This is a genomic window from Glutamicibacter sp. BW78 (genome assembly GCF_002332245.1).
GTDB lineage: Bacteria > Actinomycetota > Actinomycetes > Actinomycetales > Micrococcaceae > Arthrobacter_H > Arthrobacter_H rhombi_A.
The window spans coordinates 1-55,985 of sequence record NZ_NRGU01000006.1 but is presented as its reverse complement, the minus strand read 5'-3'; the positions used below and the strand labels follow the sequence as shown (position 1 = coordinate 55,985).

Sequence of the window (55,985 nt, the reverse complement as noted above, 5' to 3'; positions counted from 1 at the left end):
GCGGTGCCACCGCCAACGGCATCCTGTTGGCAGAAGGCGTCGGCGCCGCAGCCCCCTCGGCGGCAGCTGCCCTGCACTTCCTGCTCTCCGGACGCAGTGCCTACGTCGATGGACAGTTCATCGCCGTCGAATCCGAACGCGGTGTCCTGCCGGGGGACTGGGACCAGCCGTTGGCCGGAAAAGTCGCCGTGGTCACCGGTGCCGCCCGAGGCATTGGTGCCGCCATCGCCCGGACCCTGCACCGTGACGGTGCCACGATCGTCGCCGTTGACGTCCCCCAGGCCGGGGAATCGCTGGCGGCCGTGGCGAACGACGTCGGTGGGACGGCCTTGCAGCTCGATATCACCCGGGACGATGCCGCAGCAGTGATCATGGAGCACGCCGTGGGGCGCCATGGGCACCTGGACATTGTCATTCACAATGCCGGAATCACCCGCGATAAGCTTCTGGCCAACATGGATGCCTCCCGGTGGGATTCGGTCATCGCGGTGAACATCGAATCGCAACTGCGGATGAACGAAGCGTTCCTGGCCGCCGACCTGCCCGGCCTGCGGATCGTGTCGCTGGCCTCCACCAGCGGCATTGCCGGGAACCGCGGCCAGACCAACTATGCCGCCTCGAAGGCCGGCGTGATGGGCATGGTCGCCTCCACGGCGTCGGCGATGGCCGAACGCGATGGGGGCATCAACGCCGTCGCACCCGGTTTCATCGAGACCGAGATGACCGCGAAGATTCCCGTGGCGACCCGGGCCGTGGGGCGGATGCTGTTGCCCTCGCTGATGCAGGGTGGCCAACCGCTCGACGTGGCCGAAGCCATCGGCTTCCTGGCCTCCGACGCCGCCGGGGGGATCAACGGGCAAACCCTCCGGGTCTGCGGACAGTCACTGGTGGGCGCATGAGTCGCCGCCTCGTCCCACTGGATGCCGTCCCGGCGCTGCCCAGGCTCTATGCAGAGGCGGTGGCGCATCAGGTCCGCAACCAGCTGAGCCGGTCCAAGACCGAACTGGTACTGCCCGAGGTAGAACACAGCGTCCACGGCGTGGTCGCCGACCAGTCGCGGTTGGAGGCCTACCAGCAGTTGGTCGGAGATACCGTCCGGCCCCATCTGCCGAGCGTTTTCATCCACGGCACGGTCTTCCCGGTGGCCATGTCCGTGTTGGCTGCGCGTGACTTCCCTTTGCCCCTGCTGGGGATGGTCCACCTGTCCAACCAGGTCGAGCATCTGCGCCCGGTGGGTGTCGATGAGGTCCTGGCTGTGCGGGCGTGGACCGAGAAGCTGCGCGACCACCAGGCCGGCACTCAGCTGGACGTGGTGTGCGAGGTCAGCGTCGGAACAGAAATCGTTTGGGTGGGCACCTCCACCTACTTGGCCAAGGGCATCTGGGCCGGTCAGCGTCCAGAACGCCGGGGCCAGCGGGCCGAGTTCGTCCCGCCACGGCAAACAGGCGCCTGGCGTCTGGGGCCGGGAACCGGACGTGAATACGCTGCCGTGCTGGGGGACTACAACCCCATCCACCTCGGGGCCCTGCCGGCCAAGGCGCTGGGCATGAAACGCCAGATCGCCCACGGCATGTTCCTTGCCGGCAAGGCGCTGGCCCAGACGGCTCCGCTCGAGGGCGGATACCACTGGGACATCGTGTTCGAAGCCCCCGTCCTACTGCCGTCCACGGTGAGCTTCGGGGTGGTCACAACCGGGAAGCTGCTGAGCTTCGAGGGCTGGAATGCGAAGAAGGGGCGCCGGCATTTCCAAGGAGCCGTGCGCGCCCTCTAGGGAACTGCCGACCCGGCCGGGGTAACCCTGCCGGCGCGGAGCCCCGGGCTCGGAATTCGGGCTCGGGCGTGACGGTGGTTTGTTGTTGGTGGAATCCGGCACCAAACCACCGGCCGGGGCTAGGGGCGTCGGGTCGATCGACGGATCTGGAAACCCGCCAGAACGAAGACGATGCCAAAGACGATCACGTAGGCGCCGACCACACCGAGGAATCCGATGATGCCAACCCCCGGGGCGACCACCAGGAGCAGCCCGAAGAGGATGGCCAGGATTCCGGAGACCAACCCCGCCCACCAGTAGGGCGTCGTCCTGCGGGCAGCGATGGCGACGACCACTTGGGTGATGCCCAGCAACAAGGCCCACGCGCCGACGATCAGAGCCACGGCCAACGCCGTCAAGCCGGGGGCGATCAGTGCAAGCAATCCGGCCAGGATCGAGATGATGGCACCGGCCAGGATCCATCCCGAGTGGCGCCGTGCCGTCGGGCCTCGTCGCGCGCTGAACCATTGGGAGCCGGCAGCCACGCCATCGACGATCGCATAGATGCCAAAGAGGACCACGAAGAACACGACGGTCACCTGCGGCCAGACCAGCACCATGATGCCGAACACGATGGACACCACACCACGCCACAACATGGCATTGCCCACGGACTGGGACGGGGAAACGGTCGCGCTCTTGGCCACTTCTACCTCTTTTCAATGAAACCTCAGGGCTCCGGAACGGGGGGAACCGTGCCGACCCATCAGACTATCCCAGCAGGAAAAAGATGACGAGGGACTTCTCTCGGGTGGGGCCGATAGGGCACCAACGCGCCCGCAGGGTCAGGTGGCTACCTCGGCCGAATCACTAGCAGCCTTGGCGTAACTGGCCCGGGTCGCTGTTGCCGTATGAACCCAACTGAATCCATGGGACCGCTCCACGGCCGTCTTGCCCATGTGTGCGATCTCCGTCCGGTGCGTCGCCGCATGGGTGATGGCCTCGGCCCAGCTCTCGGCCGAGAGGTCGGGGACGAGGACCCCGGTGGAACCATCGGCGACACTATGACGCAAACCACCGACGTCATGAGCCAACACCGGGGTGCCGCAGGCCTGAGCTTCCATGGCCACCAAGCCAAATGACTCGCTATAGGAAGGCACGGCCACCACATCGGCGGCCCGGAACCAGGCAGCGAGCTCATGGGCCGGAGAAGGTGGGAGCAGATGGGCGATCTGATGAAGCTGCTCCTCGTCGATCAGCCGCGCCAAGTCCAGGTCCTTCGAACCACTGCGGGAACCGATGATTGCCAGTTCGACCTCGATATCCGGACGGGTACGGGCCAGCAGCCCGAGGGCCCGCAAAAGGACTTGGGGACCCTTGAGTTTCTGGATACGTCCAGCAAAGACCAGACGCAATGGATCGATGGCTGGACCCGGAGTATGTCCTGCCTCGGCGATCCACATCTGCGGGCCTGCGGGATGGAACGTCGACAGATTCACGCCCGGAACCACGAGGTCGATACGGGCACGTTCGGCACCGTAGTCGTTGACCAACTCATCAGCCTCGGCCCGGCTATTGGCCGTCAGGCGCGTGGCCTGACGGGCCAAGAGGGTCTCTGCCTCAACCCGGCTGTCCGTTTCCTCGGCATCTTGCTGGAGCCGGCGTTTGACCTTGGCCAAGGTGTGCATGGTGTGCACCAAAGGCACCTCCCAACGCTCCGCCAGTTCCAGCCCGACGAGGCCTGACATCCAATAGTGGCTGTGGATGATGTCGAAGGGGCCATAGTCCCCGTCGGCGATCGACGCGGTGATCTCCGGCAGGTAGGCCGGCAGGCCCTCCTTGGCCACCGGCCCATCGGGGCCCGCCGGAATATGGTGGACGGTCACCCGCTCGTTCAAGAAAACCGGTGGGGTGTTCCGGGGGCCCCGGGTGAAGATCTCCACGATCAGCCCGGCGGCTGCCATGGCTTGCGCGACCTCACGGACGTACACGTTCATCCCACCGGCATCACCCGAACCCGGCTGGTCCAACGGAGAAGTATGGAGGCAGAGCATGGCCACGCGCAGTGGATGCGATGTCGCGGCTGCCGGTGAAGGGGCGGCCGTGTCGGTGGCGTGCGTCATGGAGGTCCTGGAAGAGAGCAATGGAGAGTGGCCGGGCGTTCCCTTGAAGAGTAGTCCGAACCGTCGGCCGGGCACTACTTTTGGCTGTCGTCGGCGTCCTGGGCACTCTCGATCTTCAGAACTGCTGCCTTCACGAGGGCCTCAATATCAGCCGGTGTCGTGTCTTCATCGATCTTCTGCGGGAACCAATCACCGCAGTGGTCGACCACATCGTGGACTGAAAGAGGCGGTTTCAACTCCTCGGTCTGGGGATTTTCGGCAGCGCTAAGGTGCGCGTCCAAGGCCCCTTGTAGGAAGCCCAGCTCGACGTCGTTCAACAGGCGGGACTTACGAGGCTTCGGATGGCCTTCATGAGCCTCAGTCGCCTCAAGGTCCTCGTTGGTGTAGGCGAGGCAGAGCTGGCTGAGGGTCGGCGGAACCGTGGTTCCTGGATCCGGGGTAGGCGTCGGCTTGTCCGGGGTGGGAGTCGGAGTGGGCGTTGGTTGAGGCGGCAGGGTGTTCGGCGGTGTGGGTTTCGTCGTGGGTTTCTTAGTCGGCGCCGGGGACTGGACCGGGCCTGCGGGCGGGGTGGTCTTCGGGGGAGCCGCGGTGCTCGGCGCCGCAGCACTCGGCGTGGTGGGCGTCTGCGCAGGTTTCTTGTCCTTCTGCTGGGGAGGCTCGGGATCCTTCGTCACCTGCGACGGTGTGGGTGCCGTGGATGGCGTGGGCCTGGCCGTTGCCATGGGCTTCGGCGTCCTCGGGGCTTTCGGCGCGGGTCCGGCAGCGGTAGGGGTCTTCGAAGCGGCAGCGGTGGAGGGCTGAGCATTCTGACGTACGGGGGGTGGTGGGGTGGAGCCTGAAGCTGTCGTGTTCGTTGACGGACGGGGCGAGGGAGCCGGGGAGAGGCGGCTTTGGGCGATCTGGCGCAGTTCCTGTCCGGAAACCGGACGTTTCTGACCCGGCAGCAAGGGGAGATACTTTGCCGGGTCGACCCATTTGCCGTTGAGGTAGACCTCAAAGTGCACGTGACAACCCGTGGAGTTCCCCGTCGTGCCGGAGAGAGCCAAAAGGTCACCCTGCTGCACACGCTCACCCTTGCTGGCCACCAGCAACGAATTGTGGCTATAGGCGGTTTCGACGCCGCTTCCGTGATCGACGCGGACTCGTTGACCCGAATGTCCGGCCCACGCCGATTGGACGACCCGACCAGCCGCCGCCGCCCTGACCGGGGTGCCGCACGCGACACCGTAGTCCTGACCAATGTGGATATAGGATCCGGGGCCTGTGGGATTCAAACGCCAGCCGAAGCCACTGGTGATCCGGGTGCTTTCCACCGGTGCGGAGAGGGTCAGGCCACCGGGCAGCAACCCTGTGGGGCCGGTGGTGACGTGGTCCACGCCGCGGCGTGAAGGAATGCCCTCCCCATCGGCAGGACTGCCGTCGGGGCTGACGCTAGAAGTGATTTCCGGCTGGTAGCCCGGGGACCACTCCATGCCGGCACTGCCGGAACCTGCGGTTGGATCCCGCAATGGGGACGTTCCGGCGACCATCGCGAAAACGGGCTGCACGGAACTGCTGGGTTGAGCGTCCGAAGAAGGGGAACTGGTCGGAGGCAGCGCAGCGTTCGGTGCTGGAAGGCTGCCAGCAGCGGGTGCGGTGCCGAGGAGAAGGGCCCCAGCTGTGGCCAGACCCAGCCACTTAACCAGGGAACGTTTGACGGTAGAACGTCGCGGGGCGTGGTGATGCTCTGGCTGGTGCTCGTGCACCCGTGCACCCATGTTTCCCCCGAGTGGTTGGCCCCGTTGCCCACATCGCGACACCCATCTCTCGCGCGGAGCGTGGTGGACCTTAGGCTACCCCTGCGCGTGGGTTTGGACCAGAGGTCCGAGAAGCCCGAGAAAAAGCCCGGATCCTGGAAGTGGCCGGACGGCGACGTCGAGCACCTTGTTCCTGGGCATGAAAAAAGCCCCGGAATTCCGGGGCTTATTTCGTGCGCGGAGGGGGACTTGAACCCCCACCCACTATACGTGGACTAGCACCTCAAGCTAGCGCGTCTGCCTATTCCGCCACCCGCGCAGGTGGTGCGATGCGACCGGTTCGGAAGACTCGTTGGACTTCCTGCCCGGCGAAAGCAGCGAGTAAGACTCTAACATGTCGGTGGGGCAGTTCCCAATTCAACCCTCTTTGCTTGGGTGACTAGGCTGGGACCACCCGAACAACCCGGAAGGTCAGGTCATGACTGAGCTAGGAAACCATGGTGCTGCAGGCATCACGGCAGCCGACGAAGTCGAAGAAATTTGCCGGACGTTGATCCGTTTCGACACCAGCAACTTCGGCGGCAACGAGGCCCGCCCCGAACGGCCCGCAGCCGAGTATGCCGCCGAGTTGATGGCCGGGGGAGGACTTGACCCGAAAATCTATGAATCCTCCCCGGGCCGGGCGAGCGTCGTGGCACGGATGGAAGGCCAAGATTCCTCACTGCCGGCGCTCGTGGTCCACGGCCACCTCGATGTGGTCCCCGCGCAGGCCGAGGACTGGAGCGTGGATCCCTTTGCTGCCGAGGTCAAGGACGGGCTGATCTGGGGCCGTGGAGCCGTGGACATGAAGGACATGGACGCCATGATCCTGGCCGTGCAGCGACAGATGCACCGTGAAGGGGTGAAACCCAAACGCGATATCATCTTCGCCTATTTCGCCGACGAGGAAGCCGGCGGGACGTACGGGGCCGGATGGATGGTCGAGAACCACCCTGAGGTCTTCGCCGGCGCGGGTGAGGCCATCAGCGAAGTGGGCGGCTTCTCCTCAACCGTCGGTGGGCGACGAGCCTATTTCCTGCAGACGGCAGAAAAGGGTCTGCACTGGCTCACGATGCATGCCGGTGGCCGAGCAGGGCATGGTTCGCAGATCAACGACGAAAACGCGGTGACCCGGCTGGCCGGAGCCATCAGCCGCATCGGTGGATACGAGTGGCCGATCGAATACACCAAGACGACACGGGCGCTGATGGAAGGGGTCTCCGAACTCACCGGCATCGAATTCGAGGAACAGAACCCGGGCCCGTTGCTGGACGCCCTGGGCAATGTTTCCCGATTCGTTGGCGCCACCTTGCAAAACACCTCGAACCCGACGGCCCTGAAATCCGGGTATAAGCACAACGTCATCCCCGGTGCCGCCGAGGCGTTTCTCGATTGTCGGACCCTGCCCGGACGCGATGAATTGCTGTACGAAACCCTGCGAGAACTAGCAGGTGCCGGCGTGGATTTCTCCACCGAGCATTCCGATACGTCCTTGGAGGTCCCCTTCTCGGGGACGTTGGTGGACAATATGGTCGCTTCGATCTCGGCCGAAGACCCGGGGTCGGTGGTGTTGCCGTATATGCTCTCCGGCGGCACCGATAACAAGTCGCTTTCCCGGCTAGGAATCACCGGCTACGGATTTGCGCCGCTGCAGCTCCCCGACGACCTGGACTTCACCAGCATGTTCCATGGCGTGGACGAACGAGTTCCGGTGGAGGCCTTGAAGTTCGGTACTCGGGTCCTCTCCCGGCTGCTGCGCACCTACTGAAGCGCACCACAGCCCAACAGGTGGCCGGGCTGGGATGGGGGGCAGGGAACCCGTCCCGGCCCCACCGCGAAGGTTCTCAGCTAGGGAAGGTGTCCAAGGTGCTGGCCACCCGCATCACGCGGCGACGCATCCAATAGCGACGCATGCCGCCCATATAGATCCGCGTGGTGCGGAGTTCCCATTTACCGTATTCGGCGTGCTCGACGATTTCGCGACGGGCATCGGCGATCGACTGGCCGGGACGAACCGTGAGAACCAGGTATTCGAAGCCCGCCGAGTGGTCGGTGGTCTTCCGGGCTGCAGCTGAGGAGTTTTTCATCATCTTCTCTCCATTCTGCTCGCTCTACGGGTAACGTCTAGACCATGAGCACAGATCCGCGTGTTGCGCTTCAGGCACTGGTTGCCTCGTTTGAAGAACATCTCTCCGCCGTGGCCTCACGACGGGGCGATGACGACCCCGCGGTGGAGAGCGCCGCCTACCGGATGATGGACGCCTTTGAGGAGTACGAAGACTCCCTCTACGACACCTATGGCGAAGTCACCCCCTTGGATGTCTACGACGACAGCGACGATGACGACCTCGACGACGATGACGATGACGATGACGACGGTATGGATGACTCCGGCGACGGGGAAGACCCCGCGGAGACGGACGACCGTCCCTGATCCAGCGTTCTTCCATGCGGCACGCGCCACATAAGTGGTCCCGGTGCGCCCGGGGTGAAGTAGTGTTTCACGCGTGAATTGGTTTGAAGCGGCCTTTTTGGGCCTGATCCAGGGACTGACCGAGTTCCTTCCTATTTCCTCCAGCGCCCACCTGCGCATCGTGGGGGAATTCCTGCCCAATGCGGCCGACCCGGGGGCCGCCTTCACCGCGATTACCCAGCTCGGCACGGAAACCGCCGTCGTCATGTTTTTCTGGCGTGACATCGTGCGGATCATCGGCGCCTGGTTCAAAGCCATCGTCGGAAAAATCCCGCATAGCGACCCCGATGCCCGGATGGGCTGGCTCATCATCGTCGGTTCCCTGCCCATTGGTGTGCTGGGGCTGCTCTTCCAAGACGATATCGAGACGACCTTCAGATCACTGTGGCTCGTGGCGACCATGCTCGTGGTCTTCGGCGTCTTCCTGGCCATTGCCGACCACTACGGCAAGCAGAAACGTGAGCTGAAGGAACTGTCCGTCAAACACGGCATCTACTTCGGTCTAGCGCAGGCGCTGGCCCTGATCCCCGGCGTCTCCCGCTCGGGCGGAACCATCACCGGCGGTCTCCTCATGGGCTACACCCGTGAAGCAGCGGCCCGCTACTCCTTCCTGCTGGCCATCCCGGCAGTCTTCGCCTCCGGCTTGTTCCAGGCCTTCAAAAGCTTCGGCGAACCCAGCGTCTACTCCGGCGGGGAAACGATCCTGGCCACCGTCATCGCCTTCGCCGTCGGATTTGTGATCATCGGCTGGTTCCTGAAATACGTTTCCACCCACAGCTACAGTGTCTTCGTGTGGTACCGGATCGCTTTGGGTCTGGTGCTGTTCGTCCTCCTGGGTTTCAACGTCATCAACGCCTGATTCCCCCATCCATACCCCGCTTTCGAAAGGCCGATCCTTCGTGCACGCATGGCCCGCGCCCAGTATTCCCACCCTCCAGGCAACCCCTCCACCGTTGCGGATCTTTGACTCCTCGACACGAGAACTCGTGTCCCCTGACACGAAGAAGCAGGCAGGGATGTACGTCTGCGGGATCACACCCTACGACGCCACCCATATGGGGCACGCCGCCACCTATGTGGCCTTCGACCTGCTCAACCGCTTCTGGCGGGACGCCGGGTTGGAGGTCACCTACGTACAAAACGTCACCGACGTCGACGACCCGCTGCTTGAACGCGCCACCGAAACCGGCGTCGACTGGATGGACTTGGCCGCAGGGCAGACCGACCTGTTCCGCGCCGACATGGAGTCGCTGAACGTCATCCCCCCCGAACACTATGTTGGTGCCGTCGAATCGGTCTCCTGGATCGTGCCGGTCGTGGAGAACCTGCTCACGGCAGGGCTGGCGTACCGGGTGCCCGGTGCCGGGGATGAGCCCGACGGCGATATCTACTTCGACTCCGACGCCGCCGCCTCGGACGTCTGGCGGCTGGGCTCAGTGAGCGGGTACGACCAGGAGACCATGGCCACGTTCTTCGCAGAACGTGGCGGTGATCCCGAACGAGCCGGTAAGAAGAACACGCTGGACCCCCTGCTGTGGCGGATGCGCCGCCCCGACGAACCCTTCTGGGACGGGGCCAGCCTCGGTGAAGGCCGCCCCGGCTGGCATATCGAATGTTCGGTGATCGCCCGGCGTTTCCTGCCGGCCCCGTTCACCGTCCAAGGGGGCGGAACCGACCTGATCTTCCCGCACCACGAATTCTCGGCAGGCCATGCCACGGCCGGGGACGGCAAACCGTTGGCCGAACACTATGTCCATACCGGAATGGTGGGCCTGGACGGCGAAAAAATGAGCAAATCCTTGGGCAATCTGGTGTTGGTCTCCAAATTGCGCGCCGCAGGGGAGAACCCCATGGCCGTTCGCGCCGTCCTGGTGGGCCAGCACTACCGCTCCGATTGGGAGTGGACCGAGGAACTGCTGGACGAAGCGAAGAACCGCCTGGTTGCCTGGCGGGCCCGGGCTGCCGGTACGACGCCGGAACGTGCTGAGGCACTCGTGTCACAGCTGCGTAGCCACCTGGCCGACGACCTGGATTCGCCCTCGGCATTAAAGGCCCTCGACGAGTGGGCGTCCGAAGGCCCCGGAAACGATCCGACAGCTCAGGGAAGCGCCACGGTCCTGGCCGCCTTGGATGCGCTGTTGGGCTTGAAGCTGGCCTAGCAGCAGGCCTGGTGCGCGGGGCTTCGGGCCCTGCGCGCAGATGAAACGCTAGCCGTCAGTGCCGCCGTCGCGCCGTTTCAAATAACGTTCAAATTCCCGGGCTATCGACTCACCGCTGGCTTCGGGCAGCTTGGTCGCGTCCTGTGACTCCTCGAGTTGCTGCACATAGGCGGCAACCTCAGGATCCTCCTCGGAGAGCTCATTCACGCCCCGCTGCCAGGCCTCGGCCTCCTCGGTGAGCAGCGTGAGATCGAAGGAGGTGTGGAGCACTTCCTCGAGCTGGGTTAATAACGCCAAGGTCGCCTTGGGCGAGGGGGAGTGGCCCACATAGTGGGGGACCGCAGCCCAGATCGACAGGGTGGGTAGGCCCGCGGAGTCGGAGGTTTCCGCCAAGACCCCCAGGATCCCTGTCGGGCCCTCATAGGTGGTCCGTTCGGCACCGAGGAGCGCACGCAGATGCCCGTCCTCACTGGTGATGCTGGCCGGCAGTGGCCGGGTATGGGGGACATCGGCCAAGAGTGCGCCCACCAGCACCACTGCCTTCACGTTCTGCAGTTCTGCCTGGGTCAGCAGCTCGGCGGTGAAGGCTTGCCAACGATAGGTCGGTTCCGTCCCGCGCACCAAGAGCAGGTCGACCCCCGTACCGGGGATCTGCGCGCGAAACATGCGGGTGCTGGGCCAACGGATCGTGCGTTTGCCTGCGGCATTGCGCCGGACCGACGGGCGGGAATATTGGTAATCGTAGTAGTCGTCTTCCGAAAGCTCGGCAACCTTCTTTGCCTCGAAGTGCCGGGCCAGGAAGCGTAAGGAATCGCTGGCGGCCTCACCTGCGTCATTCCAGCCGCCGAAGGCGACCACCATGATGGTGGGCCGCCTGCCGCCGGTTCCCGGACGCGCCTCGGCCGCAATCAGCTCGGTGAGCGAGCCCTGCGATTCATTATTCTCAGCCACGCTCTCACCCTAACGCGAACGGTGGCCATGGCAACGTGCCCGCCCACGTAGAATCGAGGCATGAGTGCCTTCCCCACCCGCGCCCCACGTACCACGAACGTTTTCGACGCCCACGACGGGCTACAAGCCGTGCTCTGGGACATGGACGGGACCATCGTCGATACCGAGCCGTATTGGATTGCTGCCGAGAAGGAACTGGTCCACCGCCACGGTGGCACCTGGAGCGATGAAGAGGCCCAGGCACTGATCGGTCAGGCCCTGCCCACCAGTGCGGCGATCCTCCGTCAGGCCGGCGTCGACCTTGAAATCCGCGAGATCATCGACGAAATGACGGCGAGCGTGGTGCGCGGCCTCAGCGAGAACATGGTCTTCCGTCCAGGAGCCCGGGAGCTGTTGGGCGATCTTCGCGCCCACGGGGTGCCGTGTGCGCTGGTCACCATGTCCGAGGGGCCGATGGCGCAACTCGTCGCCGACTCCCTGCCCTCCGGAACCTTCGAATTCTTGATCACCGGGGATATGGTCCCCGCCGGCAAACCCGATCCGGCACCGTATCTCTTGGCCCTGGAGCGGATGGGACAGCACGTTACCTCGCTGCAACGACACCGGGCGGTCGCGATCGAGGACTCCGATCCCGGAGTGCGTTCGGCGGCGGCCAGCGGGACACCGACCGTTGCGGTCCCCCATTTTTCGACCCTGCCCGAGACCGGAAACTGGACGGTCTGGCCGACGCTTGATGGTGTGACCGCCGGAGACTTGGACTCCTTCGTGGCCCCCGCAGGAGACGCCGGATGAGCGGTCCCGCGCAGCCAACAGGCCAGCACAACGCCCCGGTCCCCGGCGAGGAGAAAACCCGCCGACCGGGAATCCCGTTGGGGCGCATCGGTGGGATCCCCGTCTACCTGGCCTGGTCATGGTTCCTGATCGCCGCTTTTATCCTGCTGGTCTTCACCCCTGATGTGATGCGGATCCTGCCGGGGATCGGTTGGGGCGCCTACGCCGTCTCCTTCGGCTATGCGGTCCTGCTGGCCGTGTCGATCCTGATCCACGAGCTAGCCCACGCGCTCTGTGCCACCGCCTTCGGTTGGCCCAATGCCCATATTGTGCTCACCCTGTGGGGAGGACATACCCAGTTCGGGTCCTTCCATGCCACCCCGGGCAAGTCCCTGCTCGTGGCGCTGGCCGGGCCGGCAGCGAACTTCCTGTTGGCCGGACTGGGCTACCTGGCCATCGTGAACCTGGAGCCGGTGGGGGTGACCGGACTGCTGCTGACCATCCTGGTCTGGGCGAATCTGCTGGTCGCCATCTTCAACATCCTGCCCGGGTTGCCGCTGGACGGCGGCCGGCTGGTGGAATCCGCCGTCTGGGCCGGTACCGGTTCACAAGAGAAGGGCACCGTGGCTGCCGGGTGGGCAGGCCGGATCATCGTGATCGGTCTGGGGATCTACTTCGTGGTCCTCCCCTTGTTCAACCGGGAACCGATCAACCTGCAGGTCACCATCATCGCGGTGCTGCTCTGCGGATTCCTCTGGGTGGGGGCCACCGGGGCCATCAACGATGCCAAAATGCGGTTGCGCCTGCCACGGATCGGCGCCGGTGAACTGATGGAGCCGGCCACTGCGCTGCCCAGCACAGCCGTCGTCGCCGACATCGACCGCAGATTAGCCCACTATCCAGGCCACCTCCTGTTGTGTTCCTCCGCAGGCCGGCCCGAAGCCGTCGTCGACCGGGCCTCGGTGGCCTCGGTCCCCGGAGCACTGCGCGCCACCACCGGGGCAGGGACCGTGGCCCGGGCCCTGGCACCCGGAGCCGTGGTGGCGGTCAGCCGTTCGGGACGGGACCTGGTCACCTATCTGGCCAGCCTGGATGGCAGCGAATATGCGGTCGTCGACGACAGCGGCAGGATCGTGGGCCTGCTCCTGCAGCGGACCGTCGTCTCCGCCATCACCGGCAAGAAGGCCGGCTCATGAACCACCCCGTCAACGGAACGAGCACCAGCATGAACGAAACCCCCCAGCAGCCCGCAGCACCGCATGGTGCCGCCCACCGTCGCGGCCCTTTCGCCCCGGGGGACCGGGTCCAGCTCACCGATGAGAAACGCCGGATGAACACCGTGACGCTGACTCCCGGCGGCCAGTTCCACACCCATCGCGGGGTACTGGACCACGACGCGTTGATTGGCCAGCCCGAGGGCATCGTGCTGGAAAACTCCGAGGGCCGGCGCTACCAGGCCTTGCGTCCGTTGCTCAAAGACTTCGTGCTCTCCATGCCCCGCGGTGCAGCAGTCGTCTACCCCAAGGACGCCGCCCAGATCGTCACGATGGGCGATATCTATCCGGGAGCCCGCGTGCTGGAAGCCGGTGTCGGTTCCGGGGCCCTGTCGATTTCCCTGTTGCGGGCCGTGGGCGACGGCGGTTACCTGCACAGCATTGAACGCCGTGCCGAATTCGCGGAGATCGCCCGCGGGAACGTGGAAACGATCTTCGGCGGCGAACACCCCGCCTGGAACATCACCATCGGAGACTTCCAGGACCAGGCCACCGCCACGGAGGAAGCCGGTTCCATCGACCGCGTTGTCCTGGACATGCTGGCCCCCTGGGAATGCGTGGACTCCGTGGCCACCGTGCTCGCACCCGGAGGTGTCTGGGTGAACTACGTGGCCACCGTCACCCAGCTCTCCCGTACCGCCGAGGCCATTCGGGCCGATGGCCGGTTCACCGAACCCGAATCCTGGGAATCGATGGTCCGCGGTTGGCACCTGGACGGGTTGGCTGTCCGCCCGGACCACCGGATGGTCGCCCATACCGGCTTCCTGCTCACCGCCCGCCGGCTCGCCGACGGGGCCGCCGGCATCCCGGGTCAGAAACGCATGAAGAACACCGAGTTCGCCGCCGAGGACCTGCACGCCTGGACCAAGGAGCACGACGACGCAGCTTGGGATGCGCCCGGGCTGGGCGAACGCGGGGTGTCGGATAAAAAACTGCGTCGGGCCGCCAAGGATGCCAAATCAATGAAACAACGCGGCGCTTTCCGCGATGCCGACGGCAACGGCCTGGACCCGGCCGACTTCCCTGAACCGACCCCTGAGGTGTGAACCGCTGTCCGGGCGGTGACACTTGCGGTTAACATCGATGCCCCGGACGGCCGTGGGTGGCTACGATGAAGAGGACGGACCCCATCGGGGCAAGGCGCGACGAAGGGTGCTCATATGCCGGAAAACACATCGACCCCAGCCTCTGACGGGGCGCCGGGGGAGGATCGGGCCCAACGCCAACTCGAGATCGCCGAACGCCAGCTGAACATCCTGCGTGATAAATCACGGAACCTGGATCGCCAACTGGGCACGACGACGGCCAATAACGCCCGTCTGACAGCCATGCTCGAACGCACCCGGGAACAGATCATCACGCTCAAATCGGCGTTGGACCGGGACGGGGATACCCCGTTCACGTTCGGCACGATCGTGGGGATCAACGCGCGCAGCCACCCTGCGGCCGGCACCGCCATCGCCTCCACGGGGATCCCCGGTGCCGACATCATTCAAGGTGGGCGGAAACTGCGGGTGGCGATCAGCCCGCTGCTGGAGTTGGAGAGCCTGCAGCTGGGGCAGGAAGTGCTGCTGAACGAGTCGTTGACCATCGTCGCCGGCCTCGGTTTCGAAGCCTCCGGGGAACTGGTGTCCGTCAAGGAGGTCATGGATGACGGACGGGTCCTGGCCGTGGGGCGGGCCGACGACCAAAAGGTCATCCGGCTGGCCGGTCCGCTCCTGCGCGAAAAAGTCAGGGTGGGGGACTCCCTGGCCATCGACCCGCGGACCGGTTTGGCCACCGAACGGGTGCAGCTCTCGGAAATGCAGTCCCTGGTCCTCGAGGAAGTCCCCAATATCTCCTATGCCGATATCGGCGGCCTGGGTCCGCAGATCGAGCAGATCCGCGACGCCGTCGAACTGCCGTTCCTGCACCAGGACCTTTACCGCGAACACGGGCTGAAGGCGCCCAAGGGCATTTTGCTCTACGGGCCCCCGGGCTGTGGCAAGACGCTCATTGCCAAGGCCGTCGCCCATTCCTTGGCCGAACGGACCGCGGAGTTGCGGGGCGGGGAGAGCGCACGCAGCTATTTCCTGAACATCAAGGGCCCCGAACTCCTGGATAAGTATGTGGGGGAGACCGAACGCCATATCCGGCTGATCTTTTCCCGCGCCCGGGAAAAGGCTGCCGGCGGCAACCCGGTGGTGGTGTTCTTCGACGAAATGGATTCGCTGTTCCGCACCCGCGGGACAGGGGTCTCCTCCGACGTGGAAACCACGATCGTGCCGCAGCTGCTCAGTGAGATCGACGGCGTGGAGAAACTCGATAACGTCATCATCATCGGTGCCTCCAACCGGGAGGACATGATCGACCCGGCCATCCTGCGGCCCGGACGGCTGGACGTGAAGATCAAGGTGCTGCGCCCCGACGCAGAAGGCTCAGCCGAAATCTTCGCCAAATATCTGACCACCGAGCTGCCGTTGCACGCCGACGACCTGGCCGAACACGGGGGAAACGCCGAAGCCACCGTGCAGGGGATGATCCGCCAAACCGTGGAGGCCATGTACTCCACCGGTCAGGAGAACGAATTCCTCGAGGTGACCTACGCCAACGGCGAAACCGAAACGCTGTACTTCAAGGACTTCAACTCCGGTGCCGTGATCCGCAACGTCGTCGACCGGGCCAAGAAGTCAGCCATCAAGGAACTGTTGACCTCCGGCGAGCGTGGACTGCGGATCGACCACCTCCTGCGTGGTGTGGCCGACGAGTTCCATGAACACGAGGACATGCCCAATACGACCAACCCGGACGACTGGGCCAGGATCTCGGGGAAGAAGGGTGAAAGGATCACCTACATCCGGACGATCGTCGCGGATAAGGCAGGTTCAGGCACCGGACGCAGCCTCGAGCGGGAGCCGGGCCAGGGGTACTCCAATACGGGGCAGTACCTGTGAGTGTTCATCGGGTGATCGGGCTGGAAACAGAGTTCGGTGTGCTGGCCCCCAGCCAGCCCGGGGCCAACTCCACGATCCTCTCCGCCCAGGTCATCAACGCCTACGCCGCGACCGTCCGCCAAGGCTACGGGCAGCTGGCAGGGACCCGCTGGGACTACGCCGATGAGGCGCCGTTGGCCGACGCCCGGGGGTGGAACATGCCCCGGGCTGTGGCCGATGCCTCGCAACTGACCGATACCCCGCGTGAGCTGACCGCCGAGGAAATCGCCTTGGCCGGTGGAGACGTGCGGGCGGGGGAGACCCTCTACACGGAGCAGGACAGCGACGGGCATGTGCTGATGAACATGGTGCTCGGCAATGGGGCCCGGCTCTATGTGGACCATGCCCACCCAGAGTATTCGTCGCCCGAGACCACCGGACCCCACGACGCGGTCCTCTATGACCAGGCGGGGGACCAGGTCGCCCTGGCCGCCCAACGCCGGATCGCCGAGTCACCGGGCTTTGCCGAGGTCCTGCTGTATAAGAACAACACCGATAACAAGGGGGTAAGCTACGGGGCCCACGAGAACTACCTGATGCCGCGTTCCATCCCCTTCGACGACATTTCGGCTGGACTGATCCCGTTTTTCGCCACCCGGCAGATCCTCTGTGGCTCAGGACGGGTGGGGCGGGGCATGACCGGGGCGGAACCCGGTTACCAGATCAGCCAGCGCGCCGACTTCTTCGAAGCCGAGGTCGGACTGGAAACCACCATCAGACGCCCCATCGTGAACACCCGTGATGAGCCCCATGCCACCTGGGATCGGTACCGGCGGCTGCACGTCATTGCCGGGGACGCGAATCTGGGCCAGGTCTCGACCTTGCTCCGGGTGGGAACCACCTCCCTGGTGCTCTCACTGATCGAGGCCGGGGCCGCCCCGAAGCTTCAACTGCGTGATCCGGTGGCGGCCCTGCAGCAGATCAGCCACGACCCCACCCTCCGAACCGTCGTCGAACTCTCCGACGGCCGACGGGCCACCGCCCTGGAGATCCAACAGATCTACCTCGATGCTGCGCGTACCCATTGCCACGACACCGGGGCTGACGATGCGTCGACCACCGATGTGTTGATCCGCTGGCAGGACACCATCGATACGTTGAGCCGGGACGTCTTCTCCGCACGAAAGACGGTCGACTGGGTCGCCAAACTGGATTTGATGAACCGCTACCGTGAGCGCGATGGCATGAGCTGGGAAGACCACCGGCTGGCAATGATGGACCTGCAATGGGCGGACCTGCGTCCCGAAAGAGGTCTCTACCACCGGTTGGCTGGGCGCGGCATGATGGAGACCCTCTTCAACCACGAGCAGATCGCCCGGGCCGTCGTCGAACCCCCGGAGGACACCCGCGCCTACTTCCGTGGCCGCTGCCTGAGCCAGTACCCGCAGGATGTGTTGGGGGCCAGCTGGGATGCGGTGATCTTCAGTATCCCCGGCCGTCCCGGCAGCCACCGGGTGGCCACCCCCGAACCCCTGCGGGGAACCAGGGAAAGGGTGGGCAGGCTCTTCGATGCAGGCCTGGACGTGGGGGAGTTCGTTGACGAACTGAGCCGAGGCCGCCCCTGAAGCGAGGTGGAACCAGCCCCGGAACCGCATCAGCAGCGGTCACGACCCAATGAGACGATAGAGGGACCGGCGATCCGTCGCCCCGACGTGAGGAGTAGTTCATGGCACAGGAACAGCAGCGGCCGCAGCCGTCCAAGCAGGAACAGGAAGTCGACGAGACCCCAGCGCCGGGGCCGACAGCACCGGCAGCCCAGGAGCAGACCCAGGGTGTGGATGACCTGCTGGAGGATATCGACGGCGTGCTGGAACAAAATGCTGAGGAGTTCGTGCGCGGTTTCGTGCAAAAGGGCGGACAGTAGCCATGCACATTCCCGAGGGGTCCTCCTTTGTGGAACACCTGATGCGCGAACACCCCGATCTGCTGCCGGCGGCCGCGGCGGCGCCCGGCACTGAAGGACTCCGGCAGGCCACCACGATCGTCGCGCTGACCTACGACGGCGGTGTGGTCATGGCCGGTGATCGGCGGGCGACCATCGGCAACGTGATCGCCAGCCGGCATATGCAAAAGGTTTTCGCCACCGACCATTTCTCTGCCGTCGGAATTGCCGGTTCGGCAGGTATCGCCTTGGATCTGGTCCGCCTGTTCCAGGTGGAACTCGAACACTACGAGAAGATCGAAGGGGCCCTGCTCAGCCTCGACGGCAAAGCCAATCGTTTGGCGGCCATGATCCGGTCGAATCTGGGCCGGGCCATGCAGGGCATGTCTGTGGTCCCCTTATTCGCCGGCTACGATCCCCGCCAACAGCTGGGGAGGATTTTCTCCTACGACATCACCGGCGGACGTTTCGAGGAGATCGAACACCACAGCATCGGATCGGGATCCGTCTATGCCCGCGGCGCCCTCAAGAAGCTCTGGCGCCCATCGCTGGACGCCTCGAGCGCCATCCGGGTCGCCATGGAGGCCCTCTACGATGCGGCCGACGATGATTCGGCCACCGGAGGTCCCGACCTGGTCCGGCAACTCATGCCGATCCTGTACCGGGTCGACGCCGAGGGCTCGGAACGGGTCCCCGACGACGAACTGCTCCGGCTCGCCCACGATATCGTCGCCGAACGTTCGGCCGCAGCCAGGGAGGCCTGATGAGCGCGCAGTTCTACGTTTCACCCGAACAACTCATGAAGGATCGGGCGGACTTCGCCCGCAAGGGCATCGCCCGGGGCCGGTCGGTCATTGTGGCCAGCTGCCGGGACGGGATCGCCCTGATCGCCGAGAACCCCTCCAGGACGCTGCGCAAGATCGGAGAGATCTACGACAGGATCGGTTTCGCCGCCGTCGGTAAATACAACGAGTTCGAATCCCTGCGTCAGGCAGGGGTCAGATACGCCGATACCCGGGGATACTCCTACGACCGGGAGGACGTCACCGGACGGGGGCTGGCCAGCGTCTATGCCCAAAGCCTCGGTGCCGTCTTCACCGCCGAGTCCAAACCCTTCGAGGTCGAACTGGCGGTCGCCGAAGTGGGTGAGGACCCCGCCAGCGACGAGTTGTACCGGGTGAATTTCGACGGGTCGATCTCCGATGAGCCCGGACTGGTGGTCATGGGCGGGGACGCCCGTTCCCTGGCCGAGGCCATGGACGCCGCCTGGTCGGGAAGACAGCTGGCCACCGCCGGCTTCGACGAGGTCATCCGCACCGCCGCCGCGGCCCTGCCCGAGGTCCCCGACACCGACGCCGTGGATCTCATGGAAGTCGCCGTGCTCGAACGCACCCCGATCGGCAGGACCCCGCCCCCCAGAACGTTCAAACGGTGGGATAAGGACGAGATCCTGCAGGCCTTGGCCGGGAAGGACGGTGCCTGAGATGGACCGCCGCATTTTTGGAATAGAAACCGAATACGGGATCGCCTACTCCGCTCCCGAGGGACGTCCGCTCACCCCCGAGGAAGTCGCCCGGTACCTGTTCAAACCGGTGGTGGCGTGGGGGCGCAGTTCGAACGTGTTCTTGACCAACGGGTCACGGCTCTACCTGGACGTTGGTTCCCACCCCGAATACGCGACCGCCGAATGCGACGACGTCGCCCAACTGATCGCCCACGACCGGGCCGGGGAATCGATCCTCAACGAGCTGGTCACCAGCGCCGAGGACCTGATGAAAGCCGATGGCCTCCACGGGTCCATCTACCTGTTCAAGAACAACACCGACTCGGCCGGCAACTCCTACGGCTGCCATGAGAACTACCTCATCCCCAGGAAACTGGAATTCGCGCGGCTGGCAGAAATTCTCATCCCCTTCCTGGTGACCCGCCAACTCTTCGCCGGCGCAGGAAAGGTCCTGCCGGTGGACGGAGAACACCGTTTTGCCTTCTCCCAGCGGGCAGACCATGTGTGGGAAGGCGTTTCCTCGGCCACCACCCGGTCCCGGCCCATCATCAACACCCGGGACGAACCGCATGCCGACGCCGAATACTACCGGCGTCTCCACGTCATCGTCGGGGACTCCAATATGTCCGAAACAACCCAACGGGTGAAAATCGGTGCCACTGACTTGATCCTGCGGATGATCGAAGCGGGCACCATCATGGAGGACCTGCGGTTGGAGAATCCGATCCGCAGCATCCGCGATATTTCCCATGACCTCACCGGAAGGCACCAGGTACGCCTGGCCAGTGGACGCGAGCTCAGCGCCCTTGAGCTGCAAGAGATCTTCTTCGAGAAGGTCAGCACCTTCATCCAACGCCACGGAGCCCATAACGAGCATGTGCCCCAGGTGATGGACCTGTGGCGTCGCGCCCTGGACGCCGTCGCCGGCGGTGACGCTTCGGGAATCGATACCGAAATTGATTGGGCCATCAAGCATCGGCTGATTCGTGAGTACCAGGAGAAACACTCCCTTGAACTGTCCTCCCCGCGGATCGCCCAACTGGATCTGACCTATCATGACATCGACCCGCGCCGCGGCCTCTTTTCGGTGCTGCGTCGGGGTGGACGCGCGCAAACGGTCGTCTCCGAGGAGGAGATCACCGCCGCGACGAAGACCCCACCACAGACCACCCGGGCCAAATTGCGGGGGGACTTCGTCCGTGCCGCGCAGGAAGCCGGACGTGACTTCACCGTCGACTGGGTTCATCTGAAACTCAACGACCATGCGGGTCAGACGGTTCTGTGCAAGGACCCCTTCGCCCAGGTCGACCCCCGGGTGGAGGAACTCATGGCCCTGATCCGGCCACAAGAGTAGGTATCCGGCGCGGCCTCAGCACATTCACAGGCGACGACCTTAAGCTGGACGGGGCCCGGATGTGTGTGATTTTGTTCGGGGCCGATTGTGGACCATCGATGTACGACGACGAAAGTGGATTTTGTGCGCAAGCTGCTGGCACTGGTTCTCGGGGTTGCGCTGCTCGCGCTGACCGCCTGTGGATCCGGAACCCCGACGACCGTAGGGGCGGCCGAGCCGCTCTCCTCCATCAAACTGACGCCCGGGGAGGACGAGAACTCGGCCCCCAAGGTCGAGTTCGATACCCCGCTGGAGGTGACCGATCCGGGTGCCAAGGTCCTCGAAAAAGGCGACGGGGACGAGGTGAAGGAAGGCCAGGACGTCTCCTATAAGTTGGCTGGATACAACTTGAAGGACGGCAGCGAGGTCGGCAACACGTTCAAGGATGCCGCCATGACCCTGAGCGTCAATGACGAGCTGAAGGAACAGGATCCCGAAATCCACGACATCCTCGTCGGGACCAAGATCGGTTCCTGGGTCGCCTATGTTCATCCCCAGAACGCAGCCCCGCCGGAAGACGGTTCTTCGGCAGATCCTGCGGATCCCTCGCAGATCGATCAGCTGCTGATCCTGAAGGTTGTCGGAGCCAAGGACAAGATCAAGGTCGACTTCCAGAAGGAAAAGGGCGACGCGAAGAAGGACGCCGAGGCCACCGCAAAAATCGCTGACGACGGCAGCGGCACCGTGAAGATCCCCGCAGGCAATAAGCCGCCGGCCGACCTGAAGGTCACCACCTTGAAGGAAGGCGACGGGAAGAAGATCAAGAAGACCGACACGATCACGGTCGACTATGCCGGAGCCCAGTGGGAAGACGGCGAGCAGTTCGATTCCAGCTACGAGAAGGGAACCCCGGCGACCTTCGGCCTGGACCAGGTCATCAAAGGCTGGACCGAGGGCCTCGAAGGGGTCAAGGAAGGTTCCACCGTTCTGCTGACGATCCCGAGCAAGCTCGCCTACGACGGCCAAGACGGCATGCCACAAGGTACCCTCGTCTTCGTCGTTGACGTGAAGTCGATCGACAAGGCAGCGAAGTAGAACCCCTCAACAGCGACAGGAGAAGGACGAATATGTCTTTTGGAAAACGTGAATACGACCGCACCAAACCGGAAGTCGACTTCCCCACCGAAGGCGCCCCCACCGAACTGCGCTCGGAGGACCTCATCGTCGGTGACGGCACCGAGGCGAGCCCCGGCGCGACGGTTTCGGCGCACTACGTCGGAGTCGCCTGGTCCACGGGTGAAGAATTCGATGCCTCCTGGAACCGCGGCGAACCGCTGCAGTTCCGGGCCGGAACCGGCCAGGTCATCCAGGGCTGGGACGAAGGCATCCTGGGCATGAAGGTCGGCGGACGCCGGCGCCTGGAGATCCCGCCGCATCTGGCCTACGGCGACCGGGGCGCAGGAGCCGCCATCGCCGGCGGCGAATCGTTGATCTTCGTGGTCGATCTGGTGGACGTGCGCTAGCCTTCCCACCACCACGACGGCGTCGCCCCCTCACCGGGGGCGGCGCCGTCGTGCTTTCTAGTAACGTAGGCGGGGTGTCTGCCAAACGTAACCCGGGTGCGCCATCGCGTACGGAAAAACTCGTCAGCCTCACCTATGCCCTGATGTCCCGTCGCCGGGGCTATACACGGGCGGAGCTGCGGGGGATCGTGGATGATTACCAGGATCTGTCCGATGAGGCCTTTGAACGAAAATTCGAGCGCGATAAGAGCGATCTGCGGGTCCTGGGCGTCCCGCTGGAATCCCTGACCGGGGACAGCTACTACGGCAACGACCGTCAAGAGACGCACTACCGTGTCCGGCCCGAGGAATACCGACTGCCCCCGGTCTCCTTCGCCCCGGAGGAAGCCATGGCGCTCGGCCTGGCGGCCCGGGTCTGGAAGGACCCGACGATAGCCTCCGCCGCTGACCGGGCCTTCAACCGGCTCTCTCCAGCCGCCGTCGGAAGCCCCGACGCCGCCGGAGCCTCCTTCGAAACCTTCGAACCGCGGCTGCATGCAGCCGATGCCGCCTTCCGTGATGTGCTCAGTGCCGTCTGGGATCGTTCCCCCATTCGTTTCAGCTACCGCTCACCTTCGGGAGAGACCGCCGTGCGCACCCTCGAACCGTGGGGCATCGGAAGCCGCTTCGGTCACTGGTACCTCGTGGGCTGGGACCGTGACCGTGAGAGCCAACGCATCTTCAGGCTCTCCAGGATCTGCTCGGAAATTGCCCGCTGGCCGGGCACGGTACAACGCCCCGATGGTTTTCGGGTTGCCGATGTCTTGGATGGTTTGGACCCCGAAACGGCCCGCCAACGGGCCACCGTGAAGCTGGCCCCGGGCCGGGGACTGGCCCTGCGCAGCCGGGCGATTGAGCCCACCGTGGAAGAGAACCCGGAGGACCTGGGGCCAATGGAGGCATCGGAGGAGAGTGCCGATACCGTCAGCTTCGACTACCAGGACGACGAAGCGCTCAGCGCAGAACTCGCCGAACTCGGTCCTGCCGTTGCCGTGCTGTTGCCCGAAGGCCTGCGCGCCGCCGTCGCGCGTCGCCTGAAGGGAGCCTGGGAAGCGCAGAACGCCCCGGTGCCCGCCTACACCTTCGGGCAGGCCCGCCCAGGTGGTCGTCCTTCCTCCTCCGACGTCGTGGCCCGGGCGCTGGACATCATCGCCTACGTCGTCCGTGAGGGGGCCCCACTGCTCGATGACACGGCAGCCCATTTCGGGTTGAGCCGTCGCCGTCTCATCGAGGATCTGACCATGATCCAGCTCTGCGGGGTTCCCAACGGCCTCCCCGATGAACTGATCGACGTCGATCTGGAAGGGGACCGGGTCTCCATCGTCAACGCCGAGGGCCTCGCGGCACCGATCCGGATGAACCTCCTGGAGGCCTTCTCGTTGTTGGTCGGACTGCAAACGATCCTTGACCTGCCCGGCGATACGGACCGCAGTGCCGCCAGCGGGGCGCTCCGGAAGCTGCGTGAGGCGGCCGGCGAATTCGGTGATATCGACCAGATCGCCTCGGCGCGGCTGGCGGCCACCGAGTCCTCGCTCGTCCGCGACACGGTGACCGCTGCCGTGACCGCCGACCGGATCCTGCGGCTGCGGTATCATCAGCCCAGCCGCGACGAGATCAGCGAACGAAACATCGAACCAATCCGCCTCCTCGAAGATGGTGGGCGCACCTACGTCCAGGCCTGGTGCCGGAGCTCCCAGGGGTCACGGAACTTCCGGCTGGATCGAATCCTGTCCGCCGAGGCCACCGGTGAGACGTTCACCCGGGAGGCTGGAAAACATGCCGTGGGGGAGGGTAGCCTCTACACCCCGGCACCCGAGGACGTCGCCGTCGAACTGGGTTTCGCCCCGCGGCTGCACCGGCTCGTCGAAGAATTCGCGCCCTACCAAAGCGCCAAAGCCAAGGACGGAACCCTGGTGGCCGAGGTCGGCGTCCCGTCCCCGGAACTCCTACCCGGTTTGGTGGCCCGACACGGTGGTGGGATGCGTGTGATCGCACCGGACGCTGCCGCTGACACCACCCGCGCCTGGTTGCAGGCCGCCCTGACCGCCCACGAAACGCGCCAACCCCACCCCCTGACCAAGGAGAACGCATGATGCCCTGGTGGTTCTGGACCCTGCTCTGGACCGTTCTGGCCCTGGCTGCCCTGGTGTTCCTGGCGCTGTGCGCCCTGCACCTCTATCGCAAGTTCATGGTCATGTTCGATGACGTGAGCGCGGCGGGCGACGCTCTGGCCTTGCCGCCGGGGGAAGCATTGGAAGAGGACCTCGGGGGCCGGGACCGACCAGCTTCGGGGGCCGACGCCCTCTTCCGTTCCCGTGAGGAAGCCAGGCAAGAATATGACGACGGCAAACAGGCCCGCCGTAGCGCCCGCCGTGAGCGCAGAATCGCCGGAAAACGTGCCCGCGGACAGGCTCAGCGCGTAGGCGACCTGTACCGGCGTGACGTAGACTGAGAGCCAGACGAAAGGAAGTTCCCCCATGGGTGGTCTACAGGGATGGCACATTGTCATCATCGTTGTGCTGGCACTGGTTCTCTTCGGTGCCCCCAAGCTTCCCGGGCTGGCACGCTCTCTCGGGCAGTCGATGCGTATCTTCAAATCCGAAGTCCGCCAGATGAAGGACGACGACCCGAAGGATCCGCAGGAACCTCAGGACCCGACGGCCACCGAAGAGCCCTATGAGGGCAAAGTCGTGGACCCGGAACACCGCGGCCCCAAGCGCTAGTTTTCGGTGACGGAAAAGACAGGGCGCAAATCCAACCCCGAGGGGAGGATGGCGCTCAAGGCACACCTGATCGAGCTGCGTAACCGGCTCTTCATTTCCCTCGGTGCACTTTTCGTTGCTGCCGTCGGAGGTTTTTTCCTCTACCAGCCGGTGCTCGGCCTGCTCTTCCAGCCGCTCAAGGACGCCGGAGGCACCGCGAACTTCAACACAGCGGTCTCTCCGTTCGACATCATGATCAAGGTGTCGTTGTTCCTGGCCCTGATCATGGCCTCCCCGGTATGGCTCTACCAACTGTGGGCGTTCATCGTCCCGGGGTTGAAGAAGAAGGAAAAGCGGACAGCACTGTCCTTCATCGGTGTCGCGGTCCCGCTGTTCCTGCTGGGCATCTATCTGGGTTACTGGGTGCTGCCGCATGCCCTGCTGTTCTTCCTCGGGCTGACCCCCGATATCGCGGTCAACCTCATTACCGTGCAGGATTATCTCAGCTTCGTGCTGCGCCTACTGATCGCCTTCGGGATCTCGATGATCATCCCCGTGCTGTTGGTGGGGTTGAACATGGTCGGCATCCTGCCCGGGAAACTGATCGTGAAAAACTGGCGGATCACCGTTTTCCTGATCTGTCTGGTGGCGGCCATGGCAGCCCCCGGAGGTGACGCCCTGACGATGTTCGTGCTGGCCGGGCCGCTGCTGGTGCTTTTCGCCGCCGCCACCGTGTTCTGCCTGATCAACGACAAGCGCCGGGCCAAGCGCAGGGTCGAACAGGAAGCCGAAAACGAGAGGTTGATCGCCAACGGCGAATCCGTCGACTAGGCGCCGGTTACGCCCGGGTAGGCTGGGTCCGTCCCCTGAGACGACAAACCAATGAAGGGGTGGTCAGGCATGGGCTCTCCAGCAGAGCAGTACGCCGCGTGGCGTGAGCGCGCGGCCGAGGAAAAAACCCACTTTGGCGCGTTCCGCCGGAGCCTGGAATTCGAGCTCGACGACTTCCAAATCCAGTCCTGCAGGGCCGTGGAAGAAGGCCGCGGAGTCTTGGTCGCTGCACCGACCGGGGCCGGCAAGACCGTGGTGGGCGAATTTGCCATCCACTGTGCGCTGCAACGGGGCATGAAGGCCTTCTACACCACGCCGATCAAGGCGTTGAGCAACCAGAAATATAACGAACTTGCCGCCACGTATGGCCACGACCGGGTGGGTCTGCTCACCGGGGACACCTCCATCAACAGTGAAGCCGACGTCGTCGTGATGACCACCGAGGTCCTGCGCAACATGCTCTACGCCGACTCCGATACGTTGACCGGTCTGGCCTACGTGGTGATGGACGAGGTCCACTACCTGGCGGATAAGTTCCGCGGCGCCGTCTGGGAAGAAGTCATCATCCACCTGCCGCAAAGCGTGCAGGTCATTTCGCTCAGCGCCACGGTATCCAACGCCGAGGAATTCGGCGGCTGGCTCGATACGGTCCGCGGGGACACGGCGATCGTTGTCACCGAACACCGTCCAGTCCCCCTCTGGCAGCATGTCATGGTCGGGGGGCGACTCCTGGACCTCTTCGCCGGGAATCTCGCCTTCGATCAGGCAGCAGCCTTGGAGGATCAGGACGGTGAACGCAGCCTTGCCGTGAACCCCGAGCTGACCCGCCTGGCCCAACGCGAGGAACGACATCAATTCCGTGGTGGTGCCGGTCGTGCCCAACGACGGGGACGAGGGCACGCCGGGCCACGCAACACCTCGGGACCTCCCCAGAAGCATCGGGTATCCCGTCCCGAAATGGTGCTCTCCCTGGACCAGTCGGGTTTGCTGCCGGCCATCTTCTTCATCTTTTCCCGTAAGGGCTGCGATGCCGCCGTCGCGCAATGCGTCCGCACGGGATTCTTCCTCACCACCGAGGCCGAATCGCGGATCATCGAAGAAGAGATTGACGCCGTCGCCCGGGAGATTCCGGCGGGTGATCTGGAAGTGATCGGCTTCTGGTCGTGGCGTGAAGGCCTCCTGCGAGGATTCGCGGCCCACCATGCCGGGCTGCTGCCGATCTTCAAGGAAGTTGTCGAGAAGCTTTTCGCCCGCGGGGTGGTCAAGGCGGTCTTCGCCACCGAGACGCTGGCCCTGGGAGTGAATATGCCCGCCCGCTCGGTCGTGCTGGAAAAACTCGAAAAGTTCAACGGGGAATCCCACGTCTCCATCACCGCGGGTGAATACACCCAGCTCACGGGTCGGGCCGGTCGGCGCGGCATCGACGTCGAGGGCCATGCCGTCGTGCTCTGGCAGCCGGGCACCGACCCGGCAGCGGTAGCCGGTCTCGCCTCGAAACGGACATACCCGCTGAACTCGAGCTTCCGCCCCACCTACAACATGTCGCTGAACCTCTCGGCACAGTTCGGGATGGGCCGGGCGCGCACCATCCTGGAATCTTCCTTCGCCCAGTTCCAAGCCGACCGTTCGGTGGTCGGGTTGGCCCGGCAGGTCCGCAGCCGCCAGGAATCGATGGCCGGTTACGAAGAATCGATGGCCTGCCATCTGGGGGACTTCCAGGAATATGCTCGGATCCGTCAGGAACTGGGGCAAGCCGAAAAGGACGCCTCACGGACGGCCCACCGGATGCGCCGGTCGGCGGCCGAAGAATCCTTGGAGCAGGTGGTCCCCGGCGACGTGATCGACGTGTCGGGTCCGCGCCGGCTGGGACGGTGCGTCATCATTGCTCTCTCCGATTCGCTGCGCGACCCGCGTCCGACAGTATTGACCGAGGACCGGCAAGTACGCCGCATCGGAGTCCACGATCTGGAGGGCCCGGTTGAGGTCATTTCACGGATACGGATCCCCAAGTCCTTCACCGGCCGTACCCCCAAGGAACGCAAGGATCTGGCAGCTTCTCTCCGCAATGCGCTGCAGGAACAACGTCCACCCCGGCGGGGTGCCAGCGGCTTCGATTTCCCCGGCACCGACCGACAAGAAGCCCGTATCACCGATTTGCGCCGGCAGTTGCGCCGGCACCCCTGCCACGGCTGCTCCGAACGCGAGGACCATGCCCGCTGGGCTGAACGCTGGTGGAAGCTCAAGGCCGAAACCGACAGGCTGTCGGGGCAAATCTCCGGGCGGACCAACACCATTGCCAAAACCTTCGACCGGGTGTGCAGCATTCTGGAACACTACGGATACCTGGCCCTACCCCAGGACGGTTCCCCGGACGGCGCGCTGGTGACGACCAGTTCGGGGAACCGGTTACGGCGTATCTACGGTGAACGTGACCTGTTGACCTCGTTGGTGCTCGAATCGGGTTGCATGGATCAACTGGAGGCCGCCGAATTAGCCGGGTTCGTCACCACGCTGGTCTACCAGGCCAAACGCGAATCCACTGCCGGGCACCCCAAGATGCCCAGCCGGCAGATTGAGCAGGCGTGGACGGTGGCGGTCCGCAACTGGTCCGAACTGACCGACCTGGAGGAAGCCAACCGGTTGCCGGAGACCGGGGAACCGGATTCCGGCCTCGTCTGGCCCATGTACCTCTGGGCCCGTGGGAAGGATTTGAAGGACTGCCTGCGGGGAACAGACCTGGCGGCCGGAGACTTCGTGCGCTGGGCCAAACAGGTCATTGACACCTTGGACCAACTGGCCAAGGTTCCTGACTTGTCGCCGGTGTTGGCCGGGCGGTGCCGGGCAGCGGTGGACGCCGTGCGCCGCGGCGTGGTCGCCTACTCCAGTGTTGCCGACTAGGCACGGAACCATCCGGTAGAAAACCTTCTGCCACCAAGAACCACGTGTGGGTGTCCCGCCGGGCCGCCCTCCTGCAGGGAAGGAAGTACACATGCCCGAGCTGGTCATGTACCGCAACGGAGCCATCTACAGTGCAGCGGACCCGTTTGCCACGGCAATGCTGATCGACGGTGGTTCCGTGGCCTGGGTCGGCCAGGAAGCTGCCGCCGAGGCACTGCTCGACGCCAGGATGGAGGTCGTTGACCTGGAAGGGGCGCTGGTGGCTCCTGCTTTCGTGGACTCCCACGCCCATCTGACCGAGACGGGCGTGGCGCTGGCGTCGTTGGACCTGGCGGGCTGTACGTCGTTGGACTGCTTCCTGGCCGCGGTTGCCGACCGGGCGAACACGGTAGCCGGACCGGTCATTGGTGCCGGATGGGATGAGAGCACCTGGCCCGAGGCCCGCGTTCCCACGGTGGAAGAACTGGAGTCGGCAGCTCCGGACCGCGAAGTGTACTTGACCCGTGTTGACGTCCATTCAGGTCTGGTGAGCCGCTCGCTGGCCGTGGCTGCAGGCCTCGATGGGCTCGATGGTTGGGAGGGTGGCCCCGTCGCGGTCCGGGAAGCACATACCCGGGTCAGGGATCACATCTTGTCCTTCGATGCCGGCTCACGAGCCGACTACCAGCGTCGAGCCCTGCAACATATGGCCTCGCACGGCTACGCTGCCGTTGCCGAAATGGCTGCCCCACATATTGGCACCCGTGAGGATGTCTCTGCGCTGAACGGGCTCCTCGACACCGAAGGGGAGGATCTGCCAGCGGTGCGGATCTACTGGGCAGAAACCGTCGGCACTGCCGAGGAAGCCCGCACCGTCATGGAGGAATTCGACAGCCCACGGATTGCCGGGCTGGGCGGGGACCTGAACATCGATGGTTCGCTGGGTTCTCGAACGGCCTATCTGCGTGAACCCTATACGGACGTGCCCTCGACCCAAGGCTGCCTGTACCTTGACGCCGAGACCATCGCCACCCATGTCCAGGCCTGCACCGAAGCCGGCGTCCAGGCCGCATTCCATGTCATTGGCGATGCCGGCATGGATGAAGCAGTGGCAGGGTTCAGGTTGGCAGCCGACCGTCTGGGAGTCTCTGCTATCCAGCGCGGTCGCCACCGCATCGAACATGCCGAAATGCTCGACGATTCGGCCGTCGCCACCTGGCTCGAGCTGGGGGTTACCGTCTCCATGCAACCGCTCTTCGATGCCCTGTGGGGTGGCCCTCACGGCCAGTACGAACAACGCCTGGGGGTTCAGCGTTCCGCGGCCATGAATGAAATCGGGCGGCTGCTCACCTCGGGTGTTCCCGTCTGTCTCGGCTCCGATAGCCCGGTCACCGAAATGAATCCGTGGGCCACCGTGAAAGCCTGCCTCGAGCACCACACCGAATCTTCACGGGTATCTGCGCGGGCCGCCTTCGTGGCGCACACCAGGGCAGGTTACCGAGCGTTCGGGGACCCTGACCCCTTGGCCGGTCAATTGGTTCCGGGCTCGGAGGCGACCTTCGCCATCTGGGCGGCCTCCGAACTGGCCGTCCAGACCCCCGATGCCCGGGTCTCGTCCTGGAGCACGGACGCCCGGGCCGGAACGCCGATGCTTCCGGTGTTGGAGGACTCGCTACCGACCTGTCTGGGCACGGTCCGTCGCGGACGCACCATTTTCCGTCGGCCCTGATGGCTACCCAGGAGTAATTTTCCGCGCCAAAAGGCACGACGACGCGCCGAGCCTGACTAGGTAGTAAGCCTTAAAACTCTAGTCAGGACTCAGTTGACAGGCCGGTGTGAGCGGATAGGGTTGATTCTCAACGGCGATGGTAGGGAGTCCTACAACGTCGAGTCGGCATCACGGCAAATAAACAAAGGTCAGACCCCGGGAGCAGTAGAAAACAAATTGCGTGTGCTTGAGTGCACTCTTTTTGGTCCGAAGTTCCCGGGGTCTTTCCGTGCCCTCAGGTGGCTGACCGGTATACTTGGTCCTTGGCTTTCCTCGCCCGGTACTCAGCCGGGGGAGCGGACCGCTGGTTCGCAGCCGTGACCGAAGGTTCCGTAGGGGCCGCGTCGAGGCCCTGAGGGCCTCCGAGACAGTTCAGAAGGGTATAACCGCGTGCGGGTAATCACCATCATTCCGACTTATAACGAGATCGAATCGCTCCCCATTACGATCAAGCGTCTGCGGGAATCCGTCCCGGAGTCGGATGTCTTGGTGGTCGACGACAACAGTCCCGACGGCACCGGCGAGTTTGCCAGGAACCTGGGAACGACCGACCCCCAGATCCATGTCCTGCATCGCGAAGGCAAGGCAGGGCTGGGAGCCGCCTACCTCGCAGGATTTACGTGGGGACTCGAGCAGGGCTATGACGTGCTGGTCGAACTCGATGCCGACGGTTCCCATCAGCCCGAACAGCTTCCTCGGTTGCTGGAGGCACTGGACACCCAGGGCGCTGACCTGGTGATCGGATCCCGTTGGGTCCGCGGGGGAAGCGTGGTGAACTGGCCACCGTACCGCAAACTGATTTCCGTGGCCGGCAGCACCTACTCCCGGCTGATGTTGGGACTGGGCATTCGCGATATCACTGCTGGATTCAGGGCTTTCCGCCGTGAGACCCTCGAAGCCCTGGACTTCAATGAAGTCGAATCCGTCGGCTATGGCTTCCAGGTGGATATGACCTTCCGCGTTGCGCTGATGGGCAAGAAGATCGTCGAAGTCCCGATCACCTTCGTGGAACGCGAACTCGGGGTTTCCAAGATGAGCGGAAACATCGTGGTTGAAGCCATGCTCAATGTCACCCGGTGGGGCCTGACGGCGCGCTGGAAGAAGCTGACCGGCAAACTCTGAAGCTGACCGGCAAACTCTAACGTCCGCTCTTACAGTGGACGGAGAAGGGGCCGGTTCCCGCACCTGTTGGTGCGGGAACCGGCCCCTATCTTTTGGCGTTCTGCCTCGGGTGCTGAAAGTTCTGGTTAGGCCTGAATCTTTTCACCACGGGCAGCGCGGAGCTTGTTCAAGCGATCCTTGAGGGTCTGTTCGAGCTCCTCGATGGAGCGGCGCTCGAGCAGCATGTCCCAGTGGGTACGCACCGGCTTGTCCTTGGACGTGTCCGGCAGCTCTCCGTCGACCAGGAGCGCTTCCTTGCCGGTCTTGGAGACCCACACGGGAGGAATTTCGGCTTCGGTGGAGAACATCACAAAGACCTGCTCCCCATCGGCGCAACGGTACTCCACGCGCTGACGCGGCGCCGGCTCCACACCGGCTTCGGTCTCCATGCTCTGTGCGCCCAAACGCATTCCACGCAGACTGCGATCGCTCATGTTTTCTCCCTACTACGTTCTGCTGCTGTTCGGCATCATCCACTGTCCACAACGCCTCAGGCGGAGAAATCATTCCCCCGGGCCTTTGGCGGAAGCCACAAAGACACCAGTATACGCGCTGTCCGACGAGCTTGTCGTTCAACGAAGCCGGGCACGAAGGGTGTTCCCTCCGTGCCCGGCGATCGAGTGTTGATAGCGACCGTGGATTACGGCTGCTTCGGGGTGCTCGACGGGGTGGCCGAGCCGGACGAATCGTCATTGTCCGTGAAATTGCCCAAGGCCCCGCCGATGCCCTTCAGGGCTTCGCCGACCTCACTGGGAATGATCCACAGTTTATTCGAGGAGCCCTCAGCCAGCTTCGGAAGGGTCTGCAGGTACTGGTAGGCCAACAGCTTCTGGTCCGGATTACCGGCGTGAATGGCATCGAAGACCTTCTCGATGGCCTGTGCTTCACCATCGGCACGCAGGATCGCAGCCTTGGCGTCACCTTCGGCGGCGAGGATCGCTGCCTGACGCTGGCCCTCGGCGGTGAGGATCTGGGACTGCTTGGTGCCTTCGGCAGTCAGAATGGCTGCACGGCGGTCACGCTCGGCACGCATCTGCTTCTCCATGGAGTCCTGGATGGACAGCGGCGGGTCAATCGCCTTGAGCTCCACACGGGAAACACGGATGCCCCATTTTCCGGTGGCTTCGTCCAAGACGCCACGCAGTTGGCCGTTGATCTGGTCACGGCTGGTCAAGGCCTCTTCGAGGTTCAGGCCACCGACGACGTTACGTAGCGTGGTGGTGGTCAGCTGTTCGACTGCCTGGATGTAGTTGGCGATCTCGTAGGTGGCAGCGCGCGGTTCGGTGATCTGGAAGTACACGACCGTGTCGATGGAAACGACAAGGTTGTCTTCGGTGATCACTGGCTGCGGCGGGAAGCTGACCACGTTTTCACGCAGATCCAGCAGTGGCAGGAGCCGGTCCACAAACGGGATCAGCAGGGTCAGGCCCGGTCCGAGCGTGCGCTGGTATTTACCCAGCCGCTCGACGATGCCTGCCCGCGCCTGCGGGACGATGCGTACCGATCGCAGGAGCACGATGATCACGAAGACCGCGAGTACTGCCAGGACTATGCCTAGGCCTGTCATTGATGATTCCCCTTTTCCGTATGGCCCGTTATCGGGCAATGGACTGGCCGGTTGGCGAGGTTTTCGTTCCCCGGCCGAGTCGAAATGCTAGCTTTCGTGTGGCTCTTGGGCCCGCATGGTGATGAAGGCGGTGGCTCCGTCAATACTCACGACGGTTCCGTACATCCCCGGGGCCAAAGCGGTTTCATCCTGGCTTCGTACGCTCCAGGTCTCCCCACCGATCTTGGCGCGGCCACCTAACTTCGTGGTGGGTTCCAAGACCAGGGCGTCCTGGCCGACGAGGCGGTCGACGTTGGTCAGCCGGTCGGCGGGTCCTTTATGCAATTGCCGCAGGGCGATCGGTCTGATGAAGAAGATCATCGCCAGAGCGACGAGGCAGAAGGCCAGTGCTTGGAGCCAGAAATCGCCTCCAGCAAGGGCCACCACGACGCCTCCGAGTGCCCCGGCACTGAGCATGATGAAGTACAGGTCCAGCGACATCATTTCGATGATCGCCAGGATCAGGAACAAGGCGAGCCAGAAGACCCAGCTGTTCTCGAGGACCCATTCGAACATTTCGTCACCCGCATGCGTTGGGAGGGCGCTTGCCACCCTCGGTCCTACCATCTTGCACGATAAGCATCGGTCGGATCATCACCCTTGGGAGGTATGTTCGAGGATCCACGCTTGTGGGAGCGGCTATCGGCGGCGAAAGACCTGCAGACGGAAGGCAGCGGTGACGGCGGAGGGCATCGGGTGGGTCTCCAGCCGGGCCCGAGTAGACGCGTCATCGTGGTGGTGGCCTGCCGGACCCATCGTCGCCAGCCGGACGGCGTCGTCCCGGGACAGGTGCAGGGACGTGCGGATCGTGCGGGTGTGAACTGCCTCGAATTCGGCACCTAGTGCCGTGGCGACGGACTCATCCTTGCCAGCGGCAATGCCGAGTAACCCCAGAGGTTCCATGGCTTCGGCCAGATGTTCGGGCAGGGGAGTGACGACCAGGGCCAGACCTCCAGGGGCCAGGACGCGGGCAAATTCACTGCCATGGCGCGGGGCGAAGACGTTGAGCAGAATGTCGACGCCGGCGTCGGCTACCGGTAGTGGTCGCCAGAGGTCCCAGACCAGGGCCTGGGTCTTCGGAAGTTTGGCGGCACGTCGCATCGCATAACGGGAGATGTCCAAGGCCAGGGCCGGGGGCCGGGTGCCCAGGGACTGCTTCAGCGCCGACGCCACGGCGTCGAGGTAGTACCCGGTTCCAGCGCCCGCGTCCAGGAGCTGCGGCAACCTGGCTGACGCCGCTGTCGCGGCTTCCTGGGCTAGGGCCTCGGCCAGCGGTGCATAGTGCCCTGAGGCCAAGAACGAGGCGCGGGCCTGGACCATGGCGGCCGAGTCCTCCCGAAAGGAGGTTCCACGGCCGGTGAGCAGGTTGAAGTATCCCTGCTTGGCGGCGTCGTACCGGTGGCCGGCGGGACAACTGAGCGTGCGCCCCTCGGCCCCGTCCGTTGCCAGGGCCCCGGCGCAGAGCGGGCAACTCAACGGGATCAGATCGACGCTCATACCTATTTCCTTCAATATGTCTTTCATATACGCTCACGGAGTGAAACCAGAACAGCTCGAGCTCCTGACCACTGTATCCGCCCCCGCCGTGGACCCGGCCGGCCGCCGGGTGATCTTTGCCGCCAACAGGCCTAGCTTCGATGCCGATTCCGGGGTGGGACAGTTGTGGCTGATAGAACTCACTGAGGGCGGCGGCGCCGCAGGCCCTCCGCGGCGGATCACTCGGGGGATCTCGGATGCCCATCCCCGGTTCTCACCCGACGGGCAACTCATCGCCTTCTTACGCCCCAATGACGACGGCGTACCGCAGTTGGCCATCGTCGACGCCCGCGGCGGTGAACCACTGTTGATCACCAACCGCCATCTGGGCGTCTCTGATTTCGTCTTCTCATCCGATGGCCAACGGCTGGCCTTCTGCAGCCGGACCCCCGAGGAGGGGCGCTACGGCACCGTGGACGGGGTGGGCGCCGGCGCCGAGGCCCCACGCCGGATCACCGGATATAAGTACCGTTTCAACGGGCTCGGATTCGGCAATGACTGCCGGAACGGGATCCATCTCGTCGAGGTCCCTGCCCCCGACGCCGAGCCGTTTATCAAGCCAGTGGGACGTGCAGCGAAGGCCGACCAGAAGGCCGCCGCGGCCCGGGAAACCGCTGAGGGGGACAACGATACCTGCCAGAGGCCTGCCGAGGGTTTCCCGGTGACGCGCCTGCTGACCCCCGCAGATGCCGACTGCAACAGCCCGGAGTTCGACCCCGATGGCACGTACCTGTATTTCACCGCAGCATTGCATGAGGGTGCCGATGCGGATCTACGCTCGATGATCCACCGGGTAGCTGTGGGCGGACTGGACACCTCGTCAGCGGGAGAAATCGACGTCGAATTGGTGGTCGGTTCGGAGTCCGGGGACACCGGTTACGACGGGGCAACCTTTAGTCGCGACGGGAAAAACCTGTTCATCCTGGGTAGCGAAGTGGGGGAGTCAGGTGTGGATTTCGTCGCCCGCAGCGCCGCCGTCTATGTCCTGCCTACGGAGAGCTTCGGGGTGGCGGACCCCAGCCTTCTGACCGATCCTGAAACGACTGACTACAGCGAAAGCGGGGGACTCTTCCCGGTTGGAACCGCTGAGGTCGCCGCACTGGCCCGGGTGCGGGGCAGCAGTGAACTCCATGTCATCGATGCCACCGGATCGACCCGGATCGAAGTTTCCGGTCCGCTGGAGGTGACCGGGGTTTCGGAGGCGGCGGACGTCATCGTCGTGTCCTATACCGATCCCAGCACGCCCGGGGAGATCGCCGTGGTGCATGACGGCGGAGTGGCCCGTCTGACCGACTTCGCCGCGCCGTTGCGCGAGAAAACGAGGATCGCCGAGCCACGAGAAATGACGGTGTCCTCAGCCGACGGCTACCCGGTCCACGGGTGGCTCTACCTACCCGAAGGCGATGGCCCCCACCCGGTGCTGCTAAACATCCATGGTGGCCCCTACGCCCAATATGGGTGGGGCTATTTCGACGAGGCCCAGGTCTACGCGCGGGCCGGATACGCGGTACTACAGTGCAACCCGCGGGGCAGCGCCAGCTACGGACGAGCCCATGGCCTGGCCATCAAGGAGGCGATGGGCACCGTCGACCTGCAAGACGTTTTGGCGTTCCTTGATGGTGCGGTGGCCGCCGAGCCGTCACTGGATGGGAACAGGACCGGGGTGCTGGGCGGGTCCTATGGGGGATACCTCACCGCCTGGACCATTGCCCATGATCACCGCTTCGCCGGGGCGATCGTGGAGCGTGGATTCCTGGATCCGATCTCCTTCGTCGGTTCCAGCGACATCGGCTGGTTCTTCGGTGCCGAATACACCGGCAGGGATATGGCCGCGACGCTGGAGCAAAGTCCGATGGCGAAGGTGGGCCAGGTGCGGACCCCCACCCTGGTGATGCATTCGGAAGAGGATTACCGGTGCCCCTTGGAACAGGCACAGCGCTATTATGTGGAGTTGCTGCGCCAGGGGGTCGAGACCGAATTCCTGCTCTTCCCGGGTGAGAACCACGAGCTGTCCCGCGCCGGCACGCCGTGGCACCGTCGCCAACGCTTTGAGGCGATCCTTGATTGGTGGGACAGGTACCTTCCGGTGAACCCGGCTCACGGCTGATCGGCGCAGGGCCTGGGGAGCTAGAAGCCCAGCCCTGTCCGGGCGGCAGCAATATCGGCGCCCGCCCAGCGGTTGGCATACTCCTCGGCGCCCACCAGGCTGCGCGTTATCGCCCGGTCGATATAGACGGTGCCGCCCAGATGGTCTGTTTCATGGGCGACGATCCGGGCCTGCCATCCGTGGAATTCCCGCTCCATGGCTTTCCCGGCCGGTGTCGTATACGTGGCGATCACGTCGGCCGGACGCTCGACGACCGCTTGGAAACCGCTGAAGGAGAGGCACCCTTCGTAGAAGGAAGCCGTCCGTGTCCCGAGGGCCCGATAGCTGGGGTTGACCACCGCGAAGTACTCCAGTGGTTCACGTTCGCGCACCACGGTGATCTCGGCATCGGTGGCGAAGGAGTCCTCTAGAACGGCCAAGCTGAGGGGAAGCCCGATTTGTGGGGCAGCCAAGCCGACTCCTGGGGCCGCATGCATGGTGGATCTCATGATATCGAGCAGCGAGTCCAGTGCTTCCGGTTCCAGCTGACCCGTATATTCCTGGGCTTCCATGCGCAGCACGGGATGCCCGAGCTGGACGATGGTGGGCAGTGTTTCGGGGAGCAGGGTGCCGTGGTTTCCCCGGGTGGCTTGTTCGATCATGGTTCCCACCAGCTCCGCCAGCCGGTCGGGGGAGTAGTCGGTAGCCAAGGGTCGGTCCTGGGTCATCGGATCCAGCTTTCCTGCTCGGAGGGGGCGGGGCCGTCGAGGGAATCTTCATCGGCTGCTCCCGGAATCAGCTGGCGTAGCGCCAGGAGCCGGCTACCCAGGCGTGCGGCATCCACGGGGTGGCCCTCGACGGCATCGGGGTCCGGGGGATCCACGCAAATCAGGTCGGTCCGCACATCGCGGTCATACAGAACGTCAATGAGGTTGGCCAGACGCTTCCAGGCGCTGGTCGTGGCCCGATCCGGTGCGGGGATTCCATCAATAACGACATGGTCAAAATGGCGGGCCAGATGCAGGTAATCGGAGGCTGCCGACGGGCGATCGCATAAGTCGCGGAAATCGAACCAGGCCTGTCCGTGGGCGGCACGTTGGGCCGTGAAGCTGTGGGTCGTCGGTTCAATGTCGGTGATTTCGTTGTGGTGGGGGACCGCGAGCCCTGCCTGGGCCAGTTGTTGGGCCGTTCCGGGGACGATGATGTGCCCTGCAGCATAACCGGCGACACGATCGGCCTCGGTCACCTGAGTCCGGTAGTCAATTCCGCCGTCGAGCATCACCACCTTCATTCGTGACGTGATCAGTTCGATGGTGGGCTCAAAGAGATGGTGGAAATAATCATTGGGCAGTAGATCGTCCGGGGCATAGTTCGAGGTCGCGATGAGCAGGATTCCCCGGGCAAAAACAGCCTGGAGCGTGCGGGCGAAGAACATCGCATCGCCGGGGTCGTGGACGTGGAGTTCGTCGAAGCACAGCACACGCACGTCCCCCAGCAATTCATCCAGAGCCACCTCGACGGCGGTGTCACCCGCTGTTTCAGCGAGTTCTGCACTATGCGCCGAGGCGTGGAGGTCGCGGAAGAAATCGTGGAAATGCAGCCGGCGCGTGGCCTCGCTCAGCAGTGCGTCATGGACCAGACCCATGAGCCATGATTTGCCGCGGCCGGGAGGTCCGTAGATATAGAAACTATCCACCGAAGCCGCTTTGGGGCGGCGTGAAAGCGCCCGTGAGGCCGCCGTGGCGAGGTGAGTGACCAACACCTGTTGCTCGGAATCGAGTTCGAGACCTGCTGCGGCAACGGCAGCCTGAACCCGGGCAATGATCCTCCGCGCAGAATTACGCGGGCCGAACGACAGGGGAGAGGGCCTCATCGGGCCGACTCCCGTGCTGGGGAAGTCTTCATGGGTGCATTCTACAAAGGTTGCTGCACCGCTGGGTCACACGTCGTGTCCCGCGTCGACTGAGACTCCTTCAGGGGCCTGACGGGCCGTGCTGTCCTTGTCCCGCTGGGCATCGCGAATGCCCAGTCTGACGGCTGAACGGACGGTGGTGTGGAGGAGATAGAAAATCACCACGAGCCCGAGAATCCCCAGAATCAGGGAGTTTAGGAGAGAAGCATCCATATAATCGAGTATACGCTCTTATCTGATCCTGTTGAAAGAGGGTATATAGATGTCAAAAAAATTGCTCGTCAGGACTGCTCGCGTGGAAGACGCAGCGATGATGGCAGGCATAGGCCAACGTGCGGGCGAGAGCGATACCGGTGTCGCCGCCTATATGTGCGCCATAAAGGACCCGAACCGCCTCGTGCTGGTCTCTGAAGCTGATGGACAGCTGGTGGGCTGGGCGAAAACCCATGTCTGGGATCATGCCGACGGTCCGGCGCAGGCCGGACAATATCTAGGTGGGGTCACCGTCGACCCAGCGTGGAGGCGTCAAGGGATCGCGGCTCGCCTGACCCAAAAACGGCTGGACTGGATCTGGGCTCGAAGCCAGGAGGCCTGGTACGTGGTGAACGCCAAAAACACGGCATCGATCGAGCTGCACCGACGCTGGGGGTTTGCCCCTGTCGCCGAGGGGGCACGCTTCCACACGACGACCTTTGCGGGAGATCGTGGAATGCTCTTTCGGGCCGAACGACAAATTGGATTTCCCAATCACTAAAAATATTCAGGGGGAGAGGCTCCACACGTGGTCATGAGGAAGCGTGGTGCTGGCCTCGCTCATGTTTTTTTAGAAGGGGTTATAGGCTCTCTTCTGTGGCCGCACCCGCACGGGCCGTCTCGCGGACGGTGGGCGCGTGTCGACAGCAGTGACCGCGTAGATTCGTTGCGACGTCGGGGCGTCTGGCGGAGTTAGAGTCCAGGCAGGTGAGCGCGAATCAGATGCCGAGGACGAGTCGCCCTGAGTGATTGGGTCGCATGCGCGCAGTGAGTGATTTGAGCGTTGAATGGACATGAGTAAGCCAGTATCGCTCAGCGCATTGCCAGACGACTGGGACGTGGGTACCGAAAGGCATCGTCCAGCAACGGCTATGCCGGCAGGTGGAGCCAGAGTCGGCTGAAGACTGTGGATCGGACCGCCTTCTCTCAGGCCTTAATAGAGCGCCGATAATCTACATTATGTAAAGTAATGCTTTGCTGAGATTCGACGTCTCTCTCGGGAACGACACTTCTTGCGGTTAGGACGATGATGGTTGGACCGTCAGCACAGAGTCTTTGTGAAGTCCACATTCCAAAAGGCGTCATGGCGCGGCTCGTCAAAGAGGAATTGATCTTTTCCTCGCTTAGTTCTGCAGGGTGGCTAGAGCCTTGTCGTGTCAGGTGGGTTCAGCGCTATGTCTGGTCCGTTCCTGCTGACGCAAGTAAACAACAGTGGACTGTTGCCACGGGTAACTGATGTCAGATTGATCGACGTTCAATCTTGGTGGCTGCCGGATCGAACGCGATACGCGGCCCTCGTGGCCACCGCGCCAATGGATGCAGTAGCTGACTGGGTCTAGCGGAGTGTCGGCGTACTCCCCCGGTCTTTGTCGCGAGTTTTTGATGTCTACCTGGTGCCTCTCGACCGTGCCGGTGACTCCGAAAAGGCATATCGGGAATGCGGGGTATTCCGAAACGAAAAGAACAGTTGTTTTGCTAGTTGGACCAAGGCCTGGGGGCGGTGGACTGTTACTACTCTGTGGGCATCGTCGGAGCGGAAGTTATCTCCTCGCGATGCGTGCGCACTCCCCCGCACTCCTGCGACGCGTGGATGTGCGGTCAAGTGGATATATGGAAGATGAGATGAGTAGTGCTACTGATCATGGGCTGGTTCTCCGCGCTCGTCGATTTAGCTACTCGAAGACCCTCAAACTCCTGACCGCTGCGCTTACTAGTCACGGGTCAACACTGTTTGCTGTCATTGATCATGCAGCAAACGCTGTCGACATCGGGCTGGATCTTCCCCCGACTATCGTGGCGGCCGCGTGTGGTGGAGTATTCCTGCAGAGGCCACCCGAGTTCGTGACCTGATCTGGGCGGCTACGGATTCGGGAGGGCATGGTAGCCTCCAGATTCGCCTACTATGACGGGCGTTTCTTCGGTCAACTCCTACAGGTGGTGTCCCCAAGCGCTCCTCGAAGGAGCACGACATGTCTACTGGCCAAACGTTCGTTGTCGTCGGCGCCGGGCAAGCAGGCGGTACCGCCATTCAGAAATTGCGTTCAGAAGGATTTGACGGACGGATCGTTCTCGTCGGAGCGGAACCTCACCTTCCGTACGAGCGCCCACCCTTGTCGAAGTCCTATCTAAAAGGTGAAGGATGGCTCTCCCATAAGTCGTTGCTCGGCCAGCAGTGGTACGACGAGCAAGATGTGGAGGTCCGTCTCGAGGCCAGAGCTGTTACGTTGCGCAGCAGCGACCACCAGGTGATTCTCGACGATGGGACGACGCTGGACTACGACAAGATCCTGATCAGCACCGGGTCCAAAGCCCGCCGTTTGAAAGCTCCCGGCGCCGAACTGACCGGTGTGCACTACCTTCGAACCCTCGAAGACTCTGAAGCATTGGCTGCGGCTTTGGACGACGCGACGAACGTCGTCATCGTCGGCGCGAGTTGGATCGGCTTAGAAACTGCCGATGCCGCCCGCCAGAAGGGATGCCGGGTTATCGTGATTGGTCCAGGCCAAGCGCCGCTCGAAGCATCCATGGGAGCGCGTCTGGGTGGGTATTTCGCCGCTGTTCATCGTCGGCACGGCGTCGAGTTCCAACTGGGGTGTCGTGTGGTTGGTATCGAAGGCGAAGGAAAGGTTGAATCTGTCATCGTCGACGACGGCAGCAAATTCCTCGCCGACGTGGTGATCGTCGGAGTGGGGGCTGAACCTGAGTCCGGGTTCGTCGAAAAGGGAATGCTGGCCGAAGACGGAGGCATCCGTGTCGACCCGCAGATGCGGACGCAGGCTCCAGATGTCTTCGCAGCCGGCGATATCGCCAGCGTAGCCAATCCGCTCTATGGCCAGCAGATGCGGGTTGAGCATTGGAATAATGCGCTGATGGAGGGGAAAATTGCGGCGCATTCAATGCTCGGACAGTCCTCGAACTTCGATCCAGCACCCTTCTTCTTTACCGATCAATACGACCTTGCTGTGGAATACGCAGGACGAGTGGATGCCAGAACTGCGGACGAGCCAATTATCCGTGGCGATCTCGCTGCGGATCGGTTTCACGCTTTCTGGATTGTTGACAACGTGGTTGTTGCCGGTCTGCATGTCAACGCGTGGGATGAGGGCATCGAGCCGGTGCAGGAGTTGATCCGTTCCCAGATCTGGGTGGATCCAGTAGACCTCGCTAATCCGGCCGTGCCGCTTACGCAATTGATGCGAACGGGGCGCCCGTAGGGCCTTCCAAACCATGACCCGACATGGCGGCTGGGTTTCACGGGAGGGCATATCAGCCCGGCCCGTCACACGTTCTGTCCCCACAGGCGAGTGCGGCTGGCGGCCAAGGCACGCGACACGGCAGGGGCAGCCGCGGGGTCACCAGGGGTGGATCTCTAGGCCTGTGGGGATGAGAGAGTCTGGCCAAAGCGGTCCCACGCAGATTGGCGAGACATGCCTATAGCTTCGCCAATGCTGGCCCAACTGAGGTCTCATGGACGAGCGGCCCCAACCCAGTTTTTGAGGTGGTTCTCGACATCGTCTCCGGCTCGGGCCACCTTGGGTAGCTGGTCGAGTAATTCTTCGCCCGAAAATGTGTCCCAGGGTGCCTGAGGTCTGGGGCCGAACTTGCCGGAATAGCGGAACGGCTGCATCAGCGCTGCTCTCGGTCCTGGCGGTGGGTATGGCCATCGCATGCCAACAACTCCTCGGACTCGATCTCGCGTGGTTGGCTGCTCGGTCGATCGCTTGGTGTTTCCTCGTGTCCATTGCCGCGGGTGCCGGCGCAGAAGCGCTCCCCTGCAGTGTTCCTGCCGAAGAGTTGGGAACGCTGGGTTCGGCTCAACGCACCATCATCCTAGGTGCCATGCCGGTTGCCGCCCTGCTCGGAGGGACAGCAGCAGTCCCCATCATCCGTTCCCGATCCCGCGAGACATACCTCCAGCCCAATCCTCGCAACAATGAATCGTGAAGGCCTAGTCCTTGGCGGTCCATTGTCTTCTCAGTCCGCCATGGCCCTCAGGGGCGGGCGGGCCTGAACGAGTGAGCCCGCTTTCTCGAGCATCGCGAAAGTATTGGCCCTGCAGGACCGCCCGTTCGTCGGCAGACATTTATTGTGGTTGAGAGAGCGCCGTCCTGCGAAAGGCTCTGAGCTGTTCGCTGAACGTCACTGGTGCTCGAAAACTGAGACCCTCACAGGAGACGCCATGAATGCGGCGAAACCACTAGATGGACGGGTCGCACTGGTAGCTGGTGCAACTCGCGGGGCCGGTAGGGCGATCGCCGTGGAGTTGGCCCTGGCCGGCGCGTACGTTTATGCAACGGGACGGAGCAGCCGTTTGTCGGGACGCTCCGAGATCGACCGCCCGGAGACGATCGAAGGAACCGGAGAGGAAATGGCAAGTGCCTACGGCACTGGTTCCGCATGCGTGGTCGACCACGAAAAGCCCGAAGCTGTTGCGGCCTAAATGGAGCGGATAAGACGTGAGCGTGGTCGGCTCGACGTCCTGGTCAACGACATCTTCGGCGGCGACCGTTATGCACAGTGGGACAAGCCGCTGTGGGAGCACGATCTCGCCGGTGGGCTACGGATGCTGAGGATGGGAGTGGACACACACATCATCACCAGCCATCACGCCTTGCCCCTGATGCTGCGTACCGCCCACCAGTACGGGACGGTGGGCTTGGTGGTGGAGATGACCGATGGCACGGCAGACTACAACTTTAATTTCCGTGAAGGGGTGGGCTTCTACTACGACCTCGTCAAAGCCAATGTCGAACGAATCGTTAAGGGTTTGACCTTCGAACTTGCCGAGCACCCCGTTACTGCTGTCGGTGTCACCCCCGGTTGGCTCCGATCCGAAAAGATGCTTGAGGGTTTCGGCGTACAGGAAAGCAATTGGCGCGATGCGGTGATCGAGGAACCGGGTTTCGCGATCTCCGAGTCCCCCACCTATGTTGCCCGCGGAGTTGCAGCCTTATCGGGCTCTGGCGACGCCGGGCGTTGGTCCGGGCAGATCGTGACGTCTCGTCAGCTGGCCGATGCCTACGAGGTGACCGACACTGATGGCTCGCGGCCGGACTGTTGGGGGTACGTCAAGCGAGATGTGGTCGAAGGCCAAGCAGCACAACAGGCAGAGGAATACCGATAGGACTCATGAGGATGGGACGAGAATGCCAGCTGGCCAGTTTTGAAGGACTTTTCCGTCAAACCGAAGAAGAGCAGTATCGGGCCTGAGAGTTGGAGAGATGGTCCTCAGCTGGAGGGACGAGTGTTGTGATCATGAAGATGACTGACGTTGTTGATCTGGCCACGAGACTCCAGGGAGTCCGGCACTCAACGAGTAGTGGGCTGGATCGCTGGCAGTTCCACGGTCGGTTGATTGCGAGGCAACTCGATGACACGAGCATCGTGATCCGCGCCGACTTCGAGTACCGGGATCTGCTCCTGCGTCAATCTCCGGCTACTTTCAGAGTCCCGCAGCGATTTAAGAACCACATGATGGTCGTTGTCGACTTGCCGGAAGCAGACGTCGGAGCGGTCGAAGACGCCCTCGAAGCGGCGTGGCTGTTGCAACTCGACGGGGCCTGAGGGGCCCTCAGGTTGATCGCCGCCCGCGGTCTTCCTTGCCTGCGATGAAGAGGACTGAAGCGATAGAACGTACGGACATGGGGGGTTACCTTCGAACGAGGCAACCAGTTGAGACGCCGCTTGACGGCGCAAATGCGACGAGTACGGGCGGTAAGCCATTGAATATATTCCGTCACGAATCGCGCTTGATGCGCGACTTCTGACCGTGGCTGAGCTTGATCGTGTTGGTGCCCTCGTCCGTTCGATCCATGATGCTTCGAGCCAGTTCGCCCCGGTGCCAGCATTCATCGACGACGTGCTGTTGCCTGCGACTACCGAAGAACTCATCTGCACATCGACCTAGCTCCATGGAAACTTGTGATCGGGGACCGCTGGGTGTTCATAGATTGGGACGGGTCCGGGCCCAGTAGCCGACTGTGGGAACTCGCCGACGCGGCCCAGAGTTTCACCTTGCCGGATGACAGCGTCCCCGCGAATCCAGCTGCTCGGCGACCGGCAGCTTTCGCCGATGGGTACCGGGCCGATGCGGAGCTGCGCGAGGGGCTCCCGCAGCGATGTTCGAGCGCGCCGAGGCAAGGTATGAGCTGCTGGCAACGGCTCACGCCTCGGGGCGCGAACACTGGGGATCTATGTTCCGTCAAGGGCGCGGACGCTACTGGCACGCTGCCACTGAATAGGTTATGCGCCAGCAATCAGTCTGGGTCCGAGCGCTCTGCGCCGAGAACTCGTGAACAACGCGCCCGTTAGCTAAGAGGAGTCTCGCAAATTCTGCTTGAAGAGCCGGAGCTTTCCCAGGCGTGGCCCGGGAAAGTCAGGGCCGGTGTTGCACGATATTGACCACGGTGCCGTCGGGCGCACGCACCAGAAACCTCCGGACGCCCCAGGTTTCCGTGTTCAGCGGATGGACGATCTCATAACCACGTTCGAGTGCCTCGGCGTAGGCGGCATCGACGTCGTCGGCATGGACCGAGAACTTGGAGTCCACGGGCGAGGTCTCATCCTGTGTGACCAGCTGAAGGTTTGCCTGGCTCTGGGGTGAAGTGAATCGAGCCACCCATCCCAGATTGAATTCCTCGTTGGATAGACCTAGAAACCCGGTATAAAAGGACTTGGCAGTGTCGATGTCCTTCACGTGCACATTGGGGGTGATCTTGATCGAACGCATGAGAATCTCCTCGGGAAACTATGCCCCGATCCTCCACCGAATTTCAGTCGCTGTCGACAGTTAACGGCACCACGCTCCCCCGCGATGGGCCCGTCGGGTTCCAGGTGTAGGCTCTCATGGCGCCCGGCCAATCGACCGGGCTGAGGACGTACTTCAGGGGGGAAACCAATGGAAGATGCCATCATGACGGGCTTGATCATGTCTGTCGTCGGCCTGGTCATGGCCGTGTTCGGGTGGCTGGGCTTTGCGCGCCGTCTCCCGGCCAACGCGATGATCGGGATCCGTTTGCCGGCCACAAGGGTATCCGACGAGGCGTGGGAAGAAACACATGTGGCCGCTGGACCGTGGCTGATTCTTTCCGGCCTAATCCCCTTTTTCGCAGGCGTGTTCATCTTGTTGATGGGGGCGGCGCTACCGGAATGGACGGTCCTGGCCGCGTATGCGGGGATGCTCATTTTCGTCCTGGTTGGCACGGCACTCGGTGTTCGAGCGGCGAATGCCGTGAACAGCTCTATCTAGTGGCGAGCACTGCAATTCCAGTGCAGGCGCAGGCCCAGAGCACGCTGGCGAACGTCCCGAGGATGAATCGTTCCGCGGCTCCATCTTTGCCAAGTTCTGCGTAGCGGCCCAGCCCCTTCACCGCCAACACGATGGCTAGACCCTCCGGCCACCCCGACCAGAGGGTCGAGGCTATGGCGGTTCGTTCCAGCAGCCCGATCCAGGCACCACCCTGCAGGACGACTTGTCCTGAAGAATTGGTACGACGTGTCCCCGTCGTTTCTTCGTTGGGCGGAAGCGTGAAGTGCCGGGCTTCTGCCTGCGGGTTGCCCGCCGCACGGAGGTCCGCCTCCACACTGCGTTCCGAGAGGCGCAAGATACTCATGGTTACTGGTCCTCCACCGATGGAGGCCGCGATAACGGAGAAGGACGCCGCAGCGCCCCACGCGATACTTGTCCAGCCACCAGTGGCGGCGACGAGGGCGGCAGCGGCCAAGAGGAGTAGTTGGGCTGCAGCGGTGATGTAGAGCCAACGGTTTGTGATGCCTCGGAATCGGCGGAAATACTGGGGTAGTCCGAAGAGGCCAGCCAGGAGCAACAGGATCAGAACGGGCATCGATTAATCGTCTCCGTCGAATTGGGCGGTGTATCGGGCCAAGGCTAGACCAGCCTGATCGGCCAGTTGTCGGCAGGGGAACCACAAGCCGGACGCCAGCCGACTGGACACGGCTTGTTGGGTGATCCCCAAACGGGTTGCCGCTTCGCGTTGGGAAAAGCCCGAGTCGACGAGGAGCCCAGCGGCCCGTGAAGCTTCGGTCCGCCGGGCGTTGACCTCGGCGACGAGCTGAAGTTCGGCTTCGAGGCGTTGCGCCTCTCCCCCGGCACCAGCTACAGCCACGGATGCCGGAGCGTGCTTGGCACGTTCAACAGCATCTCGTGCTGCTTCGAAGGCCTCTCCAGCGCCGGCCCGCGTTTGTTCCGGCAGCGGGTTTTTTACGCTGCCCACACCAAGCCCGATGCTCCAATGCCCCTCCCGGGCCACCTCAAGCAACAGGCGTACGGCCGCGGCACCGTCATCCATAACGCCTTGCAGTTCATCCCCCGCGGTCCGTTCGAAGGCGCGGACCACGGGGTACTCCGCGTTCAAGGCGGTGACTAGTTCTTCGACACGGTCAGGATTATGCCGTGAATCCCGTTGGTCGATGGTTAGGACGATCATAGGAACAATACTAAAACTTTGTTTATACAGAAACAAGGGTCAGGCTTTGTTGCTGACTTCTTTTCGGTGGAGGCACCGATAGGCTGGCACCTATGCGCAACCCACGAAAATGGCTTCCACTACTCGTCATCGATCTGCTCCTGGTCATCATCTTCGCCATGTTGGGTCGCCGCTCACATGCCGAAGGTCTAGACATCGCAGGCACCTTGAGTACCGCGGGTCCATTTTTGATCGCACTCCTGGTCTTCTCCGGTATCGGCCTGATGTGGCGCCACCCCAACCGCATCTGGCCGAACGGCGTGACCACGTGGATTGGCACCGTCGCCCTCGGGCTCATTCTTCGCGTGCTTTTCGGAGCAACGGCTGCGGGACCATTCATTATCGTGGCGACCCTGGTTCTAGGGATCTTCCTCCTGGGGCGTCGGCTTATATCAGGGCTTTTGGCCCGTCGTAAAGTGCGCTCCGCTGGTGCCGTGAACTAGGCTCAAGGCAGGTAATAGGTGCCGGGTGCCCCCGGTGCCGGAAGGTGGAAGGACACGAGATGATCACCGCATTTGTCATGATCCAGACCGTAGCGGACAGTATTCCAGAATGCGCGCAGAAGATCTCCGAGCTGGAAGGGATCAGCGAAGTCTATTCCGTGGCTGGCGACTGGGATCTCATTGCCATTGCCCGAGTCCGCAATCACGAGGATCTGGCCGAGGCCATCGCCAATAAACTCTCGAAGGTGGACGGTGTCGTCGAGACCACCACCCATATCGCCTTCAGGTCATATTCCCAGCATGACCTTGACGCCGCCTTCTCCCTCGGCCTCGAATAAACCCTGGGACGGTTCCACTTCCGGGAGCCCGGTGCTGCCCGCGGCGCACCGGGCTCCTTTGGTTTTACTGCCCGACGGCAGTAGCGGCGATCCAGCGGCTGAGAACATCATGTGCGGCGCCGGAGTCAATGGCCTCCTCCGCACGCCTTGCAGCAGCCTCCAGGCGCCCCGTGAGGCTACTGTCAGCGGAAGGGGCGAAGGCCACCAGCCCTGCCGCAGCATTGAGCACCACGGCGTCACGCACCGGCCCCCGTGCCCCGTTGAGAATCTCGTGGACGACGGCGGCGTTATATTGCGCATCTCCCCCACGTAAATCGTCCAGAGTGGCCCGAGCCAACCCCAGGTCCTTCGCGTCGAGGATCGAGGCGCTGACGGCACCGTCGCGGACCTCCCAGACATGGTTTGCCGTGGTCGTTGTCATCTCGTCGAGGCCGTCATCGCCCCTGAAGACCAACGCCCGTGACCCTCGGGCCGCCAAGACACCGGCCATGAGCGGAGCCATGCGTTCATCGGCGCAGCCGATGGCCGATGCCGTGGGTCGTGAAGGGTTCGTGAGCGGGCCCATGAAGTTGAAAGCCGTCGCGACCCCCAGACCCGAACGGGCCGCCGCGGCGAAACGCATCGACGGGTGGAACATCTGGGCGAAACAGAACGTGATCCCCGCTTCACTCAGGATGGCGCCAAGTCGCTCGGCGGGGGCGTTGAGTCGGACCCCAAGAGCTTCCAAGACGTCGGCGGAACCGGAGGACGACGACGCGGCGCGGTTTCCGTGCTTGACCAGTCGGGCCCCGGCACCAGCGCAGACCAATGCTGACATCGTGGAGATGTTCACGGTGTTGTGACGATCACCACCCGTGCCGACGATGTCGAGTTTCTCGCCCGGAATATCCAGCGGCCGGGCGTTGGAGATCATCCCCTCGACGAGTCCCGCCAACTCATCCACTGATTCGCCCTTCGCTCGAAGGGCAACCAGGAAACCGGCGATGTGGATGTCTGAAGCATTTCCGCCCATGATTTCGCTCATCGCCCACGTCGCATCCGCGGTCGAAAGATCGTCACCACGGATGAGCGAGGTGAGCATGGTTGGCCAATTTGGGAACTCTGATGGCGTAGAAATCGTTGACACGCACCTAGGTTATCTACGTTTTGTAGAAAGTGCGGAATTGTTTCTCCCCTGATATTCCGCGGAACTTAGGCCTGACCGGGTCAAAAAGAGGCGACTCGGCCTCGAATGCATTGGTGTCAGGAGCACTTTTGTAGCCATAATGGCTCTGTGACAACTGCGACTCATAACCTCAATGCCCAGGCGCACCCTGCGCCTAACCGTCCCAACATGGTGTCGGTCGGAACCGTCGTCTGGCTTTCCAGCGAGCTGATGTTCTTCGCCGCGCTTTTCGCCATGTACTTCACACTCCGTGCTGCCTCGCCGGAGTTGTGGGCGAACGAGACCTCCAAGTTGAACGTCCCGTTCGCACTTATCAACACGCTCATCCTGGTTTCCAGTTCCTTCTCTTGCCAGCTCGGTGTCTTCCGTGCTGAGGATCTCCAGCCGCGCCGCCTCGGTGGTCTGCTGAACGTCCGCAAGTGGGGAATGACCGAGTGGTTCATCGTGACGTTCATCCTCGGTGCGATCTTCGTCGCCGTGCAGGCGTTCGAATACACCGAATTGGTCCACCACGGCGTGTCACTGAGCTCCAATGCCTACGGTTCCGCCTTCTACATCACGACAGGCTTCCACGGCCTGCACGTTGCCGGCGGGCTCATCGCGTTCATCCTGATCATCGGTCGGGCGTACGTGGCAAAGAAGTTCGGCCACTTCGAGGCGACTTCAGCCATTGTCGTGTCCTACTACTGGCACTTCGTCGACGTCGTGTGGATCGCACTGTTCGCGATTATCTACTTCCTGAAGTAGCACCCGCCTTAGGCACCCCAAGCATCACCAACCAAATCAAGTGAGGAACCAGCAAGTGAAGGCTCTTTCGCAAAGGCGCCGCCATCCGCTCGCCGCCGTAGCGCTGCTTTTGATGGGCCTGCTCATCACCGGCGGCCTGTACGCCGCGGCGGGCAGCGTCAACGAGGCCAAGGCCGCGACGACTTATAGCGCCAGTGATGTCAATGAAGGCAACAAGCTCTTCGTCGCCAACTGCGCCACCTGCCACGGCATGAACGCCGAAGGCTCAGCAGATGGCCCCTCGCTTGTCGGTGTCGGCGCTGCAGCCGTCGACTTCCAGGTTGGCACCGGACGCATGCCGATGCAGATGCAGGGTCCACAGGCCCAGGCCAAGCCGAAGCAGTTCAGCGACGAGGAAACACAGAAGCTCGCAGCGTACGTCGCATCCCTCGGCGCCGGCCCCGCAGTGCCGGACGACGAGGCAGTTGACACGTCACAGGGCAACTCGGCAGCCGGTGGCGAGGTCTTCCGCGTCAACTGCGCCATGTGCCACAACGCCGGTGCTGCCGGTGGTGCTCTGACGCGTGGCAAATTCGCTCCGGGACTCTCCGATGTCAGCGGCAAGCATATCTACGAGGCCATGGCGACCGGCCCACAGAACATGCCCGTCTTCAATGACTCGAACATCACCCCCGATGAGAAGCGCGATGTCATCACGTTCCTCCAGGAAATCGATGCGCAGGGCTCCCCCGGCGGTGCCAGCCTCGGCTCCCTTGGCCCGGTCTCTGAAGGCCTCCTCATCTGGACCGGTGGCCTGGCCATCGTCATCGCCTTCACGATCTGGTTGACCTCACGGCCGTCCTGATCCGGCGCTGCGGGCTCCGTCCCGCACACCACACTTCGTACCAAAGAATTTTGAGAAAAGGATGAGAGAGAACATGGGCGACCATAGTCACGGCAGTCCGAACGATCCGGGCACCGTTGCTAAGGCCGGTCAGGGCTCCGTGGAAAGTTTCCAGGACCCGGGCCTGCCCCCGCACCGGCCGCGTCTCGCCGACGTTGACCCGCGCGCCGCTAAACGGGCCGAACGCCAGGTATCCCTGCTGTTCGTGGTGTCCATTCTGGGCACAGCACTGTTTTTCGTCGCTTACTTCGTCGTGGGACGTACGGATTCAATCAGCGGCATCCGGCTGCAGAACACCTTGCTGGGTCTAGGCACCGCCTTCGCGATGCTAGGCATCGGTGTCGGTATTGTGCACTGGGCGAAGACCCTGATGCCTGATCACGAGATCACCGAAATGCGTCATGAGATCCGGCCCGAGGCTGACCGCCAGGAAGCCGAAGCCATGATTGGCGATATCCTCGAGGAAACGGGAATCAAGCGCCGTCCGCTGATCCGCAACTCGCTGATTGCCGCCGTGGCATTGGCTCCGATCCCGGCGATCTTCATGTTCCGCGACCTGGATCGCACCGGTGCCACCGCCAGTGAGATCGTCGACCGGTTGCGGTACACGATGTGGGATAAGGACACCAAGCTGGTCCGCGACCCCTCGGGAACACCGATCAAGGCATCGGATGTGCAGATCGGTTCGGCATTCCACGTGATCCCGGAAGGCCTCGACGACGCCGAGGACCCGCTGAACGAGAAGGCCAAGGCAGTTGTCCTGCTCATGCGTCTGGATCCCAAGGAGATGCACATCTCCCCGGAACGCGAGACCTGGCACCACGACGGAATCGTGGCCTATTCCAAGATCTGCACCCATGTGGGTTGCCCCGTGGCCCTCTATGAGCAGCAGACGCACCACCTGCTGTGCCCGTGCCACCAGTCCACCTTTGACCTCACGCAGGAATGCAAGGTCATCTTCGGTCCGGCCGGTCACGCACTTCCGCAACTTCCGATTACCGTCGATTCGGAGGGCTACCTGATCGCCCAGAGCGACTTCCATGAGCCCGTCGGTCCGAGCTACTGGGAGCGTGGCTAATCATGTCCTCAACTACCGAGTACCGTCCCAAGACTTCAACCGGCAGGATTGCGAACTTCGTTGACACCCGTGTCGGCGGTTCGGCCATGGTCAAGGAATTCGGTCGCAAGATCTTCCCCGACCACTGGTCGTTCATGTTCGGCGAGGTGGCGTTGTACACCTTCGTCATCCTGCTGATCTCGGGAACATTCCTGACGTTCTTCTTCGATCCTTCCATGGCACACACCGTCTACGAAGGAAGCTACAACCCGCTCAAGGGCGTCCACATGTCGGTGGCCATGGCCTCGACCATGGACATCTCCTTCGATGTCCGCGGCGGCTTGTTCATGCGCCAAGTCCACCACTGGTCGGCACTGCTCTTCGTGGCAGCCGTATCGGTGCACATGCTGCGCGTGTTCTTCACCGGGGCTTTCCGCAAGCCGCGTGAACTGAACTGGATCGTTGGCGGCACCCTGCTGATCCTGGCGATGGCTGCCGGCTTCACCGGCTACTCGCTCCCCGACGACCTGCTCTCGGGTAACGGCCTGCGCATCATCGACGGCGTCATCAAGGCACTGCCGGTTGTTGGTACCTTCATCTCGGCCTTCCTGTTCGGTGGCGAGTTCCCCGGAACTGCGATTATCGGGCGTCTGTACATGATGCACATCATGTTGGTGCCCGCGTTGATCTTGTTGATGATCGGTATTCACCTGTTCATGGTGGTCGTCCACAAGCACACGCAGTACCGCGGCCCCGGCCGGACCAACGACAACGTCGTCGGCTTCCCGGTTGGTCCGGTCTACGCAGCCAAGGCCGGTGGGTTCTTCTTCATCGTGTTCGGCATCGTTGCCCTGATCTCGGGCTTCTTCCAGATCAACCCGATTTGGAACTACGGGCCGTATGACCCCTCCCCCGTTTCGGCTGGCACGCAGCCCGACTGGTACATCGGTTGGGTTGATGGCGCCTTGCGCCTGATGCCTGGGTACTTGGGCAACTTCAGCCTGGAGTGGATCATCCCGTTCCCTTGGGGCGGCAACAACCTCATCCTGAACGTACTGATCCCGATGATTCCCGCGGCGATCCTTATCGGTGCCATGTTCGCGTGGCCATGGATCGAACGTTGGGTCACCAAGGACGACCGTGAACACCACCTGCTGGACCGTCCGCGCAACGCCCCGTTCCGCACCGGTGTCGGCGTCGCCGGCGTCATTTGGTACTGCGTCATGTGGTGTGCCGCGTCCTCGGACCTCATTGCCACACACTTCCACGTGTCACTGAACGACGTCACGTACTGGCTGCGGGTGCTGTTCTTCATGGGACCGATCCTCGGGTTCATTGTCGCCCGCCGTATCGCTCTGGCACTGCAGCGTAAGGACCGCGAGATCGTCCTCCACGGACGTGAAGCAGGCATCATCCAAATGTCTCCCGAGGGCGGCTTCTCGGAGCAGCACGTCGAATTGGATGTGTATAAGCGCTATAAGCTGGTCGCCTTCGAGTCCCATGAGGTCATGCCGGCTGAAGCCGACAGCGTCGGACATGTCACCCGCGGCGAAAAGGCCCGTGGTGCGGTTTCTAAGTTCTTCTTTGAAGATCGCGTCGCACCGGTCACCCCGGCCGAGCTGGAGGCCGCACACGGCCACCACGCGCCGGCCGTCGAGGGATCTACGGAAGAGGCCTCGATCGATCGGTAGCCGGTAGCGGCTTCGACGAAAAAGGGACCCCGACCACACGGTCGGGGTCCCTTTTTCGCGTGCCCGGCGGCGCATCGAGGCAGAGCGGGAGACGCCAGGTTGGAAGGGCAATGGGCCTGGAGGCGGGCGTCCGAGGTTCCTTCGCCACCCCTGAGAACTTACGTCCCTCTGTGGGCCACAGAAATCGACGACGGTAGCCACGCGGCGGGTCAGCACACCCGGAGCGCAACCTGAGCTCTCACCCCTTCGAGGGTTTCCTAGACTGTGTTCACCGAGCGGCGCGGACACCATGTCGCAAACTTTGCCTCGGCAGTCGCGGCCTCGTGAAGCAGCTGCCGGGACCGTAACCCGCAACCACCTGCGCCCCCCCTGGACGCGGACACCCCTCCGCTCTGCGGGCGGAGGACCATAACAGCGGGCAGTCTGGATAGCGCGCTGCGAAATCGGCTATCCATCCGAAGCGATCCTATAGTGTTCATCAGACCTTCAAGGAGCCACTCTAGGGTCGGAGGAGGCCACCGGGTCATAAGGACCGGGGTTGGCGTGTGCCGGGCCGCTGGAGAGGCACGAAGAGCTTATAGCGATCGGCGCGGTAGAGGGAGACGGAATAGTCAACGAGCTCGCGTTTAACGTAGGCATGGCGCTGGATCTTCAACAGCGGCGTTCCAGCGTCGACTCCCAGATGCTTGGCGTCGTGATGGGTTGCTGCCGTCGCCTCGACCTGGTCTTCACCCCATTGCATGACCAGCCCGTAACGTTCATTCAGCGAGGCATAGAGCTGGCGAGGTGCCGGGTCATCAAGAAAACCCGGGACCCGGTGTAAGGGAAGGTAGTTCTCATCCAGGTTCATCGGAAGTCCGTCGGCCAAGAGGAGACGACGAAGCCTGACGACAGGAGTGCCGTCGTCCAATTCCATCTCACGGGCGAGTTGACCCGTGGCAGGTACCTCATCGAAACGTAGAACACGACCGGTGGGGACCATCCCACGACGCACCATTTCCTCGCTGTATGAGGTCAGCTTGACCTGGAGGTCGACCTTGGGGAAGGCAGCGAACGTACCGACACCGACGATGCGCTCCAGCACCCCGTCGTCGACCAGTGCGTCAATGGCGTTCCTGACCGTCATGCGGGCAACCCCGAACTGTTCGGTCAGTTCACGTTCGGAGGGAATGGCCCGGCCCGGATCGCAGACGGTGGTGGCATGGTGGCGCAGGATCTGTTTGACCTGTTCATGCTTCTTCAGCGACGACGAAGCATCCAGGGTTCCGGTAACGGGAACCGGGGGCCTATGGGACATAACGTACTCACCATCCATCAACGCGCTCGTGGGGCCATCTTACCGTCGGTGCCCGGGCATCTTCGGCTACCCGATACACAGAGAGGGGCGGTTCCTTCCCGAAGGAAAGAACCGCCCCTCTTACGTCGGAGACTCGTGCTTAGTGCGCGTGGTCTCCGCGGCTGTATTCATACACCCAACCGACCAGGGCGATGACACACAGGCCAGCACCGATGTAGGTGACCCAGAAACCCACGGCAATGCCGAGGAATCCTATCGCGGCAGCGGTGCCCAGAACCAGCGGCCACCAACTCCAAGGAGCGAATTTGCCGATGACGCCGGCGTTCTCGTGGATCTCGCCATCGACACGGTCTTCCGGACGATCGCCGACACGCTTGGCGGTCGAGTAGAGGTAGAAGCCGACCATCAGGCCGAGTCCCGCACAGAGGCCCAGGGCCAGAATCCCGACCCATTCCGTCCAATCGGTCATGATGCCGTAGAAGACCATCACCGGGACGAAGAAGAGGAAGAGGACGAGAAAGAGTCCAGTTTCAACTTTCATGGTTACACGTCCTTCTGATCGGCCGGACCGAATACGGCGGAGGCCGCACCCGCAGGAGTCACCCTCGCCGAGAGCTC

The 55,985-nt window shown here is 63.2% G+C and carries 57 protein-coding genes and 1 tRNA gene (1 of these 58 running past the window's edge); 39 read left to right on the top strand and 19 right to left on the bottom strand.

Annotated elements, in window-relative coordinates; genetic code table 11:
• Both CIK75_RS00365 and CIK75_RS00360 read left to right on the top strand, forming a co-directional pair.
• Positions 1-899, top strand: partial view of a 3-oxoacyl-ACP reductase gene (locus tag CIK75_RS00365; protein ID WP_087001068.1) — the 3' portion only. 439 nt of this gene lie to the left of the window's left edge; only the last 899 of its 1,338 coding nucleotides appear in the window; its start codon lies off the left edge, out of view; the stop codon is at positions 897-899.
• On the top strand, positions 896-1,771 hold the full coding sequence (locus tag CIK75_RS00360; protein WP_087001070.1) for a MaoC/PaaZ C-terminal domain-containing protein: 876 nt from the start codon (positions 896-898) through the stop codon (positions 1,769-1,771). Before CIK75_RS00365 ends, CIK75_RS00360 begins: the two co-directional genes overlap by 4 nt.
• Positions 1,772-1,890: 119 nt before the next feature.
• Here the strand turns inward: CIK75_RS00360 and CIK75_RS00355 are convergent, their stop codons facing one another.
• From CIK75_RS00355 to CIK75_RS00340, 4 genes are all read right to left on the bottom strand, one after another.
• Positions 1,891-2,457 (bottom strand): DUF308 domain-containing protein, encoded by a 567-nt coding sequence (locus CIK75_RS00355; protein ID WP_087001072.1) that lies wholly within the window; start codon positions 2,455-2,457, stop codon positions 1,891-1,893.
• Positions 2,458-2,595: 138 nt separating this feature from the next.
• Positions 2,596-3,873, bottom strand: a complete 1,278-nt coding sequence (locus tag CIK75_RS00350) for a glycosyltransferase (protein ID WP_087001074.1) — start codon at positions 3,871-3,873, stop codon at positions 2,596-2,598.
• Positions 3,874-3,947: 74 nt separating this feature from the next.
• On the bottom strand, positions 3,948-5,345 hold the full coding sequence (locus CIK75_RS00345; RefSeq protein WP_241895164.1) for a M23 family metallopeptidase: 1,398 nt from the start codon (positions 5,343-5,345) through the stop codon (positions 3,948-3,950).
• Between the two features lie 498 nt (positions 5,346-5,843).
• Positions 5,844-5,928: transfer RNA gene (locus CIK75_RS00340), tRNA-Leu, on the bottom strand.
• 159 nt (positions 5,929-6,087) lie between these two features.
• On the opposite strand from CIK75_RS00340, the gene CIK75_RS00335 reads away from it, so the two are divergent.
• Positions 6,088-7,416: a M20/M25/M40 family metallo-hydrolase gene (locus CIK75_RS00335; protein ID WP_087001079.1), complete on the top strand. Its 1,329-nt coding sequence runs from the start codon at positions 6,088-6,090 to the stop codon at positions 7,414-7,416.
• A 76-nt stretch (positions 7,417-7,492) separates the two neighbouring features.
• Here CIK75_RS00335 and CIK75_RS00330 read toward each other — a convergent pair whose 3' ends face one another.
• A complete protein-coding gene (locus tag CIK75_RS00330) occupies positions 7,493-7,735 on the bottom strand; it encodes a DUF5703 family protein (RefSeq protein ID WP_087001184.1) in 243 nt (80 codons plus the stop codon).
• A 44-nt stretch (positions 7,736-7,779) separates the two neighbouring features.
• On the opposite strand from CIK75_RS00330, the gene CIK75_RS00325 reads away from it, so the two are divergent.
• The 3 genes from CIK75_RS00325 to mshC all read left to right on the top strand — a co-directional run bounded on the left by CIK75_RS00325 (position 7,780) and on the right by mshC (position 10,280).
• On the top strand, positions 7,780-8,082 hold the full coding sequence (locus CIK75_RS00325; protein ID WP_087001081.1) for a hypothetical protein: 303 nt from the start codon (positions 7,780-7,782) through the stop codon (positions 8,080-8,082).
• 73 nt (positions 8,083-8,155) lie between these two features.
• Complete coding sequence (locus tag CIK75_RS00320) at positions 8,156-8,980, top strand: undecaprenyl-diphosphate phosphatase (protein ID WP_087001083.1); 825 nt, start codon at positions 8,156-8,158, stop codon at positions 8,978-8,980.
• A 40-nt stretch (positions 8,981-9,020) separates the two neighbouring features.
• Positions 9,021-10,280, top strand: coding sequence for a cysteine--1-D-myo-inosityl 2-amino-2-deoxy-alpha-D-glucopyranoside ligase (gene mshC / locus CIK75_RS00315; protein WP_087001085.1), 1,260 nt, complete (start codon positions 9,021-9,023; stop codon positions 10,278-10,280).
• Between the two features lie 48 nt (positions 10,281-10,328).
• On the opposite strand, the gene CIK75_RS00310 is transcribed toward mshC, so the two are convergent.
• The gene (locus tag CIK75_RS00310; protein WP_241895172.1) at positions 10,329-11,192 is read right to left on the bottom strand and encodes a PAC2 family protein; all 864 of its coding nucleotides are present in this window, start codon (positions 11,190-11,192) and stop codon (positions 10,329-10,331) included.
• A 99-nt stretch (positions 11,193-11,291) separates the two neighbouring features.
• Here CIK75_RS00310 and CIK75_RS00305 point away from each other — a divergent pair, with 99 nt between their 5' ends.
• The 18 genes from CIK75_RS00305 to CIK75_RS00220 all read left to right on the top strand — a co-directional run bounded on the left by CIK75_RS00305 (position 11,292) and on the right by CIK75_RS00220 (position 31,829).
• The gene (locus CIK75_RS00305; RefSeq protein ID WP_087001086.1) at positions 11,292-12,023 is read left to right on the top strand and encodes an HAD family hydrolase; all 732 of its coding nucleotides are present in this window, start codon (positions 11,292-11,294) and stop codon (positions 12,021-12,023) included.
• Positions 12,020-13,198: a site-2 protease family protein gene (locus CIK75_RS00300; protein ID WP_087001088.1), complete on the top strand. Its 1,179-nt coding sequence runs from the start codon at positions 12,020-12,022 to the stop codon at positions 13,196-13,198. Before CIK75_RS00305 ends, CIK75_RS00300 begins: the two co-directional genes overlap by 4 nt.
• A gap of 29 nt (positions 13,199-13,227) precedes the next feature.
• The gene (locus tag CIK75_RS00295) at positions 13,228-14,322 is read left to right on the top strand and encodes a tRNA (adenine-N1)-methyltransferase (protein WP_087001188.1); all 1,095 of its coding nucleotides are present in this window, start codon (positions 13,228-13,230) and stop codon (positions 14,320-14,322) included.
• A gap of 114 nt (positions 14,323-14,436) precedes the next feature.
• Positions 14,437-16,209, top strand: coding sequence for a proteasome ATPase (arc, locus tag CIK75_RS00290; protein WP_087001090.1), 1,773 nt, complete (start codon positions 14,437-14,439; stop codon positions 16,207-16,209).
• The gene (gene dop, locus CIK75_RS00285) at positions 16,206-17,813 is read left to right on the top strand and encodes a depupylase/deamidase Dop (RefSeq protein ID WP_096222935.1); all 1,608 of its coding nucleotides are present in this window, start codon (positions 16,206-16,208) and stop codon (positions 17,811-17,813) included. Before arc ends, dop begins: the two co-directional genes overlap by 4 nt.
• A gap of 101 nt (positions 17,814-17,914) precedes the next feature.
• Entirely contained in the window at positions 17,915-18,112 is a 198-nt protein-coding gene (locus tag CIK75_RS00280; protein ID WP_087001094.1) for a ubiquitin-like protein Pup, read from the top strand.
• A gap of 2 nt (positions 18,113-18,114) precedes the next feature.
• Positions 18,115-18,894 (top strand): proteasome subunit beta, encoded by a 780-nt coding sequence (gene prcB / locus CIK75_RS00275; RefSeq protein ID WP_087001096.1) that lies wholly within the window; start codon positions 18,115-18,117, stop codon positions 18,892-18,894.
• Positions 18,894-19,613, top strand: a complete 720-nt coding sequence (gene prcA / locus CIK75_RS00270) for a proteasome subunit alpha (RefSeq protein ID WP_087001098.1) — start codon at positions 18,894-18,896, stop codon at positions 19,611-19,613. Before prcB ends, prcA begins: the two co-directional genes overlap by 1 nt.
• 1 nt (position 19,614) lies before the next feature.
• Positions 19,615-20,988, top strand: coding sequence for a Pup--protein ligase (pafA, locus tag CIK75_RS00265; RefSeq protein WP_087001100.1), 1,374 nt, complete (start codon positions 19,615-19,617; stop codon positions 20,986-20,988).
• A gap of 114 nt (positions 20,989-21,102) precedes the next feature.
• Positions 21,103-22,062 (top strand): FKBP-type peptidyl-prolyl cis-trans isomerase, encoded by a 960-nt coding sequence (locus CIK75_RS00260; RefSeq protein ID WP_143269306.1) that lies wholly within the window; start codon positions 21,103-21,105, stop codon positions 22,060-22,062.
• A 32-nt stretch (positions 22,063-22,094) separates the two neighbouring features.
• The gene (locus CIK75_RS00255; RefSeq protein WP_087001104.1) at positions 22,095-22,490 is read left to right on the top strand and encodes an FKBP-type peptidyl-prolyl cis-trans isomerase; all 396 of its coding nucleotides are present in this window, start codon (positions 22,095-22,097) and stop codon (positions 22,488-22,490) included.
• A gap of 74 nt (positions 22,491-22,564) precedes the next feature.
• On the top strand, positions 22,565-24,622 hold the full coding sequence (locus tag CIK75_RS00250) for a WYL domain-containing protein (RefSeq protein ID WP_143269307.1): 2,058 nt from the start codon (positions 22,565-22,567) through the stop codon (positions 24,620-24,622).
• Positions 24,619-24,981 carry a hypothetical protein gene (locus CIK75_RS00245; RefSeq protein WP_087001108.1) on the top strand — a complete coding sequence of 121 codons (363 nt, stop codon included), beginning with the start codon at positions 24,619-24,621 and terminating at the stop codon, positions 24,979-24,981. The genes CIK75_RS00250 and CIK75_RS00245 overlap by 4 nt, the downstream gene beginning before the upstream one ends.
• Before the next feature lie 25 nt (positions 24,982-25,006).
• Positions 25,007-25,252, top strand: coding sequence for a Sec-independent protein translocase subunit TatA (gene tatA / locus CIK75_RS00240; RefSeq protein WP_087001110.1), 246 nt, complete (start codon positions 25,007-25,009; stop codon positions 25,250-25,252).
• 6 nt (positions 25,253-25,258) lie between these two features.
• Positions 25,259-26,062 (top strand): twin-arginine translocase subunit TatC, encoded by an 804-nt coding sequence (gene tatC, locus CIK75_RS00235; RefSeq protein WP_087001112.1) that lies wholly within the window; start codon positions 25,259-25,261, stop codon positions 26,060-26,062.
• 51 nt (positions 26,063-26,113) lie between these two features.
• Positions 26,114-28,960: a DEAD/DEAH box helicase gene (locus CIK75_RS00230; RefSeq protein WP_198962370.1), complete on the top strand. Its 2,847-nt coding sequence runs from the start codon at positions 26,114-26,116 to the stop codon at positions 28,958-28,960.
• 91 nt (positions 28,961-29,051) lie between these two features.
• Positions 29,052-30,668 carry an amidohydrolase family protein gene (locus tag CIK75_RS00225; RefSeq protein ID WP_087001117.1) on the top strand — a complete coding sequence of 539 codons (1,617 nt, stop codon included), beginning with the start codon at positions 29,052-29,054 and terminating at the stop codon, positions 30,666-30,668.
• A gap of 429 nt (positions 30,669-31,097) precedes the next feature.
• Entirely contained in the window at positions 31,098-31,829 is a 732-nt protein-coding gene (locus tag CIK75_RS00220; RefSeq protein ID WP_087001119.1) for a polyprenol monophosphomannose synthase, read from the top strand.
• Positions 31,830-31,954: 125 nt separating this feature from the next.
• On the opposite strand, the gene CIK75_RS00215 is transcribed toward CIK75_RS00220, so the two are convergent.
• The 4 genes from CIK75_RS00215 to CIK75_RS00200 all read right to left on the bottom strand — a co-directional run bounded on the left by CIK75_RS00215 (position 31,955) and on the right by CIK75_RS00200 (position 34,971).
• The gene (locus CIK75_RS00215; protein WP_087001121.1) at positions 31,955-32,302 is read right to left on the bottom strand and encodes an RNA polymerase-binding protein RbpA; all 348 of its coding nucleotides are present in this window, start codon (positions 32,300-32,302) and stop codon (positions 31,955-31,957) included.
• A 206-nt stretch (positions 32,303-32,508) separates the two neighbouring features.
• A complete protein-coding gene (locus tag CIK75_RS00210; protein ID WP_087001124.1) occupies positions 32,509-33,435 on the bottom strand; it encodes an SPFH domain-containing protein in 927 nt (308 codons plus the stop codon).
• A gap of 87 nt (positions 33,436-33,522) precedes the next feature.
• Positions 33,523-34,026: an NfeD family protein gene (locus CIK75_RS00205; protein WP_342744413.1), complete on the bottom strand. Its 504-nt coding sequence runs from the start codon at positions 34,024-34,026 to the stop codon at positions 33,523-33,525.
• 87 nt (positions 34,027-34,113) lie between these two features.
• Complete coding sequence (locus CIK75_RS00200; RefSeq protein ID WP_087001128.1) at positions 34,114-34,971, bottom strand: putative RNA methyltransferase; 858 nt, start codon at positions 34,969-34,971, stop codon at positions 34,114-34,116.
• Positions 34,972-35,011: 40 nt separating this feature from the next.
• On the opposite strand from CIK75_RS00200, the gene CIK75_RS00195 reads away from it, so the two are divergent.
• Entirely contained in the window at positions 35,012-37,117 is a 2,106-nt protein-coding gene (locus CIK75_RS00195) for a S9 family peptidase (RefSeq protein ID WP_087001129.1), read from the top strand.
• Positions 37,118-37,137: 20 nt separating this feature from the next.
• Here CIK75_RS00195 and CIK75_RS00190 read toward each other — a convergent pair whose 3' ends face one another.
• The 3 genes from CIK75_RS00190 to CIK75_RS00180 all read right to left on the bottom strand — a co-directional run bounded on the left by CIK75_RS00190 (position 37,138) and on the right by CIK75_RS00180 (position 39,221).
• Positions 37,138-37,824, bottom strand: a complete 687-nt coding sequence (locus CIK75_RS00190) for a peptide deformylase (protein WP_087001131.1) — start codon at positions 37,822-37,824, stop codon at positions 37,138-37,140.
• Entirely contained in the window at positions 37,821-38,969 is a 1,149-nt protein-coding gene (zapE, locus tag CIK75_RS00185) for a cell division protein ZapE (RefSeq protein WP_087001133.1), read from the bottom strand. The genes CIK75_RS00190 and zapE overlap by 4 nt, the downstream gene beginning before the upstream one ends.
• 66 nt (positions 38,970-39,035) lie before the next feature.
• Positions 39,036-39,221, bottom strand: a complete 186-nt coding sequence (locus CIK75_RS00180; protein ID WP_087001135.1) for a hypothetical protein — start codon at positions 39,219-39,221, stop codon at positions 39,036-39,038.
• Positions 39,222-39,270: 49 nt separating this feature from the next.
• On the opposite strand from CIK75_RS00180, the gene CIK75_RS00175 reads away from it, so the two are divergent.
• From CIK75_RS00175 to CIK75_RS16100, 7 genes are all read left to right on the top strand, one after another.
• Positions 39,271-39,762 carry a GNAT family N-acetyltransferase gene (locus CIK75_RS00175; RefSeq protein WP_241895163.1) on the top strand — a complete coding sequence of 164 codons (492 nt, stop codon included), beginning with the start codon at positions 39,271-39,273 and terminating at the stop codon, positions 39,760-39,762.
• Positions 39,763-41,230: 1,468 nt separating this feature from the next.
• Complete coding sequence (locus CIK75_RS00170; protein WP_087001139.1) at positions 41,231-42,475, top strand: FAD-dependent oxidoreductase; 1,245 nt, start codon at positions 41,231-41,233, stop codon at positions 42,473-42,475.
• A gap of 442 nt (positions 42,476-42,917) precedes the next feature.
• Complete coding sequence (locus CIK75_RS00165; protein WP_087001141.1) at positions 42,918-43,205, top strand: hypothetical protein; 288 nt, start codon at positions 42,918-42,920, stop codon at positions 43,203-43,205.
• A 235-nt stretch (positions 43,206-43,440) separates the two neighbouring features.
• Positions 43,441-43,701 (top strand): hypothetical protein, encoded by a 261-nt coding sequence (locus tag CIK75_RS16430; RefSeq protein ID WP_241895162.1) that lies wholly within the window; start codon positions 43,441-43,443, stop codon positions 43,699-43,701.
• Entirely contained in the window at positions 43,702-44,385 is a 684-nt protein-coding gene (locus CIK75_RS00160; protein ID WP_241895161.1) for an SDR family oxidoreductase, read from the top strand.
• A gap of 131 nt (positions 44,386-44,516) precedes the next feature.
• Positions 44,517-44,825: a hypothetical protein gene (locus tag CIK75_RS00155; RefSeq protein ID WP_143269308.1), complete on the top strand. Its 309-nt coding sequence runs from the start codon at positions 44,517-44,519 to the stop codon at positions 44,823-44,825.
• A gap of 205 nt (positions 44,826-45,030) precedes the next feature.
• A complete protein-coding gene (locus CIK75_RS16100) occupies positions 45,031-45,168 on the top strand; it encodes a hypothetical protein (RefSeq protein WP_158225839.1) in 138 nt (45 codons plus the stop codon).
• A gap of 468 nt (positions 45,169-45,636) precedes the next feature.
• Here CIK75_RS16100 and CIK75_RS00150 read toward each other — a convergent pair whose 3' ends face one another.
• Complete coding sequence (locus tag CIK75_RS00150) at positions 45,637-45,990, bottom strand: VOC family protein (RefSeq protein ID WP_087001145.1); 354 nt, start codon at positions 45,988-45,990, stop codon at positions 45,637-45,639.
• Between the two features lie 168 nt (positions 45,991-46,158).
• Here CIK75_RS00150 and CIK75_RS00145 point away from each other — a divergent pair, with 168 nt between their 5' ends.
• Entirely contained in the window at positions 46,159-46,509 is a 351-nt protein-coding gene (locus CIK75_RS00145) for an SdpI family protein (RefSeq protein ID WP_087001147.1), read from the top strand.
• On the opposite strand, the gene CIK75_RS00140 is transcribed toward CIK75_RS00145, so the two are convergent.
• On the bottom strand, positions 46,502-47,104 hold the full coding sequence (locus CIK75_RS00140; RefSeq protein ID WP_087001148.1) for a hypothetical protein: 603 nt from the start codon (positions 47,102-47,104) through the stop codon (positions 46,502-46,504). The genes CIK75_RS00145 and CIK75_RS00140 overlap by 8 nt on opposite strands.
• A gap of 3 nt (positions 47,105-47,107) precedes the next feature.
• Positions 47,108-47,707: a hypothetical protein gene (locus tag CIK75_RS00135; RefSeq protein WP_087001150.1), complete on the bottom strand. Its 600-nt coding sequence runs from the start codon at positions 47,705-47,707 to the stop codon at positions 47,108-47,110.
• A 92-nt stretch (positions 47,708-47,799) separates the two neighbouring features.
• On the opposite strand from CIK75_RS00135, the gene CIK75_RS00130 reads away from it, so the two are divergent.
• Both CIK75_RS00130 and CIK75_RS00125 read left to right on the top strand, forming a co-directional pair.
• Positions 47,800-48,189 carry a DUF3054 domain-containing protein gene (locus CIK75_RS00130; RefSeq protein ID WP_087001152.1) on the top strand — a complete coding sequence of 130 codons (390 nt, stop codon included), beginning with the start codon at positions 47,800-47,802 and terminating at the stop codon, positions 48,187-48,189.
• A 59-nt stretch (positions 48,190-48,248) separates the two neighbouring features.
• Positions 48,249-48,527: an Lrp/AsnC ligand binding domain-containing protein gene (locus CIK75_RS00125; RefSeq protein WP_087001154.1), complete on the top strand. Its 279-nt coding sequence runs from the start codon at positions 48,249-48,251 to the stop codon at positions 48,525-48,527.
• Positions 48,528-48,591: 64 nt separating this feature from the next.
• Here CIK75_RS00125 and trpD read toward each other — a convergent pair whose 3' ends face one another.
• Entirely contained in the window at positions 48,592-49,608 is a 1,017-nt protein-coding gene (gene trpD / locus CIK75_RS00120) for an anthranilate phosphoribosyltransferase (RefSeq protein WP_087001156.1), read from the bottom strand.
• A 192-nt stretch (positions 49,609-49,800) separates the two neighbouring features.
• Between trpD and CIK75_RS00115 the strand changes: the two genes are divergently transcribed.
• The 4 genes from CIK75_RS00115 to CIK75_RS00100 all read left to right on the top strand — a co-directional run bounded on the left by CIK75_RS00115 (position 49,801) and on the right by CIK75_RS00100 (position 54,070).
• Entirely contained in the window at positions 49,801-50,439 is a 639-nt protein-coding gene (locus CIK75_RS00115) for a heme-copper oxidase subunit III (RefSeq protein ID WP_087001158.1), read from the top strand.
• 55 nt (positions 50,440-50,494) lie between these two features.
• Positions 50,495-51,283, top strand: coding sequence for a cytochrome c (locus CIK75_RS00110; protein ID WP_087001160.1), 789 nt, complete (start codon positions 50,495-50,497; stop codon positions 51,281-51,283).
• 73 nt (positions 51,284-51,356) lie between these two features.
• Positions 51,357-52,400: a Rieske 2Fe-2S domain-containing protein gene (locus CIK75_RS00105; protein WP_087001162.1), complete on the top strand. Its 1,044-nt coding sequence runs from the start codon at positions 51,357-51,359 to the stop codon at positions 52,398-52,400.
• A 2-nt stretch (positions 52,401-52,402) separates the two neighbouring features.
• Complete coding sequence (locus CIK75_RS00100) at positions 52,403-54,070, top strand: ubiquinol-cytochrome c reductase cytochrome b subunit (RefSeq protein WP_087001164.1); 1,668 nt, start codon at positions 52,403-52,405, stop codon at positions 54,068-54,070.
• 523 nt (positions 54,071-54,593) lie between these two features.
• On the opposite strand, the gene CIK75_RS00095 is transcribed toward CIK75_RS00100, so the two are convergent.
• Entirely contained in the window at positions 54,594-55,367 is a 774-nt protein-coding gene (locus tag CIK75_RS00095; protein WP_087001166.1) for a GntR family transcriptional regulator, read from the bottom strand.
• Between the two features lie 139 nt (positions 55,368-55,506).
• On the bottom strand, positions 55,507-55,908 hold the full coding sequence (locus CIK75_RS00090) for a cytochrome c oxidase subunit 4 (RefSeq protein WP_087001168.1): 402 nt from the start codon (positions 55,906-55,908) through the stop codon (positions 55,507-55,509).
• Positions 55,909-55,985 lie beyond the last annotated feature (77 nt).

Excerpts from the sequence above, each read along its gene's own strand:
- CIK75_RS00130 (WP_087001152.1), top strand. The coding sequence starts at position 47,800 with ATGCGCAACCCACGAAAATGGCTTCCACTACTCGTCATCGATCTGCTC.
- CIK75_RS00165 (WP_087001141.1), top strand. The coding sequence starts at position 42,918 with ATGGCCATCGCATGCCAACAACTCCTCGGACTCGATCTCGCGTGGTTG.
- CIK75_RS00090 (WP_087001168.1), bottom strand. The coding sequence starts at position 55,908 with ATGAAAGTTGAAACTGGACTCTTTCTCGTCCTCTTCCTCTTCTTCGTC.
- CIK75_RS00190 (WP_087001131.1), bottom strand. The coding sequence starts at position 37,824 with ATGACCCAGGACCGACCCTTGGCTACCGACTACTCCCCCGACCGGCTG.
- CIK75_RS00150 (WP_087001145.1), bottom strand. The coding sequence starts at position 45,990 with ATGCGTTCGATCAAGATCACCCCCAATGTGCACGTGAAGGACATCGAC.
- CIK75_RS00335 (WP_087001079.1), top strand. The coding sequence starts at position 6,088 with ATGACTGAGCTAGGAAACCATGGTGCTGCAGGCATCACGGCAGCCGAC.
- CIK75_RS00305 (WP_087001086.1), top strand. The coding sequence starts at position 11,292 with ATGAGTGCCTTCCCCACCCGCGCCCCACGTACCACGAACGTTTTCGAC.
- prcA (WP_087001098.1), top strand. The coding sequence starts at position 18,894 with ATGAGCGCGCAGTTCTACGTTTCACCCGAACAACTCATGAAGGATCGG.
- CIK75_RS00140 (WP_087001148.1), bottom strand. The coding sequence starts at position 47,104 with ATGCCCGTTCTGATCCTGTTGCTCCTGGCTGGCCTCTTCGGACTACCC.
- zapE (WP_087001133.1), bottom strand. The coding sequence starts at position 38,969 with ATGAGGCCCTCTCCCCTGTCGTTCGGCCCGCGTAATTCTGCGCGGAGG.
- CIK75_RS00200 (WP_087001128.1), bottom strand. The coding sequence starts at position 34,971 with ATGAGCGTCGATCTGATCCCGTTGAGTTGCCCGCTCTGCGCCGGGGCC.
- CIK75_RS00135 (WP_087001150.1), bottom strand. The coding sequence starts at position 47,707 with ATGATCGTCCTAACCATCGACCAACGGGATTCACGGCATAATCCTGAC.
- CIK75_RS00095 (WP_087001166.1), bottom strand. The coding sequence starts at position 55,367 with ATGTCCCATAGGCCCCCGGTTCCCGTTACCGGAACCCTGGATGCTTCG.
- arc (WP_087001090.1), top strand. The coding sequence starts at position 14,437 with ATGCCGGAAAACACATCGACCCCAGCCTCTGACGGGGCGCCGGGGGAG.
- CIK75_RS00180 (WP_087001135.1), bottom strand. The coding sequence starts at position 39,221 with ATGGATGCTTCTCTCCTAAACTCCCTGATTCTGGGGATTCTCGGGCTC.
- CIK75_RS00210 (WP_087001124.1), bottom strand. The coding sequence starts at position 33,435 with ATGACAGGCCTAGGCATAGTCCTGGCAGTACTCGCGGTCTTCGTGATC.
- CIK75_RS00300 (WP_087001088.1), top strand. The coding sequence starts at position 12,020 with ATGAGCGGTCCCGCGCAGCCAACAGGCCAGCACAACGCCCCGGTCCCC.
- CIK75_RS00215 (WP_087001121.1), bottom strand. The coding sequence starts at position 32,302 with ATGAGCGATCGCAGTCTGCGTGGAATGCGTTTGGGCGCACAGAGCATG.
- CIK75_RS00345 (WP_241895164.1), bottom strand. The coding sequence starts at position 5,345 with ATGGAGTGGTCCCCGGGCTACCAGCCGGAAATCACTTCTAGCGTCAGC.
- CIK75_RS00350 (WP_087001074.1), bottom strand. The coding sequence starts at position 3,873 with ATGACGCACGCCACCGACACGGCCGCCCCTTCACCGGCAGCCGCGACA.
- tatA (WP_087001110.1), top strand. The coding sequence starts at position 25,007 with ATGGGTGGTCTACAGGGATGGCACATTGTCATCATCGTTGTGCTGGCA.
- CIK75_RS00105 (WP_087001162.1), top strand. The coding sequence starts at position 51,357 with ATGGGCGACCATAGTCACGGCAGTCCGAACGATCCGGGCACCGTTGCT.
- CIK75_RS00360 (WP_087001070.1), top strand. The coding sequence starts at position 896 with ATGAGTCGCCGCCTCGTCCCACTGGATGCCGTCCCGGCGCTGCCCAGG.
- CIK75_RS00155 (WP_143269308.1), top strand. The coding sequence starts at position 44,517 with ATGAAGATGACTGACGTTGTTGATCTGGCCACGAGACTCCAGGGAGTC.
- pafA (WP_087001100.1), top strand. The coding sequence starts at position 19,615 with ATGGACCGCCGCATTTTTGGAATAGAAACCGAATACGGGATCGCCTAC.
- CIK75_RS00325 (WP_087001081.1), top strand. The coding sequence starts at position 7,780 with ATGAGCACAGATCCGCGTGTTGCGCTTCAGGCACTGGTTGCCTCGTTT.
- CIK75_RS16430 (WP_241895162.1), top strand. The coding sequence starts at position 43,441 with ATGAATGCGGCGAAACCACTAGATGGACGGGTCGCACTGGTAGCTGGT.
- CIK75_RS00145 (WP_087001147.1), top strand. The coding sequence starts at position 46,159 with ATGGAAGATGCCATCATGACGGGCTTGATCATGTCTGTCGTCGGCCTG.
- CIK75_RS00125 (WP_087001154.1), top strand. The coding sequence starts at position 48,249 with ATGATCACCGCATTTGTCATGATCCAGACCGTAGCGGACAGTATTCCA.
- CIK75_RS00280 (WP_087001094.1), top strand. The coding sequence starts at position 17,915 with ATGGCACAGGAACAGCAGCGGCCGCAGCCGTCCAAGCAGGAACAGGAA.
- CIK75_RS00160 (WP_241895161.1), top strand. The coding sequence starts at position 43,702 with ATGGAGCGGATAAGACGTGAGCGTGGTCGGCTCGACGTCCTGGTCAAC.
- CIK75_RS00175 (WP_241895163.1), top strand. The coding sequence starts at position 39,271 with ATGTCAAAAAAATTGCTCGTCAGGACTGCTCGCGTGGAAGACGCAGCG.
- CIK75_RS00245 (WP_087001108.1), top strand. The coding sequence starts at position 24,619 with ATGATGCCCTGGTGGTTCTGGACCCTGCTCTGGACCGTTCTGGCCCTG.
- CIK75_RS00330 (WP_087001184.1), bottom strand. The coding sequence starts at position 7,735 with ATGAAAAACTCCTCAGCTGCAGCCCGGAAGACCACCGACCACTCGGCG.
- prcB (WP_087001096.1), top strand. The coding sequence starts at position 18,115 with ATGCACATTCCCGAGGGGTCCTCCTTTGTGGAACACCTGATGCGCGAA.
- CIK75_RS00100 (WP_087001164.1), top strand. The coding sequence starts at position 52,403 with ATGTCCTCAACTACCGAGTACCGTCCCAAGACTTCAACCGGCAGGATT.
- CIK75_RS00255 (WP_087001104.1), top strand. The coding sequence starts at position 22,095 with ATGTCTTTTGGAAAACGTGAATACGACCGCACCAAACCGGAAGTCGAC.
- CIK75_RS00170 (WP_087001139.1), top strand. The coding sequence starts at position 41,231 with ATGTCTACTGGCCAAACGTTCGTTGTCGTCGGCGCCGGGCAAGCAGGC.
- CIK75_RS00230 (WP_198962370.1), top strand. The coding sequence starts at position 26,114 with ATGAAGGGGTGGTCAGGCATGGGCTCTCCAGCAGAGCAGTACGCCGCG.
- trpD (WP_087001156.1), bottom strand. The coding sequence starts at position 49,608 with ATGCTCACCTCGCTCATCCGTGGTGACGATCTTTCGACCGCGGATGCG.
- CIK75_RS00295 (WP_087001188.1), top strand. The coding sequence starts at position 13,228 with ATGAACGAAACCCCCCAGCAGCCCGCAGCACCGCATGGTGCCGCCCAC.
- CIK75_RS00225 (WP_087001117.1), top strand. The coding sequence starts at position 29,052 with ATGCCCGAGCTGGTCATGTACCGCAACGGAGCCATCTACAGTGCAGCG.